The sequence below is a fragment of the Amycolatopsis sp. CA-126428 genome (assembly GCF_002904335.1).
In the GTDB taxonomy this organism is placed as follows: Bacteria; Actinomycetota; Actinomycetes; order Mycobacteriales; family Pseudonocardiaceae; genus Amycolatopsis.
In genome coordinates this window covers 1-55,068 of record NZ_PPHF01000053.1, presented here as the reverse complement: position 1 = coordinate 55,068, position 55,068 = coordinate 1, and the positions used below count along the sequence as shown (strand labels likewise).

The window sequence follows — 55,068 nt, the reverse complement described above, 5'->3', positions numbered from 1 at the left end:
CCGCCGTTCACGGCGCGGGCGGCTCGGATGGTTCGGGCTCGGCCGTGACCGGCAAGGCGGGTAGCTTGCCGCTGTACAGATCAAGCACCTCCGCCAAGGCTTTGAGCAGGCCGCTGACCTCTTGAACATCGGAGCCGTCAAGGGCTTCAGCTTCCAGTTGAGCAGCAGCCCGCAGTAGCTCCCGGCCGGTACTCGTCAGCCGGTCAGCGAGCGTCAACGGCTCCTTGGGCTCTTGGTCGTTCGCGTGACTCGTCAGTAGAGTGGCCAAGCCGTCGAAGAGTCGGGCGAGTTCACGCTGCTTGTCGGCGGGCAGAGTGCCCGCCAGGAGTTCCGTGGAGACACGTGGGATGTGTTTGGTGACGGCGGCAAGAGCGCGCACAAGGTCGCCCGTCTCACGCTTCATGCCAGTGCCTCGCCAGTCCGTCGCCCGACGGCGTGGACCTCAGCATTCGCTTCATTGGCGAGCTGTTCGCGCATGGCTGTCTGGAGCAATTCGTTACGTGCTAAGTGCATCAGGCTCGGGACGACGACATGGCGCGCATCTGCCCGGACCAGCTCCGTGATGAGTTCGTCAAAGCCCTCACGCGAGCCACAGTCAAGCTCGAAGAAAAAGCTGACGAAGTACAGCCCCTTGGCTTCAGCGAACCGAGCTACCGCACCCTCGACCCGGCGCACCCGATGATCCGGTACGTCAGCAGGTACCCGCATGTAGCCATAGGCCAGTGGCCCTAGCGCCGCTAGACGCGGCTCCTCATCCAAGAGTGCAGTCATAGCCCCAACTTTCGCGCTGATGGCCCGCCCGGTAGCGGCGTCGGGGACCGCAGCACCACCGGGCGGACGTTCAAGGGGTAGCCGGTTCATTGCTCCCGGTGGCGAGTAGAGCACCGCGAGACTCGAATATGCAAGACTTCACATCGAAGACTCGCTTGGAAGTACCCGAAGTCGTGGCTAGCATTTCAAGCTGCGCGACTAGAGGCTTTCAAATCGGGTGTAAGGTGGCCCCGGAATGAGAGGTAGGGACGGTGGCTGACAAGGAGTCAGGCTCGACGGTGCCGCGTCGGCAGCTCGGCCGGTATCTCAAGGACGCTCGTGGTCAGGCACGGCTGACGGTCAAGGCGGCAGCCGAAGCCCTGGAGTGGTCCGAGGCCAAGATTTGGCGGATCGAGACCGGACAGACCAGCCTGCGCAGTCTCGACGTTGAGGCCATGTGCCGGGTTTACGGCGTGGACGCCGACATGACCGAAGCCCTCAAGGGCCTGGCCAAGGAGACGAAGACCAAGGGCTGGTGGCATGCCTACGGTGATGTCATCCCCGGTGGCTTTGATGTCTACATCGGCCTGGAGGGTGCCGCCTCCAGCTTCCAGTGGTACGAGTCCGACCTGGTGCCGGGCCTGTTCCAGACGGCCGACTACGCCCGGACGCTGATTGAGGCCGACAACCTGGACGTGGACCCCGAGGAGATCGAGCGGCGGGTGAACCTGCGCATGGAGCGGCAGACGCTGCTCACCCGCGTCACGGCCGCCCCGATCTTCCGAGTGGTGCTCGACGAGTCGATCTTGCGGCGGCCCATCGGCAGCGAGTCGGTGATGGCCGGCCAGCTCGCGCGCCTGGTCCAGGTCGCCGAACTGCCCAACGTGGCGCTCCGGGTGGCCGACTTCGCGGCCGGACTGCACCACGGCGTCATGTCGGGACCGTTCGTTACGTTGCGTTTCCCCACCAACGGTGACGGCAAGGAGAGCGAGCCGCCTACCGTCTACGTGGACGGCTTCACCGGCGCGCTCTACCTCGACAAGCCGCACGAGATCGACCGCTACGACGGGGCGTTTCACCGCATCTGGGACGCCTCGCTGAATGAGGCAGATAGCAAGAACATGCTGGCGACAGCAGCGAGGGAGTACGGGACATGATGAGTGCCGATCTGCCTGGGGCGCGGTGGCGCAAAAGCAGCCGCAGCAATGGGCAGGCCAATTGCGTGGAGGTCGCATTTCTGGATGACGGCCGGGTGGCAATGCGAGACAGCAAGCAGCAGGGCAACGGGCCAGCGCTCGTGTTCACGGCCGCCGAGTGGGATGCGTTCGCGGGTGGCATGGCCGACGGCGAGTTTCAGCGCTCGTGACGTAAGCGACCATACGAACAAGCGCCGTCCTCATCGGGGCAGCGCTTGTTCGCTATGCAGATTCTAGCCGTGACCATGTTGGCGCATAGCCTCCTTCCATTCGGCATTTACCGGCTCGATGCTTGTGAGATTTGCCATGCAACTGGCCAAGAAGTTAATTATCTCCTCAAGCTTCGCGTGGACCTTAGAGTAGTCATCCCACTCGTATCTACCAGCGTCAATGAGCAAGAAGCAGTAATGATCCAGAATCCAAGCTTGACACATACTAGATACGAGTAGTGCATTAAAAGCGTCCACTATTGGCCAGGTGTTATACGTGTCGTGACCCTCAAGATGGGCAAGAACATTTTCGGGATTTAGATGCAGCCGACGACTTCCTAGGACGTAGGAACGCATCAGCATTTCCGCCTTACTCTGCTCCATATTTCCCGAGTCCTTGAGGCCTTGGATTAGCTTCTCTACGCCTCCTCTCAGCCACTGATTGGCTGGAGTATGCGTCTTTTCCTTGAGGACAAATCCTGTCTTTTCGTCCGGGTATTTCTCAAGCATTGCACCGGACTTTGCTTTGATTTCTTCAACTACTTCGTTCTTGTCGAAGCTTAGGCCAATGGATGCGTAGTACTCGATGTCCTGAGCTAACTGAACCCACTTGAAATCAAAAAACCGCTCTGCAAGAGCCGCGCCTTCGACGTCTTCCACGCTCATCATGTACTCAAGATTGATGTAGTCCTCGATGATGCTCCTCATGACCTCAAGGGCGCTAACCGCATCGTCAGGGGTGCCATCCGTAATGTCGTGAACAACTTTCAAGCGACGTAGATTTATGCGGTGTGCAGCCTCAAATATCTTGAGAAAGTCGGAGCACTCAGGCTCGACACACGGCTTCTCTAGTTCAAACAGTGAAGATAAATTGATGACTCCATCAATAGCCACATGAAGAGCCTTCTCCGTGACTAAACGTTCCTTCGATTTTCGTCTAGCCGATTTCTTTTTGCTTGGCATACTTTAGGCTCGCTATTTCTTCCCCAGATTACGCCAAAGATAGGTAGTTGACCAGCGATGCGAGCAACTCGCGACCACGCCTCATAGTATAATCGTCACTATGAGCACAGTTCAGACAGTCATTGACCAGCTGGATACTTTGATTGCAGAGTACGACGCATTAGCGAAGCGCTCTCAGCATGATGATATGTCCGACCTGAAGGACGAAAGTCGGATCCTAGCCAATCGGCTCCAAGCTTCCATTGATCGCCTAACTGTGCCTTCAAGCACTTACGCGCGACAAGCTGACCCGCTACGAACAGCGGCCACGCATATTCGCCTCCTAGAACTCGGGGGTATCGTCAGGGCGTTGCGAGACGACCTGAATGCCGGTTGGCTAGAATCCCTGGTCGAACTGGTGCATGCGGACGTGCATAACGACTACCTTGAGATGGCCGAAGAGTTACTTGCCAAGAACTACAAGGATGCGGCAGCCGTTATTGCTGGCTCATCCCTTGAGGTGCACATTCGCGCACTATGCGTGAAGCATAACGTACCGGTTGATCTGAGTGGCAAGCCAAAGAAGGCGGACGTGATGAACGCCGACCTCAAGAAGGTTTTGGCCTACGGGGCTCTTGAGCAAAAACAGGTCACCGCCTGGCTTGGAATTCGCAACTCCGCCGCGCATGGCCAGTATGGCGACTATGTTAGTAACGATGTGCGACGGCTTATTGATGGGATACGGGATTTTGCAGCGAAGTATCCTGCGTAGTGTAAAGCCCCGATCCGTTGCCAGATCGGGGCGATAGTCCTAGCGAGGAGCGCTAAGACTGGTTTCGATGCTTGCGGAGCAGCCGCTTCACGCTGCTGAGGCTCACGCCGTAGCGCCGGGCCAGCTCAGGACGTGGCGTACCTTTGCGAGCCTCAGCCACCAGAGCGGCCACATCGGCATCCGTAAGCCGGTCAGAGACTCGCCAGGAGTCCAGAGGAGCGGCAGACTGGACCCCTGGAGCGTCGGTCTGGTCTCCTGCTTCGATCCGCTCTAGCACGCTGACCAGCTGGTTTAGGTTGTCAGAGTGGTTCGAGTAGTGAGACAATAGCTCCACACTCGAAGAACACGCAAGCCCAGGTCGGGCCGCTTCCGCCGACCTGGGCTTCGTCGTACCGGTCAGCGCACGCCGGTCCGGGCGAGCCAGGCCACCCAGACGTGGAGGGCCGCGGACACCAGAGCCAGCAGCGCGATCCGGTAGGTGCCGATCCCGCCGGTCAGGTTGTACGCCACCACGGACGCCAGGGGAGCCGACAGCGCGGTCAGGATGATCGGCCACTTCGGCCGTAGCCGCGTCATGCTCAGGGCGAGCAGCGTGAGCAGGAGTGTCCCGGCGACGGTCGCCAGAAATATCTCCATGCCCCGGATCAGCTGGCCGAGCGAGCAGAACGGGTTGCCGGTGGCGCACACATACGTGCCGGCCACCGCGGTCCAGAAGACGCCGGTGCCGGCGCCGGTCAACGCGCCGATCACCGCCGCCGCGACCAGCGTGCGCGGGTCCGCCCGCGGCGGAGTCGATGCCACCATCGGTCCTCCTGGACGCCATCGAAGGAAGCGCGTCAACGGACTTTAGAGCCATCGGGTCAGGTTCGTGTCAGGTCGGTGTCAGGCCGGCCCTCGACAGTCGCTCTCATGACAGACCTGGCGATCACGGCCTCCGGACTGCGGAAGGCCTACCAAGACAAAACCGTCCTCGACGGCGTGGACCTCGAAGTCGAGGCCGGGACGATCTTCTCCCTGCTCGGCCCGAACGGGGCCGGCAAGACCACCGCCGTCAACGTCCTCACCACCCTGACGAAAGCCGACGGCGGCACGGTTCGCGTCGCCGGGCATGACGTGGCCACCGAGGCCAAGGCCGTGCGGGCGGCGATCGGTGTCACCGGGCAGTTCGCCGCCGTCGATGAACTGCTCACCGGGCAGGAAAACCTGCAGCTGATGGTCGATCTGAACCGGCGCGGCGGGGGCAAGAAAACCGTCGCCGAGCTGCTGGAGCGCTTCGACCTCACCGAGGCGGCGCGCAAGCCCGCGTCGACCTACTCCGGGGGGATGCGGCGGAAGCTCGACCTCGCCATGACGCTCGTCGGCCGGCCGCGGATCATCTTCCTCGACGAGCCGACGACCGGCCTCGACCCGCGCAGCCGCCGGACCATGTGGGCCATCATCCGCGACCTCGTCGCCGACGGGGTGACCGTCTTCCTCACCACCCAGTACCTCGAAGAGGCCGATCAGCTCGCCGACCGCATCGCCGTGCTCGACCAGGGCCGGCTGGTCGCGCAGGGCACGGCCGACGAACTCAAGCGCCGGATTCCCGGCACCCACGTCCGGCTCCGGTTCACCACCGCCGGTGAGCTCGACGCGGCCGCGCGCATCCTCACCGACGCCAGCCGGGACGACGAGGCCATGGCCCTGCGCGTGCCCGGCGACGGCGGCACGAAATCACTCCGGTCCCTTTTGGACAGACTCGACGAATACGCGCTCAGCGCCGAAGAGCTCTCCGTCCACACTCCCGATCTCGACGACGTCTTCCTCGCCCTGACGGGCCACGCCACGGAGGTTCCCGCGAAATGAAGTCCCACTCGATGGTGATGCTTCGCCGCAACTTCAAGCACATCGCCCGGAATCCGATGTCGATCTTCAACGCCATCGTGATGCCGGTCGTGATCATGCTGATGTTCGTCTACATGTTCGGGGACGCCTTCAACGTCGGCGTGAACTACGTCGACTACGCCACGCCGGGGCTGATGCTGCTGGCCGTCTGCTACGGGCTGGGAGCCACCGCGATCGCCGTCAACTCCGACATGACCAAGGGCATCATCAACCGGTTCAAGGTCATGGACGTCTCCCGCGGCGCGGTGCTGACCGGGCACGTCGTCGCCAGCGTGCTGACCAACCTGGTCGCCATCGCGGCCCTCCTCGGCGTGGCCTTCCTGCTCGGGTTCGAGCCGGCGGCGGGTTTCCTCGACTGGCTCGGCGCGGCCGGTGTCGTCGTACTGCTCGGGTTCGCGACCGGCTGGCTCACGATCGCGCTGGGCCTGGCGGCGAAAACCCCGGAAACGGCCGGCCTGGCTTCGGTGCCGCTGATCATGCTCCCGTTCTTCAGCAGCGCGATCGTGCCGGCGGACAAGATGGGCCCCGGCCTCAAGCAGTTCGCCGAGTACCAGCCGTTCACGCCGATCATCGAAACCCTGCGCGGGCTGCTCAACGGGACACCGGCCACCGGCACCCTGATCGCCGCCCTCGCGTGGTGCGCCGGGATCGCCGTCGTCGGCTACCTGTGGGCGTCCGCCACCTTCAAGAAGCGAGCGTGACCTTGGCCAGCTCCGGCCAGCTCGCTCCCGATCCCGCCCGCGTCGCCTCGGTGAACCCCACGTCACCGAGGCGACGCCGGGCGGCTTCCCCGATCCGGGCGACATCCGGGTGCGACCGGTCCGGCAGGCCCCGGACGCCCGCGCTCGCCCCGAGCAGCCGCGCGGCCTGCTCGTCCTGTCCGGTGCGCAGCGCGAGGTCCGCGAGGCCGACGAGGACCTGCGAGATCGTCAGCGGGTGGCCCGTCTCGGTGGCCGCGTCGAACGCCGCCGCGCGGTGGGCCCGGGCTTCGCCGAGGTCGTCGGTGAGGTACCCGAGCAGGTCCTGGACCACGGCCTGGACGTTCGCGTGCTGGACGTCGTCGCCCATCATCGACGTCGCGACGTCGAGCTGGCGACGCGCCTGGGCGGTGTCGCCGCTCCAGCGGGCGAGTTCCGCCTTGGCCAGCGCCAGCTCGGCCAGCGCGTTCGGCCAGGCCACGCGCTCCGCGGCCCGCTGGGCCCCGGCCAAGGCGGCCGCGCTCGCCTGCTCGTCGTCGAGCAGCCAGTACAGCTGGGCCTGCCGCGCCCGCATCCGGACGACGTCCTCGATGGCGCCGACCTCGGTCACGACGTCGACGGCCTGCTCGTAGTACTGGCACGCTTCGGCGAACTCGCCGCGCACGGCGATGCGGTCCGCCAGCTCGGTCAGGGCGAACGAGGTGCCCCACCGCTCGCCGAGGGCGCGGAACTCCGCGACGGCTGTCTCGAGGAGTGCGTCCGCGGCCTGGTCGCCGTGGCCGAACTGGATGCGCATCTTGCCCAGCTGCAACCGGGCCACCGCCCGCACCCACGGGTCCTCGTCGGCGAGCAGCGGTTCGAACGCCGACAGCGCCGCGTCCGGCCCGTGCAGCAGGCGCTCCAGGGAGCCGGCGAAGCGCAACGCCAGCCGCGGGTTTTCGACGCCGAGGCTGATCTCGTACGCCTTGCGGATCCACTCCTCCGCCCGGTACTCGTCACTCTGCTGCCCGGCGGTCACGAACTGGACGACGAACGTGTACACCACGCCGCGGATCTCGTCGGGCACCTCACCGGGCACGGCCGTGGCCGCCATGACCAGCTCGTTGCCCTCCGCCCGGTGCCCGGCGAGCCACCAGTACCAGCCGGCGGTCGCCGCGAGCCGCATCGCCTCCGCCGCTTCGCCCGCCGCGATCGCCCCGCGCATCGCCGCGGTGAGGTTGTCGTGCTCCGCCTCGAGCGTGGCGAGCCACGTCAGCTGCTCGGCGCGGCGCAGGTGCGGCTCCGCCGTCTCGGCGAGTTCGGTGAAGTACGCGAGGTGGGCGCGCCGGGCGACGTCCGCCTCGCCCGCTTCCGCGAGCCGCTGCTGGGCGTATTCCTTGATCGTGCCGAGCATGCGGTAGCGCGGTGCCTCGTCGCCCACGACGACGACCAGCGACTTGTCGGTCAATGCGGTCAGCAGGTCGAGCACCTCGGCCGAGTCGTCGCCGCACACCCGCTCGGCCGCCTCCAGGCTCGCCCCGCCGGAGAACACCGAAAGCCGGCGCAGCACGAGGCGTTCGGCGTCGGAGAGCAGTTCCCAGCTCCAGTCGATCACCGCGCGCAACGTGCGGTGCCGCGGGAGGGCGGTCCGGCTGCCGCCGGTCAGCAGGCGGAACCGGTCGTCGAGCCGGTGGGCGAGCTGGTCGAGCGACATCGTGCGCAGGCGCGCCGCGGCGAGCTCGATGGCCAGCGGCATCCCGTCCAGCGCGCGGCAGACGCGCGCCAGCGTGCGGACGTCCACCGCGAGGTCCTTGCGCACCGCGCCGGCCCGGTCCCGCAGCAGCCGGACGGCCGGGGCGGCCTCGATTTCGGCCGGATCCGCGTTCTCCGCGGGCAGGGCCAGGGGCGCGACCTGCCACAGCGCCTCACCGGTGATGCCGAGCGGTTCCCGGCTCGTCGCGAGGATCCGCAGCCGGCGGCACTCGCCGAGCACCCGGTGCGCGAAGGCCGCCGCGGACTCGATGACGTGCTCGCAGTTGTCCAGGACCAGCAGCATCGAACGTTCCCGCAGGGCGGCGATGACCCGGTCCGTCGGCTCGGCGTCCGGTGCCTCGCCGACGAGCGAGTCCCGCAGCTTGAGCGCGCCGAGCGTCGCCTGGGCCACGTCGTCGCCGGCGCCGATCCCGGCCAGCTCGACCAGCCACGCACCGTCCGGCAGGTCGCCGAGCAGCGTGCGCGCGGTTTCCGTGGCCTGCCTGGTCTTCCCCGAGCCGCCCGGCCCGATCAGCGTGGTGAGCCGGTGTTCGGTGACGAGCTCGCGGACCGCGGCGACATCGGCGTCCTTGCCGACGTAGCTGGTCAGTTCGGCCCGCAGGTTGGTCTTCCGGACCTCTTCCCGCCGGCCCAGCTCGCCGCGCAGCAGCGCGACGTGCACCTCGGACAGCTCCGGCGACGGGTCGACGCCGAGGGAGTCGGCCAGGGTTTCCCGGGTGCGCTCGTACACGAGCAGCGCTTCGGTGTCGCGGCCGGTCGCGACGAGCGCGCGCATCAACGCGGCGACGAGCCGTTCCCGCATCGGGTGCGCGGCGACCAGGTCGGTCAGCTCGGTGACCAGCTCCGCGCCGTGGCCGAGCCGGGCCTCCGCGTCGAACCGGTCCTCCAAGGCGGCCAGGCGCAGCCCTTCGAGCCGGGTGACCGCGGCTTCGAACGCCGCGCTTTCCGGCAGTTCGACGTCCTGCATGGCCGGACCGCGCCAGAGAGCGAGTGCCTCGCGCAGCCGTCGCGGATCGTCTTCCTGGCGCGCCTGGCCGACGAGGCGTTCGAAGCGCACGGCGTCGACGTCCTCGGGTGCCACCACCAGCCGGTAGCCGGTCGGCCGGCCGTCGACCGACCCTTCGGGCAGCGCCTTGCGCAGCCGGGAAACCAGGCGCTGCAGAGCGTTCGGCGCTTCGGCGGGCGGGTGCTCACCCCAGATCCAGTCGACGAGCGTCCCCTTCGGGACCACTTGGCCCGGCTCGAGCGCGAGCGCGACCAGCAGCCCGCGCAGCCGGGCGCCGGGCACGTCGGCGAGCACGCCGTCGGCCGTGCGCACTTCGAAGGGCCCCAGGATCCCGATCTGCACGCGGCCGATCTTGCCACGGGCGGCGGTGTCCGAGGCGTGTCAGGCCCGTGTCAGCCCGCTCGGCGATCGTCGTCGGCACACCATCACGAAAGGAACGCCGATGAGCCAGACGGCCGACGTCCCGCACGGACTCCCCATGGACCGCGACGCGGGGCCCTTCGATCCGCCGAGCGCGCTCACCCGGCTCCGCGACACCCGCCCGGTCAGCCCGCTGGTGTTCCCCGACGGCCACGAGGGCTGGCTCGTCAGCGGCTACGAAGAGGTCCGGCAGATGATGGCCGACACGCGGTTCAGCTCCCGCCTGGACCTCGACGTCATCCACGTGCCGTACGAGACGGGGATGCCCGCCGCCACCGAGCCGTCCCCGCCGATGCCGGGCATGTTCATCGCCATGGACCCGCCGGACCACAGCCGGCTGCGCCGCAGGCTTACCGGCGCCTTCACCGTCAAGCGGATGAAGCAGCTGGAGGAGCACATCGCCGACGTCGTCGAGCGGCAGCTGGACCACCTGGCGCGGCTGACCCCGCCGGTCGACCTGGTCAAGGAGTTCGCGCTCCCGGTGCCCTCGCTGGTGATCTGCGAGCTGCTCGGCGTGCCCTACGCGGATCGGGGCACCTTCCAGGCGAACTCGGCCCAGTTCATGCTCCGGGAGCAGACGCTCGAGGAGAAGATGGGCGCGTACGTCGCGCTGAACACGTACCTGTCCGAACTGGTCACGAGCAAGCGCGCCGAACCCGGCGAGGACATCCTGTCCGACCTGGCCCGCCACGACGACCTCACCATCGAAGAGCTGACCGGCGCGGCGTTCCTGCTGCTGCTCGCCGGCCACGAGACGACGGCCAACATGCTTTCGCTGGGCATGTTCGCGCTGCTGCAGCACCCCGAGCAGTGCGCCGAACTGCGGGCCGACGCGGAGCTGCTGTCCGGCGCGGTGGAGGAACTGCTGCGCTACCTGTCCGTGGCCGACATCTTCTTCCGCTACGCCACGGAGGACCTCGAGCTCGGGGGCGAAACCATCACCAAGGGCTCGACGGTCGTCGTCTCGCTGCTGACGGCCAACCACGACCCCCGGCGCTTCGAAAACCCGGACACGCTCGACATCCACCGCAACGCCCGCGGCCTCCTGTCCTTCGGCCACGGCGTCCACCAGTGCCTCGGCCAGCAACCGGCCCGCATCGAGCTGCGCGCCGGCTTCGAAGGCCTGCTGCGCCGCTTCCCGGCCCTGGCGCTGGCCGTCCCGGCCGAGGAGGTGAAGCTGCGCACGGACATGAACATCTACGGCGTCCACGAGCTGCCGGTCACGTGGCCCGCAGGAAGCTGAGCACCGCGTCCCGCCCCGCGTGGCCGCGCTCGCGGTTCTGGATCGAATGCGACTCGCCCGGCACGATCACCAACTGCCCGTGCGGGGCGCGGGCCGCTTCTTCACGCGCCCACTCCAACGGCGTCGACAGGTCGCGGTCGCCGTTGAGCAACAGCACCGGGACGTCCGGCAGTCGCGAAGACGGGTTCGACGCCGGGCGTTCCGCCGGCCAGGGGAGGCAGCTTTGGATGAACCCCTGCTGCGTCGCCACGCCGGTTGTGTAAGGCCAGGTCGCCGACTCCGGGAGCACATGCGCGGTCAGTGACAGCAACGGCTGCCGGACCGGAAGGGGCGTGGCCGCCGAACCCCACGGGAAACGCTGGTCCGCGCACAGCGTGGCCGCGTGGAGGCCGGCGCTGAACGACGCCGGGTCGTCGCCGCCGGACTTGTACGCCTCCAGCAGCGCGTCGAGCCGGGCCGGGGCGCCCCCGCGGGCTTCGTGCAGGGCGCCGATGATGTCGCCCGCGTCCGGGTTGCGGTAAGTCGGGTCCGAGAATTCGTACGACACCACGGTGTCGAAGATCCGCACGCCGTCGGCCGTGCCGCGGTGGCGGACCACCCACGCCAGGTCCTCAGCCGGGTCGTAGCCGCAGGCGGGGGCCACCCCGCAGGCCGCGCGCAGCACGCGGGCCTCCGCCGTCATGCCCGTCAGGTACAGGGAGGCCGAGGCCGTCGCGTGGTGCGGGAGCACCGAATCGAGGATGACCTTGCTGACGTTGTGCGGGTGCGCGATCGCGTACCGGGCCGCCGTGAAAGAGCCGTACGAGACGCCGTCGACGACCAGCTTGGGCACGCCCAGCGCCTGGCGGAGCCGGTCGAAGTCCGCCACCGTCTGGTCGGTCGAGTACAGCGGTGCCGTGTCGCCGAGGATGCGCGCGCACTCCTGAACGGCGGCGGCCGACGGCGTCGCGATGTCCGAACTGCCCATCTCCGCCTGCAGGCCAGGACACTGCAACGCCCCCGACGGCGCGGTGCCGCGCTGGTCGAGCATGACGATCCGGTAGTCCTTCGCGACCTCCGGCAGCCGCTGCGTCGCGATCCGCGTGATCGTCCTGACGCCGCCCTGGCCCGGCCCGCCGGTCAGGAACAACAGCACGCCCTTGGGCGCGGTCACGTTGTCCGCGGTCGCCACCGGCAGCTTGAGCGTGCCCGGTACGCGGCCGGTGTGGTCGAGCGGCACGGTCAGGGTCGAGCACGTGAAGCCCGGTTGTCCCGGGCACGGGTGCGGATCCGCCAGCACCGGCCGGTCACCGGGACGCGCGTCGGCCGCGCCGGCGAATGCGGTGGTCAGCGCCAGGACCAGCCCGGCGGTCAGGATCTTCGAGCGCATACCTGCATCATGCGCACACCGGCGCGGAACCCGCATACCCCCGAAAGGGCGGCCGTCACGGCCAGAGGCGCTCGCGGACCCAGCCCTCGCTCGACTTCCGGTACCGCAGCCGCACGTGCCGCCGGTCGTGACTGGCCTGCCAGAACTCGACTTCGTCCGGGTCGACGAGGTACCGCGTCCACGTTTCGGGGGCCACGTCCGGGTTCTCCTCGACCCAGCGCTCCGCTTCCGCGGCCGCCGCCTCGAGGTCCGCCGGGTCGTGCAGCACCTGCGACTGGTGCCCGATGAACGCCTCGACGCGGGACGCCGGCGGCCGGGCGAGGAAGTCCGCCGCCGACACCTCGGGGGCGGCGGGGGAGACCGGGCCGCGCACCCGGACCTGCCGGCCGCGGCCGGGCCAGAAGAACGTCAACGCGGCGCGCGGGTCCTTGCGCAGTTGCAGGCCCTTGGGGCTTTCCGCACTGGTCGCGACCGCCCAGCCGTCCGCGCCGACGTCCTTGAGGATGACCACGCGCGCGTCGGGCGCGCCGTCGGCATCCACTGTGGACAACGTGACGGCGTGCGGCGCCAGGACGTGCTCGCCGGCTTCGGTCAGCCACTCGAGGAACAACGCCTGCGGGTCCGGGGGTGCCGTTTCCGGCGTGAACCCGGGGAGTTCCCCGGGGAACGACGGCCAGCCGCGCAACTGCACCATGTCAGTAACCGTACGGACCCTGCTGGGGTGCGTGCCCCGGCGGTGGGTAGACCGGTGGCTGCGGACCGGCCGGACCGGCGTACGGCGGGGGCGGCACCTGCGGCGCCGGCGCGGGCATCGGGTGCTGCGGTTGCCGCTGCGCCTGCTGCCACTGGACCTGCTGGTAGACCTCGGCGGGCTGCGGGAAGCAGTACGTCAGCTTGGCGTTGACCGAACCCTGCATCGCCGCGCCCCAGAGCTTGCCGCCGACGAACGCGTACAGCTGCCCGGCGGAGAGGTCCACCGCGACCATCCGCGTCTCGCCGCCGAACTGGTTGCCCGACTTCGCCGACGCGGCCTGTGCGGCGTCCGGGTACACCCGGCCGCCGACGAGCCCGGCGATCACGACCGACCCCGCCGTCCAGCCCATGGTGCCGGTCAGGTTCGCGCGGGCGTGCTGCGTCGCGCGGCCGGTGAAGTCGTACAGCGCCGCGGCGCTGACCTCCGGGACGGCGGCGGCGATCACGCAGTAGTTCATCGTCGTGAGCAGCACCTGCTCGGTGAACAGCCCGACGACGGCCGTGGCGGGCCCGATCTGCACGGAGTTCAGCCGGCCACCGGCCCGCTGGATGCGGTCGGCCATCGCGCCGAGGTACTGCTCGGGGGTGAGCACGCGGACATCGTCGCACGCCCGGTGGTCAAGGCGACGTCAGCCAGCGGTTTTCACACATGCTTCGTGGTTGACTGTCCGCGCTATGCGACGACTCGTACTTCTCGCGCCCGCCGTGGCCCTGCTGGCCGGCTGCAGCGCCACCATCGTGACCGGTACCGCGACGCCCAGCCCGCCCTCGGCGTCCACCGCGGCGGGCACCGGCAGCCTGCCCCCGGACCCCCAGCCGGGCGCGACCGAGGACTGCCCGTACCTCGGCAGCGAAGTCGTGGCCGAGGCGAACGGCCAGCACGTGTCGAAGGTGCGCGTGTCCGCCGACCAGCCGCACCCGGCGTGCTTCTTCTACCGCCCGGACGGGAAGGTCCAGCTCACCATCCGGGTGTACGTCGGGGACGCGAAGACGGCGACGGCGCTGGTCAACAAGGCGGCGCCGGTCGACTCGTCCAACCCGGCGAGCGACCCTTCCGGCTGGAAGGGGGGCTATTTGTCGACCGACGACGGCGCCGTCTACGCGGTGGCGAAGGGGCCGGCGGCGGTCATCGCGTCGACCAACCAGAAGCAAAGCGTCAAGGCACGCACAGTGGTCAAGAAGGCTATCGCTGCCCTGAAGCTCTAGGTAGCGACCTCCACACGGGTGAGTGATGTTGATCTTGTATTACCCTGTGCGTCACGCGCAGGCTTCGTGGACTCGCGCACCGCAGCCACCGGGGATCCCCACCCCGGGGCGGGGCACCAACTCTGCAACGACAAAGGACAAGATTCGTGGCTGACACCCTCAAGGAAATCCTGCTCGACTCCGGCCGTCGCCCGGCTGTCGTCTCCGACTTCGAGACCCTCGTCGACGCCGAGGTCTCCGACAAGGGCGGCGTCTCGGGTGCCGTCGTGAAGACCGGCTTCGCCGCGGTCAAGAAGATCAAGCCGGGCATCATCCCCTCGGCCGTCGACACGCTGCTGCCGGACTTCGCCTCCGCGCTCGAGCCGTTCTACGGCGACTACCGCGCCAAGGGTGGCAACGACTTCGGCGCCTACCTGTCCAGCCGCTCGGACGAGGCTTCCGACGCGCTGCTCAGCGTCACCGACTCCCGCGCGGAGAAGAGCAGCCGCGACAGCATCAAGAAGGTCTACGGCAAGCTGCGCCCGAACGGCAAGAAGAACGTCGAAGAGGCGCTGCCGCGTCTCGGCCAGCTGATCGACAAGCACGCCGCTGCCGTCTGATCAGCCTGAACCACCGCAAGACTGAAGAGGCCCCCGGCTGCACCCCCGGGGGCCTCTTCGCGTCTTGTTCAGTTCTTCTTCTCGGCGGGCGCCGCGGACGGCGCCTTGCCGTTCGCCTGCGCGGTCGGCTTCGCCGGTTCGGCGGGCTTCGGCGCGGGCGGGGTGGCCTTCGGCGGCGCCGGGGCGACCGGCGGCTCCTGCTTCGACCGCAGTGCGTAGGCGGCGCCCGCGCCGACCACGACCAGGCCCAGCAGCCACGGCCACTTGCGCCGGCTGCGGGTGCCCTTGGCGGCCGACTTGGCCTCGGACAGAGCGGCGTAGAAGTCCTTCTTCGCCGCCTTGAAGTCCTTCTTGCCGCGGCGCTTCGACTCGCCGGCCGCCTTCGCGGCCTTGATGGCGGCCTTCTTCGCCTTGCGACCCGGCTTGCGCAGCTCGGACAGGCGCGCGAGCGCCTCCTGGCGAGCGGCCTTCGAGCTCTTCTTGAGCTCCTTGCGGGTCAGTTCCGTCTTCTTCGCGAGCTTCTTCTGCGCGCGCCGCCCCTGCTTGACACCCTCGGTGACGAGTTTGTCGGCGGTCTCGACGGCCTGGGCTGTCGCCCGGGACATGGGCTTCACCTCATCATTCGTTTTGACACTGCACTGTTACCCGTAACCTATCGTGCCCCTTTTCTGCGCCGCCCGCCGCAGATGGCACGATGAGGTACGTGAAAGCTACGCTGCACACCAACCAAGGTGACATCCACCTGAACCTGCTCCCGGACCACGCGCCGAAGACGGTCGCGAACTTCGTCGGGCTCGCGGAGGGCACCAAGGAGTACACCCAGCCCAACGCGGCGGGGACGAACTCCGGCCCGTTCTACGACGGTTCGATCTTCCACCGGGTCATCGACGGCTTCATGCTGCAGGGCGGCGACCCGACCGGCACCGGCCGCGGCGGCCCCGGCTACAAGTTCGGCGACGAATTCCACCCGGAGCTGCAGTTCAGCAAGCCGTACCTGCTGGCCATGGCCAACGCCGGGCCCGGCACGAACGGCTCGCAGTTCTTCATCACCGTCGCGCCGACCACGCACCTGAACTTCCGGCACACGATCTTCGGCGAGGTGGCCGACCAGGAGTCGCGCAACGTCGTCGACGCGATCGCGCGGACGTCGACCGGCCCGGCGGACCGCCCGCTGACCGACATCGTCATCGAGAAGGTCACGATCGACCACGAAGGCTGAGCGGACCGGGTTTCGGTAGGTTGGTTGCATCGTGAACCAACCGCCGAACCCCGCCGCCGAACAAGCCGCGCTCCCCGGGTGCTGGTGGCACCCGAACCGCCCGACCGGACTGAGCTGTTCCCGGTGCGGGCGTCCGGCGTGCCCGGACTGCCTCCGCGAGGCCCCCGTCGGCTTCCAGTGCACCGACTGCGTACACGCCGGCGGCCAGGAGCAGCGCCGTCAGCAGCGCGGCTACCAGGAAGCCGGCTTCGGCCAGCGCACCGTCTTCGGCGCGCGGCTGTCCCAGTCGGTGCTCGTCACCCAGGTCATCCTCGCGGTGAACGTCCTGGTCTTCCTGCTCACGGTCGTCCAGGCGGGCAGCCTGACCGACAACGAGCTGGCGCCGGCCTTCCAGTACGGCGCCCTCTACGGCGATGCGACCCTCGGCCACGGCGAGTGGTGGCGCATCCTGACCAACGGGTTCCTGCACTACGGACCCATCCACATCGCGGTCAACATGTTCTCGCTGTGGATGATGGGCCGGTCGCTGGAGCAGGTCACCGGCCGCGGCCGCTACCTCGCGCTCTACTTCGTCTCCATGCTCGGCGCCTCGGCGTCGGTGCTGCTGTTCGGCGACCCCGCCGGGTACCCCGGCACGGCGGGCGCCTCAGGCGCGCTGTTCGGCCTCATGGGCGCCTACGCGGTCACCGTGGTCAAGCTGCGGCTCAACCCCACCGGCCTGATCATCACGCTCGCGCTGAACGCCTTCATCACCTTCGGCATCCCGGGCATCTCGATCTTCGGGCACATCGGCGGCCTGGTGACCGGGGCGCTGGTCACCGTCGCGCTGCTCTACGCCCCGGAAGTCGGCCAGGTGCGCTGGCAGGCGATCGGCATCGCGATCATCACCGTCGCGATCATCGGCCTGATCGTCTACCGGGGCTCGCAGTTCCCGCCCGAGACCTGCCGGTTCGTCCAGTTCCCGTTCGGCCGGTACTACGTCTGCGCTTAGCTCCGCAGCGTGCTGAGGACGTCCAGGACGTCCCGGGGATCCTCGCCGAGGTCGAGCCACCCGAAGACGTACAGCTCGTCTTCGTGCTCGATCTCGAGCGTGACGCCGTCGCGGCCGAGTCGTCTGGTGGTGCGCAGTCGGGTGCGCGTCTGCGCCCACGGCAGCCGGTGCGTGCCGCCCAGCGTGCGGGCCACCAGGCCCTCGCTGTCGGCGGCCAGCCGGGGCCGGACGATCGTGGCGTGGGCGGCGAACGCGCCGGCGGCGACGGCCGCGAGGGCGAACAGCACCAGCCCGCCGCGGTCGCCGGTCAGCGCGTCGGTGACCACGCCGGCCAGCAGCAACGCGGTGACCGCCCAAGCCGATACCACAACGGCCTGACGAGGCGCCCAGGAGGTGGGGTAGTTATCCACAGGGGTTATCCACACTGGGGATGAGTCACACCACTGTAATTCGACGTCAAGCCGCTGATCGGAGTAATAATCAGCGCCAGCGCATCGTCATGAGAAGACCCGCGATCATCAGCGCGAACCCACCGGCGAAGTTCCAGTTGCCCAGGTCGGCCATCCAGGAGATCTTGTCCCCGGCGATGTAGTTGACCAGCAGCCACACCAGGCCGAGCAGCATCAGCCCGAACATGGGGATCTTCCAGGCCAGGCCGGTCGGGCCGGCGGCCCGCACCTTCACCGGCGTGCGCCGGTCGGCAGGCGGGGTGTAAGCGGTCTTCTTGCGGACCTTGGACTTGGGCATCGTGTGTTCCTCGCGGTGCTCTTCGGGCTCGTCTGGTGGCGATGTCCCGCTGAGGGTGCGCAACCGGCGCCACGTGCACACGTTAACGTAAACGACCGCAGGAAAGCAGCGGCCAGGAGTGGTCGGATTTCCCGGACCGTGACAAGGGCGTCACCCAGGGTTCGACGCGGGTTGAGAGGAGCTTGCGTGGCTACGCGCGAAGGACCGGACGACGACCGGCGCAGATACCCCGGACAGCCCACGCCCCCGCGCGAGCCCATGCCGCCGCGCCGGCCACCGTCGCCGGGGCGTTCCGCCACGCCCCCGCGTGGCCAGGTGCCACCCCGGCCGCCCCAGCGCGGCGCTCAGGGCCGGCCGCCCCGGCCTCCGCAGGGGCAGCCGCCCCGCCGCTACACCGGCCCGACCCCGCCGCCCGGCGCGAACGAGGAGACGGTCATCTTCGCCCCGGTCGGGAAGGGCGGTACGGCAACCGAGGAGAAGCCCGCCCCGGCCGCGCTCGGCAAGGGCGGCGTCGCGATCCGGACGGCCGGCGAGATCCTCATCACGCTGGGCCTGGTCGTGCTGCTGTTCATGGTCTACGAGCTGTACGTGACCGACCTCTTCTCGGCGGGCAAGCAGTCCGAGGCGAGTGACCAGCTCGACGGCGAGTGGGCGCACGACCGCACGCTGCACCCCGAGCTGGTCGACGGCAAGGCGTTCGCCCGCATCCACATCCCCAGCTTCGGCGTCGACTACAACTTCACCATCCAGGAGGGCACCGACGACGCGGCCCTCGAAGTCGGCCCCGGCCACTACAAGGGCACGTCGCTGCCCGGCGAGCCCGGCAACTTCGCGGTGGCCGGCCACCGCGTCGGTAAGGGTGCCCCGTTCAACGACCTGGACAACCTCTCCTCTTGTGACCAGATCGTGATCGAAACCTCCAGCGACTTCTACATCTACAAAGTCCTGCCCTACGACGACGAGATGAAGGACTGGGCCGGCGGCAAGGGCGCCGATCCGAAGTGCAAGGGCGTCTCCACCCTGCGTGACCAGAACGCCGAAGACGGCGGCGCCTACAGCGAGACCTTCGGCCGCAAGGTCGTGCTGCCCAGCCAGGGCACCGCGGTGAACCCGGTCCCGTACAAGGGCGCCGAGGTGCTGCCGAAGGCCCAGCAGGCCGCGCTGCTCACGCTCACCACCTGCCACCCGCAGTTCTCCGCCAAGGAGCGGCTCATCATCACCTCGGTGCTGACCCAGCAGGTGCCGAAGAACCAGGTCAAGGACTACGGCGACCTGCTCTCGAAGATCGGGGAGGCCTGATGTACGCCTGGATCTGGCGGAAGCTCCCCGGTCCGTTCGCGGCGAAGCTGACGATCGCGGTCGTGCTGGCGCTCGGCGTGATCGCGCTGCTGATGTTCGTGGTGTTCCCGTGGCTGGAGCCGCGGCTGTGGTTCAACGAGGTCGCCGTCAACTGAGCCGGAACCCGCCGGGCGGGCGGGCCGTTGCCCTTCCGGGAGAGGGGCCGCCGTGAAAACACGTCAGAAGGACCGGTCCAACCGGCCGCCGGAAGACCCGCGGAACGAGGTCGGGCCGTGGCAGGACCTCGAGGTCTTCGGCACCGGGCTGGACCGCTACGAAACCGGCTTCGAGGAGACCCTCGACGTCTTACTGCGGGCCACGACCGGCCGGCTACGCGCTCAGGGGCGGCACTTCGCCTTCCGGGAGGTGCCGGTGGTGCCCGCGCTCGAACGGCGGCCGGACGTCGTCGCGTGTGGTGGGCCGGGGTCGGCCGCGGTGCGGCAGGCCGCCGAGCGGAACCTGCCGCTGCTGCTCGGCCTGCACGCCGGCGACGAGGAGAAAGCCGCCACCGTCGCGGCCTACGGGAAGCCGGCGAACCACGTCTCGACCGTGCTCTCCCAGGTCGGCGCCGGTGCCGTCGTGCGCAGCGCCGCGTCCGGACGCTGGAAACGAGCCGCCGGCGCACCGGCGTCACCCACGTGCTGATGCTCGTGGAAGCGTCGGGTGCGCCGGAGGGCACGTACGCGAACATCGCGCGGATCGGCACCGAGGTGCTGCCCGCGCTGCGGGCTAGCAGTCCCGCAGTTCCGGGCTCTGGTTGAGCAGCTGGCCGCGCGGCGAGACGAACGCGCGGTAGCGGTCACCGTCCAATTCGGACTTCTTGAAGACCGCGACCCGGTGGCAGTTCTGGAAGGCCAGCTTGACGCCGAAGTGGCGTTCGAGGCCGCCGCGGATCGCGTCCGAGGCCAGAGCTCGCAGCAGCTGCCCGCGGGCGGCCTCGCTCGGCGGCGGCGTCTCGTTGTCGGCGAAGCCGTCGGCCGCGCCCTCGGCGTCGGCGATGACGCCGGTGATGACTTCCCAGGCGTACGGCAGGGATTCCTTGACGCAGGTGACGAACTCGGCGTCGGTGACCTCCCCGCGCTCGGCCTTCTCCAGCAACGCGGGTGACACGTCCAGGGACATCGAACCTCCAGTTTGAGCAGGGCCACCCTCTTGGCTACCGGCCGGGTGGCCCGGCCACAAGAGAAAACGATGATCATCACCACTTTGGCGGAAGGCCCGGTCATTCCCAGCGGAAGAGCTTCGCCGCCAACGCCGTTCCCAGCACCGCGAAGGCGGCGAGCGCGGCCAGCTGCAGCGGCTGGACGCCGGTCCCGACCCACGCGTCCTGCAGCGGCTGCGAGCCCGGCGGCACGTAGTCGCCGATCCGGCGCAGGACCTCCGGGAGCAGCGGCCGCGGCAGGTAGACGCCGCCGAAGAACATGATCGGGACGAACGTGATCATCGCGAGGCCGCCGGCGCTCTTGGCCGTGCCGGCGATCGACGCCGTGATCAGGCCCAGGGAGAACGTCGAGACCACGCCGAGCAGCAGTGTCGCCATGAACAGCAACGGGTGTTTCGGCAACGGGACGTCGTAGACGGCGTTGGCCAGGCCGAGCACGAGCGCGATGCCGGTCAGCGCGACCACGACGTGAATCACCAGCTGGGCCACCAGCAGGTTCGCCGGGTGCACCGGGGTCGTGGCCAGCCGCCGCAGCACGCCCTGCTCGCGGTAGGTGGCGACGGCGGCCGGGATCGACTGCAGCGCCAGCATCGCGAGGCTGACGACAATCAGCGACGGCACCCAGGCGTCGATGAACCGGTACCCGCCCGCCGCCGCGCTGGGTTCGCTCATGCCGGGGATCGCGCCGATCGCGAGCAGCAGGACCGACGGCAGCAGGACGCCGGCGATCGGCATGAACGGCGACCGGAGGAAGATCTTCGCTTCGGTGGCGGTGAGCTTGGTGAAGGTGGTCATCGGGCGCTCCTGGTCAGCGAGACGAACGCGTCGTCCAAAGTGGAGGCTCCGGCCGCGGCGCGGAGCTCGGTCGGGGTGCCGGTGGCGACCACGCGCCCGGCGTCGAAGATCGCGACGCGGTCGCAGAGCCGTTCGGCCTCGTCCATGAAGTGGGTGACCAGCAGGACGGTCACGCCGGTGGCGCGGACGCCTTCGACGAGCTCCCACGTTTCGCGGCGGGCGTGCGGGTCGAGCCCGGTGGTCAGCTCGTCGAGGATCGCCAGCTCCGGCCGGCCCACCAGGGCCAGCGCGATCGACACGCGTTGTTTCTGGCCGCCGGACAGCTTTCCGAAGTAGCTGCGGGCGTGGTCGCGGAGGCCGAGCTGGTCGAGCAGGACGTCGACGTCGGCGGGGTCCGGGTAGAAGGACGCGAACAGCTCGAGGGCTTCGCGCACCCGCAGCTTCGCGGGCAGCTGGCTCTCCTGCAGCTGGACGCCGACGCGGCGGGTCAGCGCCGCGTGGTCGGCCGCCGGGTCCAGGCCGAGGACGGAAATCGTGCCGCCGTCGGCCCGGCGCAGGCCCTGGAGGCATTCGACGGTGGTGGTCTTCCCGGCGCCGTTCGTGCCGAGGATGCCGAAGATTTCGCCGCGCTCGACGGTGAACGAAACGCCGTCGACCGCGACCCGGGTGCCGTAGCGCTTGCGGAGGTCGGTGACTTCGATGAGTGGCATGGCTCTGAACCTACGAACCGGCGGCCGCGGCCGTAATGACGCTGAAACCCCAGCTCAGGTAGCGTTTTGCTGAAGCGGGGGTGGGGCTGGGCCCACCCCCTTCGTGGGGCTTGGGGCAGTGCGCGTCCGGCGCCGGTCGGCGAGGATCCGGGGGAGAAGGAGGTGTGGGATGACGTACCTGCGTGCCATCGGCCGGGCGTTCGCGCTGGCCGCGTTCGCGTTGCTCAGCTGGGTGGACGTCCTGATCCAGCTGCTCACCTTCGCGCTGCTGTGCGTCGGGCTGGTCTTCTTCTTCGGCCCCACGCTCCTGTGGGCCCGTGGCCGTTCGGCGCGCATGCGTGTGCTGGCCGGGCGCTGGTGCGGCGTCGAGATCGAGGCGCCGTACCGGCCCGAGCCACCGGAGCCCGTGCGGGAGCGCGACGGCTGGTACCGCGACGGCAACCAGCTCTACAAGCGGGCGTTCTGGATCAGCTGGCAGCACCGGCTCACCTGGGCGATGGAAGACCCCGCTACGAGCCGGGAATTCGGGTGGCAGCTGGTGAACCCGCTGTGCACGCTGCTGCTGCCGGTCGCCGTGCTGCTCGGCGGCCCGGTGGTGTTGCGCGGCTACGGCCGGTGGACGCGCTGGTGGGTCGGGCCGCGTCCGCCCGCCGAGCCGGCGCGCAAGAACTGGCTGCACCGGCACCTCGAAGCGCTGGGTCACCAGCTCGGGTTGTTCGCGGTTTCGGTGGTGCAGCTGGTCTTCGCGAGCTTCCAGCTGGTCGTGATGATCTTCTTCATGCCGCTGGCCACCCCGGTCGTGCTGGCGAACCGGACGATCACGGACACGTTGCGCCGCGAGATCGGGAACTGGACCGGGGTGCAGATCGCGCGGCCGTACCTGCCGCCACCCGGCTTGCCGGTGCCCCGCGCCGACGGGCTCTACCAGGTCGGCAGGCAGTTGTACGAGGAGCCGTTCTGGCCGGTCCAGCACGCCCGCACGCGGTGGGTCTACCGCGACCGCGCCACCTGGCGCGACCTCCTCGGCAGCCTGCTCGTCCCGCTGGTTTCGTTCGTCATGATCCTGCCGACGATGGCGTTGGTCAGCCGCGGACTCCTCGGCCTCGGGGCGCTCTGGATCTGGCGGCCGTTCGTGTCGCCGCGCATCGACTGGTCCCCGTTCCCCGCGGTGTCGACGCACCTGGGCGCCCTCGCGCAGACCCCGGTCATGCTGGCGATGGTGTTCGCCGGCTTGGCCGCGGCGCCGTGGCTCGCGCGCCAGCAGGCCCGCTTCGCCCGCGTGTGGTTCGGGCCGACCGAGGCGACGCGGCTGGCCCAGCGCGTCGAACGGCTGAAGCAGACCCGGTCCGACGTCACGGTGACGCAGGCCGCCGAGCTGCGCCGGATCGAGCGCGACCTGCACGACGGCATCCAGTCGCGGCTGGTCGCGATGGGCATGAAGCTCGGCGCGGTCGAGGCGCTGGTGGACACCGATCCGGCGGCCGCGAAACGGCTCGCGGCCGAATTGCGGACGGCGTCGTCGGAGGCGCTCACCGAACTGCGGGTGCTGATTCGCGGCATCCACCCGCCGGTGCTGTCCGAACGCGGGCTGCTGGACGCGGTGCGCGCGCTGGCCATGGACAGCCCGCTGAAGTCCGAGGTCACGGGCTCGCTGCCGGGGCGGGTCGAGGAGCCGGTCGAGGCGTGCGTGTACTTCGCGGTGTCGGAACTGCTGGGCAACGCGGCGAAGCACGGCGCGAAACGGGTGTCGATCGAGGTGGAGTTCGCTGACGGTCTCCTGACGGTGGTCGTCACCGACGAGGGGCCGGGCGGGGCGAATCCGGCCCGGGGTTCGGGACTGCGGGGAATCGAGCGCCGGCTGGGCGCCTTCGACGGTAGGTTGACGCTGACCAGCCCGATCGGCGGCCCGACGAAGGCGACCCTGGAGATCCCGTGTCAGCTCGACCTCGAACCCTCGTCGCCGAGGACCAGTACCTCCTCCGAGACGGCCTGACACACCTCCTGACCGCACACGGCTTCGACGTCGTCGCAGCCGTCGGCAGCGGCCCGGAACTCGTGGCGGCCCTGCGCGCCGAACGCCCCGATGTGTCCATTGTGGACGTCCGGATGCCGCCGACGAACACCGACGAGGGCCTGCAGGCCGCGCTGGCCGCTCGCCGGGAGGTCCCCGGGCTGCCGATCCTCGTGCTCTCGCAGCACGTCGAGCAGCTGTACGCGCGCGAGCTGCTGGCCGACGGCACCGGCGCGATCGGTTACCTGCTGAAGGACCGGGTCTTCAACGCCGAGCAGTTCATCGACGCCGTCCGCCGGGTCGCCGCCGGTGGCACGGTGATGGACCCCGAGGTCATCGCGAAACTGGTGGCGGGCCACGCCTCCGACCCCTTGGCCGCCCTGACGCAGCGGGAGCGTGAGGTCCTTTCGCTGATGGCGGAAGGCTGTTCGAACGCCGCAATCGCCGCGAAGCTGCACTTCAGCGAGGGCGCGGTCGGCAAGCACACCGCGAACATCTTCGCCAAGCTCGACATCACGGCGTCGGACGACACCAACCGCCGGGTGATGGCGGTCCTCGCCTACCTCGGCCGGTCGTGAGTGGTAACGCGGGTTAGAACCCGCGTTACCACTCACGAGCCTTAGCCGCGCGAGACTCGGGTCATCTCCTCGCGCTCGACGACCTTGATGCGGTCCCGGCCCGCCGCCGAGCCCAGCGACTTCTCGTGGGCGTCCAGGCGGCCCCAGCCGTCCCAGTTCGTGAACGGGATTCCGCGTGCTTCGAGGAAGTCGAGGATCGCGTCGGGGGACGCGAACCTCGGTGCCGCCAGCGTGTCCGCGTCCGCCAGGAGGCTCGCGATCGTCTCCGCCGCGTCGCCCTTCGTGTGGCCGATCAGGCCGATCGGGCCGCGCTTGATCCAGCCCGTGACGTACACGCCCGGCAGCTGGTTCTCGTCCAGGTCCAGCACACGCCCGGCCTGGTTCGGCACCACGCCCGCGACGTGGTCGAACGGGAGCTCCGGCAGGTGCGACGACAGGTAGCCGACCGCGCGGTACACCGCCTGGACGTCCCACTCGTGGAATTCGCCGGTGCCGCGGACGTTCCCGTCGCCGGTCAGCTCGGTCCGCTCGGTGCGCAGGCCGGTGACGCGGCCGTCCTCGCCGACGATTTCGGCCGGCGAGTGGAAGAAGTGCAGGTGCAGCCGCCGCGGGCGGGTGCCCGGCTCGCGGATCGCCCACTCCTGCAGCGTCTTCACGACCATGTCGATCTGCTTCGACGCCCGCAGCGCGGCGATGCTGCCTTCGTCGAACTCGATGTCCTCGGGGTACACGATGACCTCGACGTTCGGCGAGTGGTCCAGCTCCCGCAGCTCCAGCGGCGTGAACTTCGCCTGCGCCGGGCCGCGGCGGCCGAACACGTGCACGTCCGTCACCGGGCTGGCCTTGAGCCCCTGGTAGACGTTGTCCGGGATGTCGGTGGCCAGCAGTTCGTCGGCCGTCTTCGCCAGCACCCGCGCCACGTCCAGGGCGACGTTCCCGACGCCGAGGACGGCGACCGAGGAAGCGGTCAGCGGCCAGGTGCGCGGGACGTCCGGGTGGCCGTCGTACCAGGAGACGAAGTCGGCGGCGCCGTAGCTGCCGTCCAGGTCGATGCCCGGGATGTCCAGCGCGCGGTCGGCGGACGCGCCGGTGGAGAAGATCACCGCGTCGTAGAACTCGCGCAGTTCGTCGAGCTTGATGTCGGTGCCGTAGTCGATGTTGCCCAGCAGCCGGACGTTCGGCTTCGAGAGCACCTTCTCCAGCGCCGTCACGATGCCCCTTGATGCGCGGGTGATCGGGTGCGACGCCGTACCGGATCAGCCCGAAGGGCGCGGGCATCCGCTCGAACAGGTCGATGGAGACGTCGGCGTCGGACTTGTCCAGGATGTCGGCGGCGTAGATCCCGGCGGGACCGGCACCCACCACGGCTACACGAAGAGATCGGCTCACCCCCTCCACGGTAAGTTAGGATCACCTAACCTAAAATGTGATTTGGCGTACGGTCCACCAGGTGGGAGCCGGTAAGCTCGGCGCCATGCGCGTTCTCGTCGTCGACAACTACGACAGCTTCGTCTACAACCTGGTCCAGTACCTGGCCCAGCTCGGCGCCGACTGCACGGTCTGGCGCAACGACGTCGTGGACCTCGACCGCGTGCCCGAGTTCGACGCCGTGCTCGTCTCGCCGGGTCCCGGCACCCCCGAACGCGCCGGTCAGAGCATGGACGTCATCCGCAAGTGCGCCGAGACGCGCACCCCGATGCTCGGCGTCTGCCTCGGTCACCAGGCGCTCGGCGTGGTCTACGGCGCGACCGTCGACCGCGCGCCCGAGCTGCTCCACGGCAAGACGAGCCGGGTGCGCCACACCGGCGAAGGCATCCTCAAGGACCTGCCCGAGGAGTTCACGGCCACCCGGTACCACTCCCTGACTGTGGTGCCGGACACGATTCCGGACGCCGTCTTCGAGGTCACCGGGCGGACCGAGTCCGGCATCGTGATGGGCATGCGCCACCGCGAGCTGCCCCTCGAAGGTGTCCAGTTCCACCCGGAGTCCGTGCTCACCGAGGGCGGCCACCGGATGCTCGCGAACTGGCTGGCCGCCGCGGGGCACCCCGTCGAGCCGGCCCGGGTGAACGAGCTCGAGCGCGCGACCAAGGCGCTTCAGAAGGCCGCTGTTGCGTGATCCGGCTCGAGGGGGTCGGCAAGCGGTACGGGCGCGGTGACTTCGTCCTGCGCGACGTCGACCTGACCGTCGAGCCCGGGCGCGTCGTCGGCATCCTCGGCAGCAACGGCTCCGGGAAGTCGACGCTGCTGCGGATCATGGCCGGCGTCTCGCACGCGACCACCGGGTCGCTCACCGGCACCCCGCGGATCGGCTACCTGCCGGACCGCTTCCCGGCCGGCCAGCGCATGGGCGCCCGCGCCTACCTGCGGCACATGGCGCGCATCCACGGGCTCGCCGACCTCTCGGTGATCGATCCGCTGCTCGAACGGCTCGCCCTCGTCGGCGGCCCGACGGCGCCGCTGCGCACCCTGTCCAAGGGCAACGCGCAGAAAGTCGGGCTCGCGCAAGCGGTGATGGTCCGGCCCGACCTGCTGATCCTCGACGAGCCGTGGTCCGGGCTGGACGTCGGGACGCACGCCGTCCTCGGCGAGCTCGTCGCCGAGACGCGGGCACGGGGCGCGAGCGTCGTGTTCACCGACCACCGGCCGCAGGTGGTGCACGACCACGCCGACGTCGTCCACCTCATGGATTCCGGACGGCTCACGGCGGAAACCGCCGAGCCGACCACACGGATCGTCCTGCGCGGCGACGGCACCGGCTGGGCGGACGAGCCCGGCGTGCGGCACGCCGTCACCGAAGGCCCGCAGGTGGTGTTGACGGTCGAGGTCGCCCGCGTCGACGCGGTGCTGTTGCGGGCGCTCGAAGACGGCTGGTCGGTGCGGGAGGTGGCGCCGTGCTCGCCCTGACGCGGTACTACCTGGCCCTGCTCGGCCATTCGCAGCGGTACCTGCCGGCGCTGCTGACCTACCTCGCGCTGTGCGTGATCCTCTACGCCGACCCGCATTCGCCGCCGTTGCCGCTGTTCGGCGTCAGCGCCGGCGGGTTGCTGGTCGTCTCGTGCTGGCTGACGATCGCGCTGCTCGACATCGAAGACCCGGTGCAGCGCCTGGTGACCTTGAGCCACGCGCGCCGGTGGCGCCGCATGATCACCGGCGCGATCTTCACCGTGCTGGCCTGTTCGCTGGTCCTCACCGCGATCACCGAGGCGTGGTCGGCGCTCAAGTCGTTCAAGGTCCAGCCGTCCGCGCTCGGCATCGGGCTGCTCGCGCACCTCGCGTGCGCGGTGCTGGGCATCGCCATCGCGCTCCCGTGCTCGCGCCTGCTGGTCCACCGCATCGGCTGGACGGTGCTCGCCGCGGTGATCACGCTCGTCGTCGTCCTGCTGGCGAAGATCCCCCTGGTCCACCCGCTGCTGCACGCCCTGACCGACGACGAGCCGGTCGGCGGCCCGCTGGTCTTGGCGCTGGTGACGGCGGTGGCGATGCTGGCCGTCAGCTACTTCGCCGTTTCAGCGCTCGTGAGCCGCCGGTCCTGACGGCAAATTGCAGAATTCGATTTCCTTCCCGGGCTTCCAGTGGGACCGCGCGGCCGACTAAGGTTCGGGGCCTCTCCGGTTCTGGGCGAAGGGAGATCGGGTGACGGCTGGGATCGTCGCGATCACCGTGCCGAACTCCGGCGGCGAGCTTCCGGAACTCGCCGACTGGCTGCGCGGCGAAGATGAACTCCGTGGCCGCGTCCAGGTCTTCGACGCCGTCGTGGTCGGCGTTTCGAGCACCTCCGCCGACGTCTTCTGCCGCTCGCTCTTCGCGTGGCTGGGCCGGTTCCGGGAAACCCGCGTCTCGCTGAAGGTCAAACGCTCGGGCGCCGCCGAGGAACTCGAACTCGATTTCGGTGCCGCGAGCGACGCCGCTCAGGTTCTCGGTGCCGTGCAAGGGTTCCTCGACCAGTCCTGACCCTCCTGACCGACGGAAAAGGCCCGCACGGCGAACCGTGCGGGCCTTTCTCGTTGCTCGCTAGTTGGAGGTTTTCGTCGGTGTGGGGAAGGAGATGGACGGGAAGCCGTTGCCTTCCGACACGTTGATCGTGACGTTCTGATCCCGGTTGATCATCGTGCCGGACGACGGGTTCTGACCCGTGATCGTGCCCTCGGGCGCGTTGCTGTTCTTGTCGGACTTCTGGTTGAACTTGCCGGTCCAGCCCATGCTCGACAGCTTGTCCTGCGCCTGGTCGACAGTCATCCCGGCCAGCAGCGGCATCTGGATCTGGCTCGAGCTGTCCGGACCGGTCGACACGGTCAGCACGATCTGGCTGCCCACCGCGAGCTGCCCGCCGTTCGGGTTCTGGGTGATGACCGTGTCCTTCGGTACCGTCTCCGAGGCCTGGTCGACCCGCTTCGTCGTGAAGCCCTGGCTCTCCAGCGACGACTTGGCCTTCGCGTACGACTGGTTGGTGAAGTCGGTGACCGTCTTGAGCTGCTTCGACTTGCCGATCGTGATCTTCACGCTGGAGCCCTGGTCGACCGCGGTGCCGGCGGCCGGGGTCTGCGTCTGCACCAGACCGGCCTGGTTCGGGTCGCTGACCTCGGTCTCCTGGACGTTCGCGTCGAGGGTCAGCTTCGCGTCGCTGAGCGCCTGCTCGGCCAGGTCACGCGACTTGCCCTTGAGGTCGGGGACGTTCGACTTGCCCGGCGCGACGCCGACGTACAGGGTGATCGTCGTGTTGGGCGCGACCGAAACCCCCACCGCCGGATCGACCTTGATCACCCGGTTGACGTCGTCCTGGGTGCACGACGGGCTGCCGTCGGTCGGCTGCACCCCGCAGGTCACCTGCTTCTGGTCGACCTTGCCGTTGAACCCGCTGCTGCTCAGCATCTCCCGCGCCTGCGGGACGGTCTGGTGCACCACGTTGGGGATCGCCACGGTGCTCGCGTCGTTGCTCTTGAACGCGTTCGACAGCCACATGATCAGCAGCACCGCGCCCAGGACGAACACCGCGGCCACCGCGGCCAGGATCGCGCGACGGCGTCGCTTGGCCTTCGGGTCCTCGTCGTCCGGCTCGCTGTACTCGTCGTAGCGCTGCGGCTGCCGCCGGTCGGCGTTCATCACCTGGGTGCGCTCGTCTTCGGACATCACCATCGGCGCCACCGGGCGCTGGCCCGAGAGCGTGCGCACCAGGTCCGAGCGCATCTCCGCCGCCGACTGGTAGCGGTTCGCCGGACCCTTGGCCAGCGCCTTCAGCACGACGGCGTCCAGCTCCGGCGCCACCGCCGGGTTCACCGCCGACGGCGCATTGGGGTCTTCCCGGACGTGCTGGTAGGCGACCGCGACCGGGGAGTCCCCGGTGAACGGCGGCTCGCCGGTGATCAGCTCGTACAGCACGCACCCGGCGGCGTAGACGTCGGAGCGCGCGTCGACGGACTCGCCGCGGGCCTGCTCCGGCGAAAGGTACTGCGCCGTGCCGATCACGGCGGCCGTCTGGGTCATGGCGGACTGGCCGTCGTGCATCGCGCGCGCGATGCCGAAGTCCATCACCTTGACCGCGCCGTTCTTCGTGATCATCACGTTGGCCGGCTTGACGTCGCGGTGCACGATGCCGTGGCGGTGCGAGAAGTCCAGTGCCGCGCAGACGTCGGCCATGACCTCCATCGCCCGCTTCTGCGACATCGGGCCTTCGGTCTTGACGATGTCGCGCAGCGTCCGGCCTTCGACGTACTCCATGACGATGTACGGCAGCGGCCCGAACTCGGCGTTCGCCTCACCGGTGTCGTAGACCGCGACGATCGCCGGGTGGTTCAGCGCGGCGGCGTTCTGCGCTTCACGGCGGAAGCGCTCCAGGAACTGCGGGTCCCTGGCGAGGTCGGCACGGAGGATCTTGATCGCGACTTCCCGGCCGAGACGCACGTCGTGGCCGTGGTGGACCTCGGACATGCCTCCGTAGCCGAGCGTTTCGCCCAGCTCGTACCGGTTGGAGAGCAGTCTGGGTGTGCTCATCTCTGGATGCCGTTCCATTCCGTCCAAGGTGTGGTCATGATGCCTTGCCGGCCATCGTCGGTCGTCGTGCCGGGACTGTCCGCCGGGTAGCCGCTCGAGGACTGCTCCGCGGGCACCTGTCTGCCCGGGACCACCTGGCTCTGCGGCTGGCCGTTCTGCGGCGGCGAGCCGTTGCCGCCGCCCAGCATCTTCGCCACCAGCACGATGCCCGCGACCAGGACAACGAGCAGGATCGCGGCGAGAAGCGCCCACCAGCCCCACTGCGTCTTCCGCCGGGGGGCCGGCAGCATGACCTGCCGCGGGGCCGGCCGGGACGGCGGGCCGATGGCGATCATCGGGTTCATCGCGGGTGACGGCGGGCCACCCGGCATCTGCTGCTGCGGCGGAAGCTGCTGCGGGGGTATCGGCACCGGCATCGACGGCGGTGGCGGCATCTGCTGCGGTGGCGGTTGCTGGGGCTGCTGCCCGGTCGCGTACGTGGCGTTCACCAGTCCGGACGGCGTGGGCAGCGGCAGCCCGGCGCGGACCGCGGAGACCGCGGCCGCGAACTCGCCGCCGTCGTTGTAGCGCTGCCGCGGGTCCTTGATCAGGGTCGCCTCGATCACCGCGCGCGCCGCGGGCGGCACGTCCGGCGGCAGCGGCGGCGGCATGTCGCGGATGTGCATCATCGCGACCGTCACGGCGTTCTCCGACAGGAACGGCCGGTGCCCCGCGAGGCATTCGTAGCCGCACACCGCCAGCGAGTAGACGTCGGACGCCGGCTCGGCCGGCTGCCCGAGCGCCTGCTCCGGGGCGATGTAGTGCGCGGTGCCCATGACCATGCCGGACCGCGTGACCGGGGCCGCGTCGGCCGCCTTCGCCACGCCGAAGTCGGTTATCTTCACCTGCCCGGCCGACGTCACCAGGATGTTGCCCGGCTTGACGTCGCGGTGGACCAGGCCGTGGGAGTGCGCGGCCTGCAGCGCGTTGCCCGCCTGCTCGAGCATGTCGAGGGTGAACTCCGCCGACAGCCGCCCGTGCTTGGCCAGCAACCCGGCCAGCGGGTCACCGTCGACGAGCTCCATCACCAGGTACGCGATCGGCAGGTCGCCGTCGAAGATGGTCTCGCCGTAGTCGTGCACCGCGGCGATCCCGGGGTGGTTCAGGGACGCCGTCATCCGCGCTTCGGTGCGGAAGCGGTGGAGGAACTCGGCGTCGCCGGAGAGTTCGGCCTTGAGGATCTTGACGGCCACGGTCCGGTCGAGCCGGGTGTCGCTGGCCTGCCAGACCTCGCCCATCCCGCCGACGGCGATCCGGCTCGTCAGCTTGTAGCGGTCGGCCAGCAGCTGACCGGAGGACAGCATGCGCTATCCACCCCCGAGCTTCGCGTTGATCGCCGCACGGCCGATTTCCGCCGCGACCGTGCCGCCGGTGGCCGCGAGGCCGCGGTTGCCGCCGTCCTCGACGATCACCGCGACCGCGATCTGCGGGCTGTCGGCCGGGGCGAAGGCGGTGTACCAGGCGTGTGGGGCGGTGTTCTTGGAGTCCGTGCCGTGCTCGGCGGTGCCGGTCTTCGACGCGATCTTGATGTCCGCGCGCTTTCCGCCACCCTTGGTGAAGCCCTCGGAAGCGATCATCATGTCCTTGAGGATCGCGGCGTTCGACGATGACAGCGCCGCGGTGCCGGTGAGCTCGGTGGGACTGTAGTCCTCGATCGTCGACAGGTCGGGAGCCAGCACCGACTGCACCAGCTGCGGCTTCATCGCCATCCCGCCGTTGGCCACGGTGGCCGCGAGAAGGCAGTCCTGCAGCGGGGTCAGCCGGACGTCGCGCTGGCCGATCCCGCTCTGGTAGAGCGCGCCCTGCGAGTCGAGCGGGCCGACCGTCGACGGCGCGACCTTCATCGGCACGGTCAGGTCGGTCTGCCCGATGCCGAAGTTCGCGGCCGTCTTCTTCATCTTGTCCGGGCCGAGCTGGCCGGCGAACTCCGCGAACGGCACGTTGCAGGAGTGCGCGAGCGCGTCCTTGAACGTGTTGCCCGGGCAGGTTTCGCCGCCGTAGTTCTCCAGCGTGGTGTTCGTGCCGGGGAGCTTGGTGTTCGGCTCCTGGCTGACCGGGGTGTCCGGGCCCTTGCCGTCTTCGAGCACGGCCGCCGCGGTGACGAGCTTCATCGTCGAACCCGGCGGGTAGGTCTCGGAGATCGCCCGGTTCAGCATGGGCTTCTTCGGGTCCTTGTTGTTCGCGTTCCAGGCGTCGGACTGCGCCTTCGACGTGTGCGAAGCGAGCTGGTTCGGGTCGTACGACGGCGTCGAGACCATCGCCAGGATCCGCCCGGTGCTCGGCTCCATCGCGACGACGGCACCGGTGTAGTTCTTCTGCGACATCAGGTCGTACGCGGCCTTCTGCACGGCCGGGTCGATGGTCAGCCGGACGTTGCCGCCGCTCGGGTCGCGGCCGGTGACCATGTCCGACAGCCGGCGCACGAACAGCCGCGGGTCGGAGCCGTTGAGGACGTCGTCCTCGGCGCGCTCCAGGCCGCCGGCGCCGTAGTTGATCGAGTAGTAGCCGGTGACCGGCGCGTACATCGGGCCGTCGGCGTAGGTCCGCTTGTACTTGTACTTGTCGTTCGACGGGTCGATGCCGGCCAGCACCTCGCCGTTGGCCTGCGACACGATCTTGCCGCGCTGGCGGGCGAACTCGTCGTAGAGCACCCGGGCGTTGCGCGAGTCGGTGCGGTAGTCGTCGGCCTTCACCACCTGGATGTACGTGGCGTTGGCGAGCAGCAGGACGACCATGACGAGCATCGCCATGCCGACCTTGCGGAGCGGGGTGTTCACGCCTGCGCACCCCCGTCCGCCGGCGGGCGCTGCACGAGCACGGTGTGCGCCTCCGCGATCGGGGCCTGCGGCTGCTGCTGCGGCTTCGGGCGCGAGGCCGGCTTGCGGGCCGCGTCGGAGATGCGGAGCAGCAGCGCGACCAGGATGTAGTTCGCGAGCAGCGACGAACCACCCTTGGACAGGAACGGGGCGGTGATACCGGTCTCCGGGATGAGTTTCGTGACTCCGCCGACGACGACGAAGATCTGCATGACCATGGTGAACGCGAGCCCGCCGCCGAGCAGCTTGCCGAACGTGTCGCGCACGGCGAGCGCGCTGCGCATGCCGCGCATGGCGACCATCAAGTACAGCATCAGCACCGCGGCCAGCCCGATGAAGCCGAGCTCCTCGCCGATCGACGCGGTGATGAAGTCGGTGTTGGCCTCGGGCACCATGTCCGGCCGCCCGGCGCCGAGCCCGGTGCCGCCGACGCCGCCGGTGCCGAGCCCGAACAGGCCCTGCGCGAGCTGGTAGCCGCCGCCGGCCTGGTCGTAGGTGGCCAGCGGGTCCAGCCAGTTCGCCACGCGCTGCTGGACGTGCGTGAAGAGGTTGTACGCGATCACGCAGCCGACGGCGAAGAAGCTGAGGCCCAGGACGACCCAGATGGCCCGCTCGGTCGCGACGTACAGCATCACCAGGATGACGCTGAAGAACAGCAGCGACGTGCCGAGGTCCTTTTCGAACACCAGGACGCCGATGCAGACGAACGCGGCGATCAAGATCGGGCCGAGGTCGCGGGCGCGCGGCAGCTCGACCCCGACGAGCTTCTTGCCCGCCACCATGAACAGGTCCCGCTTCGACACCAGGAACGAGGCGAAGAAGATCATCAGCAGGATCTTGGCGAACTCGCCCGGCTGGATCGAGAAGAACGGCAGCTTCAGCCACACCTTGGCGCCGTTGACCTCGGACAGGCTCGACGGCAGCAGCGCGGGCAGCGCCAGTGCGACGATGCCGATCAGGCCCGCGGTGTAGCCGTAGCGGGTCAGCGTGCGGTGGTCGTTCACCACGATCAGCACCACGACGAAGAACACCAGCGAGATCACCGTGAACAGCACCTGCGCGGTGACGGCCGGCGTGTAGTCCTTGCCCTGCTGCGTGGCGCGTTCGGCCAGGGCCAGGTCGATCCGGTGGATCATCACCAGCCCGATGCCGTTCAGCAGCGCGACGCAGGGGAGCAGCACGGGATCGGCGTACGGCGCCCACTTGCGGACGGCCAGGTGCGCGCCGGTCAGCACGCCGAGGTAGGCCAGGCCGAGCCAGATGATCGACGTGGTGAGTTCCTGCTCCTGGTTCGCTTCCACCAGGACGAGCGCGACGGTGACGATGAACGTCGCGAACCCCAGCAGCACCAGTTCGGTGTTGCGGCGGGTCGGGACCTCGCGCGGCGGGTTCGTCTGGAACTGCGCGGCGAGGGGTTCGGCGGCGCGCGCGGCGGGCTGGCTCATCAGTTACCGCCTCCCGTCGTCGGTGCCGTCGAACTCGGCGTCGAGCAGTCCCTCCCCGCTGGCTGGTTCGCCGACGACGGAGCAGTAGAGCCGGCCGGAGCCGACGGAGTCGTCGTCGGCGTGACCGAAGGGGTTGGCGTCGTGGACGGCTGGCCGCCCGCCGGCGCGCAGTTGTTCAGGCGCTTGCGCAGCTGCAGGAAGTCGTCGATGTACTTCCGCGCTTCGTCGAGGTTGTCTTTCTTGACGCCGTTCTGCACCGCCAGCCGCGCGTCTTCCTGGAGCTGGGTGACGCGCAGCTTGTCCGTGCACACCTGGCTCGGCGGGCAGGACCCTTGCTCGTAGGCGTGCAGGTCGATGCCGAGAATGCTGCCGGGGACGCCGCGGTAGATCACGACCTCCCCGTCCGCTCCCTCGCCGACATAGTACTGACTCAGCACGAAGTAGCGGGTGGCGATGGCGGCCGCGGCGAGGACCACGAGGACCACGAGCGCTCCGGCCAGCCAGCGGAACCGCTTCCGGCGCTTGGCCTTCGGGTCCACCTGGGGCTGCGGCAGGTCCGGGCGCTGCTGTGGCGGCGGCTGGGTCAGCGCCCTGGCCCGGGCCGCGGGCGAGTCGCCCTGGTGCAGCTCGTCGCTGCCGTCCCCGGCGGCGCCGCCCACGATGGGCGCGTCCTCGCCGAAGTCGACGTCGACGACGTCGGCGATGATCACCGTGACGTTGTCGGTGCCGCCGCCCTTGAGCGCCAGCTCGATCATCCGGTCCGCGCACTGCTGCGGGTCCGGGATCTGCACGGCCTCGGCCAGCGTCTCGTCGCTGACCATGCCGGACAGGCCGTCGGAGCAGATCAGGTAACGGTCGCCGGAGCGGGCCTCGCGCACGGTCAGGCTCGGCTCGACCTCGTGGCCGGTGAGCGCCTTGAGCAGCAGTGACCGCTGCGGGTGCACCGCCGCCTCTTCGGGCGTGATCCGGCCCTGTTCCAAGAGTTCGTTGACGAAGCTGTCGTCCCGCGTGATCTGCGCGAACTGACCGCCGCGCAGGAGGTAGGCGCGCGAGTCGCCGACGTGGACCAGCCCCAGCCGGGTGCCGGCGAACAGGACGGCGGTGAGCGTGGTGCCCATGCCGTCGAGGTCGGGGTCCTGCGAGACGAGCTCGGCGATCGCGGCGTTGCCGTTCGCCACCGCTTCGCGCAGCTGGGCGAGCAGGTCGTCACGGGGTTCGTCGTCGTCGAGGGGGGCGAGGGAGGCGATGACGACCTTGCTGGCGACTTCACCCGCCGCGTGCCCACCCATGCCGTCGGCGAGCGCGAGCAGGCGAGGGCCGGCGTACACGGAGTCCTGGTTGCTCGAACGCACCAGGCCCCGGTCGCTGCGGGCTGCGTAGCGGAGGACGAGAGTCATGGGCGAAGCTCGATCACCGTCTTGCCGATCCGGATGGGGACTCCGAGCGGGACCCGGAGGGGTGCAGTGACCTTAGCCCGGTCGAGATACGTCCCGTTCGTCGAGCCCAGATCTTCCACGTACCAGTCCTCACCGCGCTGGGCGATCCGCGCGTGCCGGGTCGACGCGTAGTCGTCGTCGAGCACCAACGTGGAGTCGTCGGCCCGGCCGATCAGGATCGGCCGGCCGTCCAGCGCGATGCGCGTCCCCGCCAGTGCGCCGTGGGTGACCAGCAGCTGCTGCGGGGACTTGCTGTTGCGCGGCTTCTTCTCCTTCTTGCGCCCGAAGGTCGGGACCTGGACGCGCATGCCCGATGCCGCGTAGAGGTCCGACCGGACGACTCTGAGCGCGGCGAACACGAAGAGCCAGAGCAGCACGAGGAAGCCCACCCTGGTGAGTTGTACGACCAGCTCTGGCACTTGGTGTGTCCGCTCCCGACTCGTCCGTGCAGCCGCGACGCGGGTACGCCGCGGTCCCCCCGCACGTCAATTCTGCGGGAACAGTATTCCGGGTCCTGAGTCAGCCCTGTGTACGGAACACGAGGGACGAATGACCCACCCGGATGACGTCGCCGTCGGCGAGCTGCCAGGTCTGGACCGGGGTGCCGTTCACGGTCGTGCCGTTGGTCGAGCCGATGTCGGCGAGCGTCGCGCTCTGGCCGTCCCAGGTGATCTCCAGGTGACGGCGCGAGACCCCGGTGTCCGGCAGGCGGAAGTCCGCGTCCTGGCCCCGGCCCACGACGTTCCCGCCCTGCTTCAGCGAGTACGTGCGGTTCGAGCCGTCGTCCAGCTGCAGGCTCGCCGCGAGCTGACGACCCGGCGCGGGCTGGCCGTAGCCGCCCTGCTGCTGGGCGTACGGGTCCGCGGCCGGCTGGCCGTACGCCTGCTGCTGGCCGTACTGGTCGTACCCGCCTTGCGGCTGCTGCTGGCCGTACTGGTCGTAGCCACCCTGCTGCTGGTAGCCGCCCTGGTCGTACCCGCCGCCCTGGGGCTGGCCGTAGCCCTGGTCGTAGCCGCCGGCTTGCGGCTGCTGGTAGCCGCCCTGGTCGTAGCCACCACCCTGGGGCTGGGCGTAGCCCTGGTCGTAGCCGGCCTGGGGCTGCTGGCCGTACTGGTCGTACCCGCCGCCCTGCTGCGGCTGACCGTACTGGTCGTAGCCACCGCCTTGGGGCTGCTGGCCGCCGTACTGGTCGTATCCACCCTGCTGGCCGTAACCCTGGTCGTACCCGGGCTGCTGGCCACCCTGCTGTCCGTAGCCGTACTGGCCCTGCTGGCCGTACGGGTCACCCTGGTCGTATTGGCCGTAGCCGGGGGGCTGGCTCATTGCTGGGTCTCCTGCGTTGCTGGGTCGTGCCGACCGCGGTGAACCGGCGCCTGAGGGGCGGGCGTCGGGATCGACGGACGAACGGGTCTTGAACTGTCCAGTATGCAGCGCCTCGTTGCGCTCGAGTGATACGACGACGTCACCATAGGTGTCCAGGCCTTCGGCGGCGAGGTGTTCCGCCACCGCCTTGGCCAGCACCTGGGTGACACGTTGCTCGTCACCGGCCATGCGCTCGTGGTCAGCCGCCCCCAGGGACACGATGTAGTGATTGGGGGCGAGCTGCCGACCGCCTGCCAGCTCACGAACGTTCTCCTCACTCTCCCGCTCCAGGGCGATCGCCACTTCCTGCGTGACGACGTTGCCACCGAACATGCGCGCGAAAGTGTTCCCCACCAGGTTCTCGAGTCGCCTGTCGAATCGTTCGGCGCGGCCCACCGGGGAAAACCTCCTCACACGTGTGCTTCCGCATCGATCCTATCCGGGTGAGCCAGCCTCTACACGGCCCCCGGTGAAAGCTGTTCAAAGCACCTGCTAGTCTTCTCCTCGCTGCTTGAGAGACGCACTCGGGCGAGTGGCGGAATGGCAGACGCGCACGGTTCAGGTCCGTGTGTCCGAAAGGACGTGAGGGTTCAACTCCCTCCTCGCCCACGCTGTTCAGGGCCCCGATCGCTAGCGCGATCGGGGCCCTTCCCATTGGCCTTGTGTTTCCCGGGGGCCGAGCCCCCGGACCCCCACGGTGCCTCACGTCGCCTCCCAGCGTGGTCTGGGAGGCGGTTCGTGGGCTAAGTCACTTGTGTTCGCCCTGGGCGAAGTTACGCCGTGTGGGTGGCGATCCAGTCCGCTATGACGTCCGCCCGGCTCGTCGTCTCGATGCCCGCGTGGGGGCAATCCGGGCCCGTTGCCTCCAAGGAGACCAGCTCGTTGCCCGAAAAATAGGGCGCTCCGGAGTCGTACGTGCAGGCGCTCGTGGTGATCTCCGGGGCCGCGCCGCGGACGCCCAGCGTCGTCGGATCCACCTTCGCCACCGCCACCGTGCCCTGCTGGAGGCGGGTGGCGGGCTTGGGGTCCGCGTTCGTCAGGCTGCCCCAGCCCGCCAGGGTCAGCTGCTGGCCGACCTTCGGGGCCGCGCGGCTCACCGTGAGCGGTGGCACCGTCGTCACCGGGGAGTCGAGGCGGATCAGGGCGACGTCGTTCTCCTTGGCCTGGAGGACCTCGGTCGCCCGGCGGGCGATGCCCGATTCCGTGGCTTCGTCGGTCAGGCCCAGCGTCACCGTCGTCGGGTACGGGGTCTTGCCCGAGACGCGGTCGCGGTGGGCGTCGTGGAAGCAGTGGCCGGTCGTCAGGACCCACGCGGGCGCGATGAGCGCGCCCGTGCAGTAGCTGCTGTACGTCGAGCCGTCCGGGCGCGGGATCTTCGTCATCGCGAGCTTCGCGACGAACCCGTACTGCCCCGGCGGGACGTCGGAACCGTGGGCGACGGCCCAGGCGGCGGGAGCGGTGGAGACGGTCAAAACGGCAGCGGCGAGCAGGGCGCGCAGGCGCATTCTTCCCCTTCGTCGAATCGGTGGTCGGCATTTCGACGTTAGGGCCGCCGCCGCGGGCGGGGAATTCCCTGGCCGGGCGTCACCCGGTGGACCATCGGGTGACGCCCGGCGCCGGGTCAGCCGGTGTGCGCGGCGATCCAGTCCGCGACGACGTCCACGCGGGACGTGGTCTCGAGCTGGTGGTGCGGGCAGTCCGGGCCGGTCGACTCGACCGACACCAGCTGCCCGCCGGAGCCGCCCGCGACGAAGTACGGCGCGCCCGAGTCGTACACGCAGGCGCTCGTCGTCGACGTCGGGGCGACGCCCTGGACACCGAGCGTCGCGGCGGCGACCTGGCCGACCTGCACCGTCCCCTGCTGCAGCTTCGTCGAGGGGGCCGGGTTGACCGAGGTGAGGCTGCCCCAGCCGGCGAGGGTCAGCAGCTGGCCGGCCGAGGGCGTGACCCGGTTGATCGTCAGCGGTGTGATGCCGGTTACGTCCGCGTCGAGGGTGGCGATCGCGATGTCGTTGGCGCTCGCCTGGTAGACGGTGACGACGTTGCGCGTCACCCCGGGCGTGTTCTGGTCGACCGTGCCGAGCAGGACGGACGTCGGGTACGGCACCGGCCCGGAGACGCGGTTGCGGTTGGCGTCGTGGAAGCAGTGACCTGCGGTGATGATCCACTGCGCGGCGATCAGCGCGCCGGAGCACGCGCTGTTGTACTTCGTGCCGTTGGGCTTCGGGATGTCCGTCATGGTGAGCTTCGCGGCGAAGCCGAACTGGCCCGCCGGAACGTCGGCGCCGTTGGCCACGGCCGAAGCCGGTGGCGCGGTGGCGAGCCCGGCGGCCAACGTCAGAAGGGCAGCGGAAAGCACAGCGCGAACGCGCATCGGTGGATCCCCCTTGTCGCGCACCGGCGGTGGCGGCCGGTGATCACTTCCGAGCGTAGTGACGGCTCGAGGGCCCGAAAGGCGCTGCTTGGAGCAAAAACCGGCCCCGGCGCGGTCGCGCCGGGGCCGGTTTGCCGGAAATGTGCGGAAGTCAGTTCACGCCGACCAGGTCGACGACGAAGATGAGGGTCTCGCCGGGCTTGATCACGCCGCCCGCGCCGCGGTCGCCGTAGCCCAGGTGCGGCGGGATCACCAGCTTGCGGCGGCCGCCGATCTTCATCCCCGCGACACCCTGGTCCCAGCCGGAGATGACCTGGCCGGCACCGAGGCCGAAGCGCAGCGGCTCGCCGCGGTTCCAGGACGCGTCGAACTCTTCGCCGGTCGAGTGGGCGACACCGACGTAGTGCACGGTGACGGACTTGCCCGCCGTGGCCTCCGCGCCGTCACCGACGGTGAGGTCGGTGATCTCGAGGTCGGCCGGCGGGGGTCCATCCGGGGGGTCGATGAGGGGCTTTTCCAAGGTCATAGGGCTCACCGTACCGACGCTCCGGAGGCTGCGCCGATCGGACTACGCCCAAGGAGGGGAAAAACGCGAAAAGTCTTCACACTTAGCCTACTGCTGGGTAGCGTGCGCTTCGTCACTTTTCTGGACTGAGGGGAGCCCGGCATGCGACGTCGCATCCGCGCCCTGACCGTAACGGCACTGGGGGCCCTCGTGGCCGGACTGACCCAGGTCGCCGTCACCGCGCCGGCCGCGCAAGCGGCCGTGTCGCCCGACGACTACTGCGGGGGGCAGTGCAGCGACATCCTCCCGCCCGGCGAACAGGGCAGCGCCACCCTCGCGGAAATCCTGGCGCACAAGCTGCTCGGCACCCGCCCGGCGCACTCGGCCGACCAGCTCGGGAAGTACTCCTCGCTGGCCGGCGGCTACAAGACGCTGACCACCGGCGCGATCAACCAGTACTTCAACGACTCCTCGTTCGGCGTCCCGGCCGACCAGGTGGCGAGCACGACGAAGCCGCGGGCGGACGTCACGATCGTGCGGGACAAGGCGCTCGGCGTCCCGCACATCACCGGGACCACCCGCGCCGGCACCGAGTTCGGCGCCGGCTACGCGGCCGGGCAGGACCGGCTGTGGCTGATGGACGTGCTGCGGCACGCCGCCCGCGGCCAGGTCACCTCGTTCGCCGGTGGCGCCGAAGCCAACCGCGAGCTCGAGCAGCAGTTCTTCGCGAACGCGCCGTACACCGAAGCCGAGCTGCAGGCGCAGATCGACCGCACGGCCGCCAGCGGCCCGCGCGGTGCGCAGGGCCTCGCCGACGCGCAGGCCTACGTGGACGGCATCAACAAGTACATCAGCGACTCCTACAACGGCCGGTACTTCCCCGGCGAGTACGTGCTGACCGGGCACGTCGACTCGATCACCAACGCCGGGTCGATCGACCCGTTCAAGCTGACCGACCTGGTCGCGCTCGCCTCGCTGATCGGCGCCGAGTTCGGCGCGGGCGGCGGCGGCGAGGTCCAGAACGCCATCGCGAAGCTCTCGCTGCAGGAGAAGTACGGCGTCGTGCAGGGCGAGAAGGTGTGGCAGAGCCTCCGCGCGGAGGATGACCCCGAGGCGGTCAAGACGCTGCACGACGGGCAGACCTTCCCGTACGGCAAGACGCCGGCCAACGCGGCCGGCCGCGCCCTGCCGGACAAGAACTCGGTGACCCCGCAGCCGCTGGTGTTCGACAAGACCGGCTCGGCGTCCACCGCGACGCCGTCCACTGTGGACGTCGCCGCGCCCGCCGAGCTGGAGCCCGCCCGCGGGATGTTCGAGAACGGCGTGCTGCCGGCGAACATGCTGAGCGAGAAGCACGGCATGTCCAACGCGCTGCTCGTCTCCGGCGCGAAGACCGCCAGCGGCCACCCGGTCGCGGTGTTCGGCCCGCAGACCGGGTACTTCGCCCCGCAGCTGCTGCTGTTGCAGGAGCTGCAGGGCCCGGGCATCAGCTCGCGCGGCGCGGCCTTCGCCGGGCTGAGCATGTACACGCTCCTCGGCCGCGGCCAGGACTACTCGTGGAGCGCGACGACGTCGGCGCAGGACATCATCGACACCTACGCGCTGCAGCTGTGCGACCCGAGCGGCAACGCGCCGACGAAGGACTCGAACTACTACACCTACCAGGGCAAGTGCGTCCCGATGGACACCGTCGAGGTCAAGAACGCCTGGAAGCCGACCCTGGCCGACGGCACCGCGGCGGGCTCGTACACGTTGCGCAGCTACCGGACCAAGTACGGGCCGGTGCAGAGCCGGGCGACGGTCGGCGGCAAGCCGGTGGCGTACGCGGCGCTGCGGTCGTCCTACTTCCACGAAGTCGATTCGCTCATCGGCTTCCAGGAGCTCAACGACCCGACCTTCGTCAAGTCCGCGGCGGACTTCCAGCGGGCCGCGCAGGACATCAACTTCACGTTCAACTGGTTCTACGCCGATTCCAAGGACATCGCCTACTTCAACTCCGGGGCCAACCCGGTGCGGCAGTCCGATGTGGACCCGAACATGCCGGTGTGGGGCGACCAGGGCCACGACTGGGTGGGCTGGAACCCGGCGGGCAACGTCGCGAACTACACGCCGGCGTCGCAGCACCCGCAGTCGATCAACCAGGACTACTACGTCAGCTGGAACAACGCCCAGGCCAACGGCTACGCGGCGGCCGGCGCGGACAAGTCGGCCGTGCACCGCGTCGACCTGCTCGACTCCCGGGTGAAGAAGCTCATCACCAGCGGCACCAAGGTCACCCGGGTCAACCTGACCCAGGCGATGTCGGAGGCCGCGCTGGCCGACCTGCGTGCCGAGCGCGTGCTGCCGCTGCTGCTGCAGGTGCTCGACAAGACACCGGCCACCGGTGCGGCGGCGGACGCCGAGGCGAAGCTCAAGACGTGGCTCTCCCACGGCCAGCTGCGCACGGAGACCTCGCCGGGCAGCAAGGCGTACGCGGACGCCGACGCGATCCGCATCTTCGACGCCTGGTGGCCGCTGCTGGTCCAGGCCGAGTTCAAGCCGGGCATGGGCGACCCCGCCTACAACGCGATGACCAGCGTGCTCGGCATCAACGAAAGCCCGTCCGGCTGGCAGAACGGCAACGGCCAGCACACCGGGCAGCCCCACAAGGGCTCGTCGTTCCAGTTCGGCTGGTGGGGTTACGTCAGCAAGGACATCCGCCAGGTACTCGGCCAGCCGGTGGCGGGCCCGCTCGCCCAGACGTTCTGCGGCGGCGGCGACGTGACCGCGTGCCGCCAGGCGCTCGTCGACTCGCTGACCACGGCCGCCGGTCAGGCCGCGAACACCGTCTACCCCGGTGACGCGAACTGCTCGGCCGGTGACCAGTGGTGTGCCGACTCGATCATCCAGAACCCGCTCGGCGGCATCACGCAGGACAAGATCAGCTGGCAGAACCGCCCGACGTTCCAGCAGGTCGTCGAGTACGCCGCGCACCGCGGGGACAACGTCGCGAACCTCGCGGCGACGAAGACGGTCAGCGCCACCAGCGCCGAGTCCGGCTTCTACAACTCGCCGGCGTCCAACGCGATCGACGGGAACGCCTCGACCCGCTGGGCCAGCGACTGGAGCGACGACCAGGCGATCACCGTCGACCTCGGTTCGGTCCAGCAGGTCTCGCGGGTGATGCTCAACTGGGAGTCCGCCTACGGCAAGGGCTACAAGATCCAGCTCTCGCCGGACGCGGTCGCCTGGACGGACGCGGCCGTGGTGACCGACGGCGACGGCGGGCAGGACAACCTCGCGTTCGCCGCGACCCCGGCCCGGTTCGTCAAGCTGCAGGGCGTCCAGCGCGGCACCAAGTACGGCTACTCGCTGTACGAGTTCGAGGTGTACGCGCACTGAGGCCCCCTACCGCAGGTCGTGAGTGGTAATGAGGGTTAGAACCCTCATTACCACTCACGACCGGGCCACGAACGGCGGTTACCGTGGGCGGATGGACGACTGGACGCCCCGCACCAAGGCCATCGCCGCCGGCCGGCCGCACGGTCCCGGTGAGCCGCTGAACACCCCGCTCGTCGCCACCAGCACCTACCAGGCCGGTGGCGATTTCGCGTACGCGCGCGGCGACGGGACGCCGACCTGGCACGCGCTCGAGGAAGCCGTCGGGGCGCTGGAAGGCGGCGAGGCGACGGCGTTCGCGTCCGGGGTCGCCACCCTGTCCGCGGTGCTGGACCTGCTGCCGGTCGGGTCGCGGGTCGCCGTTCCGACGTTCAGCTACGCCGTCACGCGCGGGGTGCTGGCCCACGCGCAGAAGCTCGGCAAGCTCGCCGTCACCGAGCTGGAGCCGACGGACACCGAGGCCTGGGTCGCCGAGGCCGCGACGGCCGACCTGGTCTGGCTGGAGTCGCCCACCAACCCGACCCTCGACGTGATGGCCATCGAGCCGATCGCGGCGGCCGCGCGCGGCCGGGTCGTCGTCGACAACACCTTCGCGACGCCGTTGCGGCAGCGGCCGCTCGAGCTGGGCGCGGACGTCGTCGTGCACAGCGCGACCAAGCTCATCGGCGGGCACAGCGACCTGCTGCTGGGCATCACCGTCGCCAAGGACCCGGAAGTCGCGGCCGAGCTGCGGGGCGCGCGGACGCGGGTCGGGTCGACGCCGGGCGCCCTCGAAGCCTGGCTCGCGCTGCGCGGGCTGCGGACCATGCCCGTCCGGCTCGCGGAGCAGTCGCGCACCGCCGCGCTGCTGGCGGAGCGGCTCGCCGGGCACCCCGCGGTGCGGCGGGTGCGCTACCCGGGCTTCGGGATGATGGTCTCCTTCGACCTGGCCGACGCCGAGACGGCGGACCGCTTCTGCGCGTCGGTCCGGCTGATCCGGTCGGCGACGAGCCTCGGCGGCGTCGAGAGCCTGGTCGAGCGGCGGGCGTGGCTGGCGGGCGAGGAGCGCGTCCCGGCCGGGCTGATCCGGTTCAGCGTCGGCCTGGAGGACCCGGAAGACCTGTGGGACGACCTGGCGTTCGCCCTCCCGGAGTAACGCAGACGGGTGAACAGCCGATAGTCGCGACGTCGTAGGTCATCCGGCGTTGGGAGTCACCGTGGGTAGAACGTTGAGCCGGGTCGCGGGGATCGTGTCCGCCGGTGCGCTGATCACCTTCGCCGCCGCGCCCGCCGCGCTGGCGCAGGACGAGACCAGCACGTCGCCCACGGAAACCACCCCGTCCACTTCGGAAACCTCGACCTCGAGCAGCCCGGCGAGCACCACGGCGCCTTCGTCCACTTCGGCCACCTCGACGACGAAGGCGCCGCCGAGCACGAACGGTGACGTCAAGACCACCGAAAAGCGGATCGCGCCCAAGGTCGAGGCCGAAGCGGACAAGCCCGTCCAGGAAGTGCCCAAGGCCGACTACCAGGACAACACCGGGCACGGCTTCGTCGGTGTCGGCGGCGAGGGCATCCTGGTCATCGTCTGCGCGGCCGGCCAGCCGGGCGAAGTGGCGACCCAGTACTTGAGCCTCACCAGCGGCCCGGACCAGGACGAGGCCAACGGCCTCTGGAACTACTCCGTCCGGGTGGTGGCCGCCCCGGCCGGCACGACCAGCGCGAAGTTCAGCTGGACTTGCGGTGGCGTAGAGGGCAACGGCACGGTCGACTTCGAGCAGAAGCTGCAGCCGCCGACCTCGACCGTGACGGCCACGAGCACCACGACGAGCGCGAGCACGCCCTCGTCCAGTTCCCCGGCGTCGAGCACCGCGCCGCTCACCACCGCAACCAGCACCACTCCCGCCGGCAACGCCGCTCCGAAGGCCCAGGTCAAGGTCGCGCCCAAGGGCGGGGTCGAGACGGGCTTCGGCGGCACGGCCTGGTGACGGCCCGCCGGGCGGGCGCGGCGCTTGCCCTGGTGCTGGCCCTGGCCGGGTGCGGCACCGCCGAGCCGCCGAAAGCCGCGGCTCCCGCGCCCGCGCCCGCGTCGGTTCCGGTGACCGTGCCGTTCAAGGGGCTCCGGCCGACGTCCGTGAAGATCCCGAAGATCGGCGCGGAGTCCAGCCTGCTGGCCGTCGCCGTGAAGCCCGACGGTTCGATCTCCGTCCCGTCGGTGCGCACGCCGATGCAGGCGGCCTGGTACAAGCTTTCGCCGGTGCCGGGCGACGTCGGCCCGGCGATCGTGCTCGGCCACGTCGACGGCGACAAGAAACCGGGCATCTTCTTCAAGCTCAAGGACCTCGTCCCCGGCGACGAGGTCGACATCGACCGCAGCGACGGCCGGCAGCTGAAGTTCGTCGTCGACCGCGTCACCCAGGTCCCGAAGGACACGTTCCCCCGCGACGCCGTCTACGGCAACAGCGCCAAGCCGGAACTGCGGCTGATCACCTGCGGTGGCGTGTTCGACCACGCCGAGCACAGCTACCAGGACAACATCGTCGTCTACGCGAACCTAGCCGACGCCTGAGGCCGGGTACGGGAACTCCGGCTTGAGCCCGGTTCCGGGACAGACCCAGCGCCGCATGCCCGCGTCGCAGACCGCGTACCCCCAGTTGATCAGCTGGTCCTGCGTCGTCTCGGACATCCTGGTCAGCCGGGTCTTCGTCTCGGCGAGTTCCCGGGTCTGCGCGATCGGGGCCGGCAGGGCGTCCGGCAGCTCGAAGTGTTCGATGTCGCTGTAGGTCGCCCAGTACGTGCCGGCGTACGTCTTGTCCTCATAGGACTTGAGCAGCGAGCCGGTGCGCAGCTCGCGGACCTGGTTGTCCATCACGGTCAGCACGCGCAGCAGCTGCATCGGCCAGTTGTGCCGCGGCCGGTCCTCGTGCTTCATCTTCTTGCCCGCGTCGCTGACCAGGACGGTCGCCCGCTGGTTCTCGATCGGGTCGAGGCCGAGGTTGTCGTACACGCCGGCGTCGCTGAGCACGATCTTGCGGCCGGGCCGGTGCGGATCGGGGATCACCACCGGCGAAAGCATCGGCGGGAACGCCGACGACGCCGCGACCGCGGTGGCCAGCGAGATCTGCCCGTGCGGGCCCGGCTGCCGGAAGAACCACCACAGCGAGCCGTCCTGCAGGCTGGTCGCGGTGAACACGAAGTGCGGCCCGGCCGGGTCGAGGTCCGCGAGGCAGCAGTCGCCGAAGAGGTGCTTCGCGTAGCGGCGCGCGAGTTCCTCGCCGGCACTGCGCCACGGCATCAGCATCGCCTTCAGCGTGACCGGGACGTCGAGGTTCGTGCGGGCCAGCTTCCGGATCGGCTGCACGACCTCCTTGCCGAAGTTCTCCGCCACGCCGTCCGCGCCGAACCACAGCTTGCTCCACGCGTGCGCCAGCACGCCCGCCGCGATCGAACCGCCGGAGACGCTGGAGACGGTGGTCAGCTTCGGCAGCCAGCCGAGCTCGTTGAGCCGCCAGAGCGCACCGGCGTGGAAGAGCATTGCGCGGTAGCCGCCGCCCGAGAGCGCGAGGCCGACGCCGTCCCGTTTCGCCGAATCCACCTGGCCGAGTTTAGGGCCGCAGCAACGGCGTGAGCAGAGGCCGTTGCCCGGCGGGGACGTATTCGGCGTAGTTGTCGTACAACGCCTGTTTGGCCAGGTGCGCCGCGCCGGCGCCGTCGGCCGCGCGGATCGCGTCGAGCACCTCGGCGTGGTGGGCGAGCCAGGTGCGCATCAGCGACGTCCGGTTGCTGGCGTGCTCGAGCTTGTCCTCGATCAGTTCGAGCACGACCCCGCGCACGACTTCCTCGCTGACCACCAGCAACGGATTGCGGGAGATGCGCGCGATCACCTCGTGGAAGGCGACGTCGGCGCGGCTGAACTCGGCGTAGCCGCGCGAAACGCCTTCGCGCATCGACTCCAGGGCCGCGTCGAGGCCGGTCAGGTCCTCTTCGGTGCGGAGCCCGGCCGCGAGCAGGTGCGCCGAGCCGTCGAGGATCATCCGGAACTGCAGCAGTTCGGCGAGCCCGACGTGGTCGGCGCGCGCGAGCCGGTGCATCGAGCGGTGCAACGCGGCGGGCGAGGCGGCCAGCACCTCCGGGCCGCGCGGGTCCCCGGGCCGCGAGCGGATCATCTCGGCCGCCTGCAGCACGCGCAGGGCTTCGCGGATCGTCGAGCGGCCGACGCCGAACTGCGTCATCAGCTCCCGCTCGCTCGGCAGGCGTTCCCCCGGCTTGAGCGTGCCGCTGACCACGGCCTGCTCGATCTGCTCGACGACCCGCTCGTACGCGCGGACCGGAGCCACCGGTTCGAACCGCATCCCTTGACCTCGACGTCCGTCGCGTGCAGGCTACTGGTCAGACCAGTGTACTTATCTGGAGGCCGAATGAAAGCCCGACTTCACGTGCTGGCAGCGGCGCTGCTGCTCGTGGTGTCCGGGTGCTCGGCCGGCTCGTCGGCCAGCGTTTCCGCTGGTCCGGACACGCTTTCCGTCGGCTTCACGGCGGAACCGGCGAACTTCGACTTCACCCGCACCGACGGCGCCGCCATCCCGCAGGCGCTGCTCTACAACGTCTACGAAGGCCTGGTGAAGCTCGACGCGCAGGGCAAGGTCGTGCCCCTGCTCGCGAAGTCGTGGACGATCAGCCCGGACCGGAAGACCTACGACTTCCAGCTGCAGCCGGGCGTCAGGTTCAGCAACGGCGCCCCCTTCACCGCCGAGGACGTCAAGTTCTCGCTCCTGCGGGTGAAGACCGACTGGACGATCTCGATCAAGGCGAACATGGACGTCATCGACCACGTCGACGTCGTGGCGCCGGACCACGCGCGGGTCGTGCTCTCGAAGCCGTCGAACGGCTGGCTGTTCAGCCTCACCAGCCGGCTCGGCGCGATGTTCAGCCCCACCGGCGTCACCGACCTGGCGAACAAGCCCGTCGGCACCGGGCCGTACGTCGTGGCGGCGCGCAAGCGCGGCGACTCCGTGGTGCTGAAGGCGAATCCCGCGTACTGGGGCCGGAAACCGGCGTACGGCACGGTCGTCCTCAAGTACATCAAGGACCCGACCGCGCTGAACAATGCGTTGTTCAGCAACGGCATCGACGTCATCTCCGCGATCACCGCGCCCGATTCGGTCCCGCAGTTCCAGGCCGACGACCGGTTCCAGGTCGTCCAAGGCACGACGAACTCCGAAGTCACGCTGGCCATGAACAACGCGCGGCCGCCGTTGAACGACGTCCGCGTCCGCCAGGCGCTGACCTACGCGATCGACCGGAAGGCACTGCTGGACACGGCGTGGGCGGGCCGCGGCACATTGATCGGCAGCATGGTCCCGCCGACCGACCCGTGGTACGAGGACCTGGCGAACGTCCACCCGTTCGATCCCGCGCGGGCCCAGGCGCTGCTCTCCGAAGCCGGCGCGACGAACCTGAACCTGCGGCTGCGGATCCCGAACCTGCCGTACGCGGTGTCGGCGGCGCAGGTCGTCCAGTCGCAGCTCGCCGACGTCGGCGTGCGGACCACGATCGAGCCGCTCGACTTCCCGGCGGTGTGGCTCAAGCAGGTGTTCACCGACCACGACTACGACCTGTCGATCATCCAGCACGTCGAGGCCCGGGACATCACGACGTTCGGGAAGCCGAAGTACTACTGGGGTTACGACGGCAAGCGCGTCCGGCAGCTGCTCGCCGAGGCCGACAGCGGGACGCCGGAGCAGCAGGTCGCGGACATGAAGCAGGTGGCGCGGCAGCTGAACACCGACGCGGCCGCGGACTGGCTGTTCCTGTTCCCCAACGTCATCGTCGCGAAGGCGAAGGTCGGCGGGTTCGTGCAGAACCAGGTCAGCGAGTCCTTCGACCTCACCGGGCTGGCGCCGCGATGACGGCCAGGGTGCTGCGCCGGGTGGCGATCTTCGTGGTCAGCGTGCTGGTCGCGTCCATCGTCGTGTTCCTGTTCATGGCCGTGCTGCCGGGCGACCCGGCGCAGGTCGCGCTCGGCGTCAACGCGACGCCGGAGCTGCTCGCCAAGACGCGCGCGGAGTTCGGCATCGACCGGCCGCTGGTCACGCAGTACTTCGACTGGATCGGTGGCGTGCTGCACGGCGACTTCGGCCGTTCGTACGTGACGCGGGACGTGATCGGCCCCCAGCTGTTCGACCGCCTCGGCGTGACGTTGTGGCTGGTCGGCGCGGGCATGCTGGTGGCTCTGGTGATCGCGATCCCCGCGGGCACGTTCGCCGCGGTGAAGCACCGGAAAGCGGCCGGCGCGAGCGTCTCGGGCCTGTCGCAGATCGGTGTCGCGATCCCCGCGTTCCTCGCCGGGATCATCCTCGTGCAGATCTTCGCCGTGCGGCTGCGCTGGCTGCCTTCGGGCGGGTGGACGCCGCCGGACCAGGACTTCGGCGAGTTCTTCCGCGGCCTGGTGCTCCCCGCGCTGTCCTTGGGATTGGTGCAGGGCGCGGTGCTCACGCGTTATGTCCGGTCGGCGGTGCTCGACACGCTCGGCCAGGACTACCTGCGCACCGCGCGCTCGAAGGGCCTCCGGCCGGGGCAGGCGCTGGTGCGCCACGGCTTGCGCAACGCGTCGGTGCCGGTGGTCACCGTGCTCGGCCTGCAGCTGGCGACCCTGCTGATCGGCGCCGTCGTCGTCGAGCGCGTGTTCGTGCTGCCGGGCCTGGGTTCGATGCTGCTGGACGCCGTCTCCGCGCGTGACCTGCTGACCGTGCAGGGGATCGTGCTCGTGCTGGTGGTCGGCGTGCTGCTGGTCAACTTCGTCGTCGACCTCCTCTACACCGTGCTCGACCCGAGATTGCGGGGTTCGTGATGCGCAATCTCCTGATCGGCGGGATCCTCGTCGGCCTGGTGGTGCTGGCCGCGCTGCTGTCGTTCGCGTGGACGCCGTTCGACCCGGTGAAGGTCGACGCGGCCCACCGGCTGCTCGGCTTCACCGGCTCCCACTGGTTCGGCACCGACAAATTCGGCCGGGACCTGCTGAGCCAGCTCATGGTCGGCGCGCGGACGACGTTGTACGTCGGGGTCGTCGCCGTCGGGATCGCCGCGGTCATCGGCACGCCGCTGGGGGTCCTGGCCGGGATGTCCCCGCGATGGCTCGGCGAGTTCGTCATGCGGGTCAACGACCTCGTGCTGGCGTTCCCCGCGCTGCTGCTGGCCATCATGTTCGGCGCCGTGTTCGGGGCCGACACGCTGACCGCGATGGTCGCCATCGGCATCGCCACCATTCCGTCGTTCGCCCGGATCGCCCGCTCCGGCACGCTGCAGGTGATGAGCACCGAGTTCGTGCTCGCGGCCCGCGCGGGCGGGCGGTCGCGGCTGAACATCGCGCTGCGGCACGTGCTGCCGAACATCTCCGGCCTGCTGATCGTGCAGGCCTCGGTGTCGTTCGCGATCGCCGTGCTCGCCGAAGCGGCGTTGTCGTTCCTCGGGTTCGGCACGCGGCCGCCGACGCCGTCGTGGGGCCGGATGCTGCAGGAATCGCAGGAACTGCTGACCGTGCAGCCGCGGCTGGCGCTGGTGCCGGGCATCGCGATCGCCGTCGCCGTCCTCGGCTTCAACCTCCTCGGCGACGGCCTCCGCGACCGCCTGGATCCCCGATTGGCGGCCCGCGTATGACGACGCTCTCGGTTTCGGGCCTCAGCGTTTCTTCGCTCGTCCGCGGCATTTCCTTCGAGATCGGCGTGGGTGAGCGCGTCGGCCTGATCGGGGAGTCCGGGTCCGGGAAGTCGTTGACGGCGCTGTCGATCATGGGCTTGCTGCCCGAGGAGCTGCGCGCGTCCGGCTCGATCCGGCTCGGCGGCCGCGAGCTGCTCGGAATGTCCGAAAAGGACCTGTCGCGGCTGCGCGGTGACGAGCTGGCCATGGTGTTCCAGGAGCCGATGACGGCGTTGAACCCGGCCATGCGCGTCGGCCGCCAGGTCACCGAGCCCGGGCGCCTGCGCGGACGCCGTCACCGCGCCGAAGAGCTCCTCGATGCGGTGGGCCTGCCGGGCACCGCCCGCGCGTACCCGCACCAGCTGTCGGGCGGGCAGCGGCAGCGGGTCGTGCTCGCGATGGCGCTGGCGAACGAGCCGGCGCTGCTGATCTGCGACGAGCCGACCACCGCCCTCGACGTCACCGTGCAGGCCCAGATCCTTTCGCTGATCAAGACGTCGCTGCCCGCCGAAAGCGCGTTGCTGTTCATCACGCACGACCTCGCCGTCGTGGCTTCGGTGTGCGAGCGCGTCCTGGTGATGCTGGACGGTGAGATCGTCGAAGCGGGCTCGACGCGCGAAGTGCTGACGGCGCCTTCGCATGCCTACACGCGGAAGCTGCTGGACGCCTCGGATCTGGAGGCCCGGCGATGACCATCATCGAAGTCCGCGACCTCGAACGCCGGTACGCCCGGCGGGACGTCCACGCGCTGCGCGGTGTCAGCTTCGCCGTCGAGGCGGGGCAGCGGTTCGGCATCGTGGGGGAGTCCGGTTCCGGCAAGTCCACGCTGGTCCGGTTGCTGGCGGCGCTCGACAAGCCGACCGCCGGCACGGTCTCGTTCCAGGGCCGGCGCATCGACAACCTGCCCGAACGCCGCCTCGGCTTCCTGCGGTCCGAACTGCAGATCGTCTTCCAGGACCCGATGGGCTCGCTGGACCCGCGGATGCGCGTGCGCGACATCGTTTCCGAGCCGATGGGCCGCCGGGAACCCGACCGCGTCGCCGAACTGCTCGCCGCCGTCGGCCTGCCCGCCGACGCCGCCCAGCGCTACCCGCACCAGTTCTCCGGTGGCCAGCGGCAGCGGATCTCGATCGCCCGCGCGTTGGCGCCCAACCCGAGCGTGCTGATCGCCGACGAGCCGGTCAGCGCCCTTGACGTCTCCGTGCGCGGCCAGATCCTCGACCTGCTCGGCTCGCTGGTGGAGCAGTTCGCGCTGACGCTGATCTTCGTGTCCCACGACCTCGGCGTCGTCCGGCACGTCTGCGACCGGGTCGCGGTGATGCGCCGCGGCGAAATCGTCGAACTCGGCGACGTTTCGCAGGTCTACGACACGCCCCAGCACGAATACACGCGGGAACTTCTCGAAGCCGCGCCGAACCTGCGCGCGGAACTGGCCCGGTTGCGCGGAGGTGACGATGCCTGAGTACCCGGACGGCCTGCCGATCGGCGGCGGCTGGGTGTCCACTGTGGATGCCGAAGAAATCGTTTTCCCTTACGACGGGAGCGTCGTCGGCCTCGCGCCGGTCGGTACGCCTGAGCTGGCGACTTGCGCGGTGGACGAAGCAGTCGCCGTCGCGCGCGAAGTGGCTTCGCTGCCTTCGCGGGTCCGGCGTTCGCTGCTCAACGACGTCGCCGCGGCGATCCGGTCTCGCCGCGAGGAGTTCGAGAACCTCCTCGTCCTGGAGACCGGGAAGCCCCTGGTCGACTGCCGCGTCGAGGTCGCCCGCACGATCGTCACCTGGGAAGCCGCCGCCGAAGAGGTGTCCCGGCTGCACGGCGAAACCGTGCCGCTGGACCTTCTGCCCTCGGGCGACGGGCTGGTCGGGTTCTGGAAGCGCAAGCCGATCGGCGTCGTCGTCGGTATCGCGGGCTTCAACTACCCGCTGCTGCTGGCGTCGCACAAGATCGCGCCCGCGATTGCCGCCGGCTGCCCGGTGATCGTCAAGCCCGCACCCCAGACGCCGCTGGCCACGCTGTGGCTGGTGCACCTGGTCCGGTCGGTCGCGCCGATCGCCGCGATGGTCCAGCTGGTCACCGGCGACGCGGCCGTGGGCGCGGCGCTGACCACCGACCGCCGCATCGGCGCGGTGTCGTTCACCGGCTCGGCCGCGGTCGGCCACCGCATCGCCCGCGACGCGGCCCCGACGAAGACGTTGCTGGAACTGGGGTCGAACGCGGCGCTCGTGGTGGCCGAAGACGCGGATCTGGAAGCCGCCGTGGACGCCGTGCTGCGCGGCGGGTTCTACGCGTCCGGTCAGGCGTGCATCTCGGTCCAGCGGGTGCTGGTCGTCGCTTCGGTCGCCGAAGAGTTCACCGACCGCCTGCTGGCCCGGCTCGACGAGGTCGTCATCGGCGATCCGCGGGACGAGAAGACGCGGGTGTCGGCGCTGATCGACCCCGCTTCCACCGACCGGGTCGCCGCGTGGATCGAGAAGTCCGGCGCACGCCGGGTCGGCGGCGGGGTGGACGGCACGGTACTGCGCCCGACCGTCCTCCTGGACGTCCCGGACGGCGTCGAAGCCTGGGACGAAGAGATCTTCGGCCCGGTCGTCTGCGTGCGCACGGTGTCCGATGTGGACGAGGCCTTCGCCGCGGTCAACGCCTCTCGCTACGGCCTCCACGCCAGCGTCTACAGCAAGTCCCTGAAGACGGCGTTTCGCGCACTGGACGAGCTGGAGGTCGGCGGGGTCGTGGTCAACGAGGTGCCCGGCTTCCGCTCGGACACCATGCCCTACGGCGGGGTGAAGGACTCCGGCATCGGCCGTGAGGGACCGCGGTTCGCCGTCGAAGAGCTGACCGTGACCAGGATGGCGGTGCTGCGCCCGTGAACTATTCGACGTTGTTCCGGCTGGACGGACGGCGTGCCGTCGTGCTCGGCGCGGGCGGCATCGGCCGCGAAGCCGCGCGGGCGCTGGCCGCGCACGGCGCCGACGTGGTGTGCGCCGACCGTGACCTCGAAGCCGCGCGCGAGGCGGGCGTGGGGGAGGCGTACGAGCTCGACCTGCTCGAACCGGGCGCTTTGGACAAGGCCGCGTCCGACCTCGGCCCGCAGGACATCGTCGTGCTGACCGCCGCGACCAACGTCCGCAAACGCTTGCTCGACTACACGCGCGAGGAGTTCGACCGCGTCATCGCGCTGAACCTCGGCGTGACGTTCGAGGTCGTCCGCGTCTTCGGCGCCGACATGGTCGCGCGCGGGCGCGGCAGCATCATCGGCTTCTCGTCGATCCGCGGCACGACCGTCGAGCCGGGCCAGGGCCCGTACGCGGCGACGAAAGCGGGCCTGGTCCAGCTGTTCCGCACCGCCGCCGCGGAGTTCGGCCCGGCCGGCGTCCGGGTCAACGCGATCGCGCCCGGCGTCGTCGAGACCCCGCTGACCGCGCAGATCAAGGCGAACCCCGAGTGGTACGACGCGTACGCGGCGAAGGGCGCGCTGGGCCGCTGGGCGCGTCCGGACGAGCTCGCCGGCGCCGTCGTGTACCTCGCTTCGGATGCTTCGTCGTTCGTGACGGGCTCCGTGCTGGCCGTGGACGGTGGCTGGACCGCCGTCGACGGCCGCTTCGACCCGCCTGCCTCGTGAGGAGCGCTCATGACACCCCTTGTGTCAACCTCGAGAGCAGAATCAGGCCGCGACCTGCTGATTGAGTCGCTGTTGAGCG

At 69.7% G+C, this 55,068-nt stretch carries 56 protein-coding genes, 1 tRNA gene and 1 pseudogene; 31 read left to right on the top strand and 27 right to left on the bottom strand.

Translation table 11 applies throughout. The features are described from left to right. Positions 1-7: 7 nt before the first annotated feature. Together C2L58_RS14985 and C2L58_RS14980 are read right to left on the bottom strand one after the other, a co-directional pair. Positions 8-403 (bottom strand): hypothetical protein, encoded by a 396-nt coding sequence (locus tag C2L58_RS14985; RefSeq protein ID WP_103338188.1) that lies wholly within the window; start codon positions 401-403, stop codon positions 8-10. Beyond that, positions 400-771 carry a recombinase family protein gene (locus tag C2L58_RS14980; RefSeq protein ID WP_103338187.1) on the bottom strand — a complete coding sequence of 124 codons (372 nt, stop codon included), beginning with the start codon at positions 769-771 and terminating at the stop codon, positions 400-402. The genes C2L58_RS14985 and C2L58_RS14980 overlap by 4 nt, the downstream gene beginning before the upstream one ends. A 251-nt stretch (positions 772-1,022) precedes the next feature. Between C2L58_RS14980 and C2L58_RS14975 the strand changes: the two genes are divergently transcribed. Continuing rightward, positions 1,023-1,907: a helix-turn-helix domain-containing protein gene (locus C2L58_RS14975; protein WP_103338186.1), complete on the top strand. Its 885-nt coding sequence runs from the start codon at positions 1,023-1,025 to the stop codon at positions 1,905-1,907. Then, positions 1,904-2,116, top strand: a complete 213-nt coding sequence (locus tag C2L58_RS14970; RefSeq protein ID WP_233225729.1) for a DUF397 domain-containing protein — start codon at positions 1,904-1,906, stop codon at positions 2,114-2,116. Before C2L58_RS14975 ends, C2L58_RS14970 begins: the two co-directional genes overlap by 4 nt. A 63-nt stretch (positions 2,117-2,179) precedes the next feature. Here the strand turns inward: C2L58_RS14970 and C2L58_RS48605 are convergent, their stop codons facing one another. Beyond that, on the bottom strand, positions 2,180-3,118 hold the full coding sequence (locus C2L58_RS48605; RefSeq protein WP_146073592.1) for a hypothetical protein: 939 nt from the start codon (positions 3,116-3,118) through the stop codon (positions 2,180-2,182). 100 nt (positions 3,119-3,218) lie between these two features. Here C2L58_RS48605 and C2L58_RS48600 point away from each other — a divergent pair, with 100 nt between their 5' ends. Further along, entirely contained in the window at positions 3,219-3,869 is a 651-nt protein-coding gene (locus C2L58_RS48600; protein WP_146073591.1) for a hypothetical protein, read from the top strand. Between the two features lie 396 nt (positions 3,870-4,265). Here the strand turns inward: C2L58_RS48600 and C2L58_RS14960 are convergent, their stop codons facing one another. After that, a complete protein-coding gene (locus C2L58_RS14960; RefSeq protein WP_103338184.1) occupies positions 4,266-4,673 on the bottom strand; it encodes a hypothetical protein in 408 nt (135 codons plus the stop codon). Positions 4,674-4,778: 105 nt separating this feature from the next. Between C2L58_RS14960 and C2L58_RS14955 the strand changes: the two genes are divergently transcribed. Beyond that, positions 4,779-5,714: an ATP-binding cassette domain-containing protein gene (locus tag C2L58_RS14955; RefSeq protein ID WP_103338183.1), complete on the top strand. Its 936-nt coding sequence runs from the start codon at positions 4,779-4,781 to the stop codon at positions 5,712-5,714. Next, positions 5,711-6,454, top strand: coding sequence for an ABC transporter permease (locus C2L58_RS14950; protein WP_103338182.1), 744 nt, complete (start codon positions 5,711-5,713; stop codon positions 6,452-6,454). The genes C2L58_RS14955 and C2L58_RS14950 overlap by 4 nt, the downstream gene beginning before the upstream one ends. Here C2L58_RS14950 and C2L58_RS14945 read toward each other — a convergent pair. Further along, on the bottom strand, positions 6,438-9,551 hold the full coding sequence (locus tag C2L58_RS14945; protein WP_103338181.1) for a BTAD domain-containing putative transcriptional regulator: 3,114 nt from the start codon (positions 9,549-9,551) through the stop codon (positions 6,438-6,440). The two genes, C2L58_RS14950 and C2L58_RS14945, sit on opposite strands and share 17 nt — an antisense overlap. Positions 9,552-9,651: 100 nt before the next feature. On the opposite strand from C2L58_RS14945, the gene C2L58_RS14940 reads away from it, so the two are divergent. Beyond that, entirely contained in the window at positions 9,652-10,872 is a 1,221-nt protein-coding gene (locus C2L58_RS14940) for a cytochrome P450 (protein WP_103338180.1), read from the top strand. Here C2L58_RS14940 and C2L58_RS14935 read toward each other — a convergent pair. Genes C2L58_RS14935 through C2L58_RS14925 form a run of 3 tightly spaced genes read right to left on the bottom strand, consistent with a single transcriptional unit; the run spans position 10,850 to position 13,587 of the window. Next, positions 10,850-12,241 (bottom strand): alpha/beta fold hydrolase, encoded by a 1,392-nt coding sequence (locus C2L58_RS14935; RefSeq protein ID WP_103338179.1) that lies wholly within the window; start codon positions 12,239-12,241, stop codon positions 10,850-10,852. The two genes, C2L58_RS14940 and C2L58_RS14935, sit on opposite strands and share 23 nt — an antisense overlap. 55 nt (positions 12,242-12,296) lie before the next feature. Next, positions 12,297-12,935, bottom strand: coding sequence for a pyridoxine/pyridoxamine 5'-phosphate oxidase (locus tag C2L58_RS14930; protein WP_103338178.1), 639 nt, complete (start codon positions 12,933-12,935; stop codon positions 12,297-12,299). Position 12,936: 1 nt separating this feature from the next. Further along, the gene (locus tag C2L58_RS14925) at positions 12,937-13,587 is read right to left on the bottom strand and encodes a hypothetical protein (protein WP_103338177.1); all 651 of its coding nucleotides are present in this window, start codon (positions 13,585-13,587) and stop codon (positions 12,937-12,939) included. Positions 13,588-13,669: 82 nt separating this feature from the next. Between C2L58_RS14925 and C2L58_RS14920 the strand changes: the two genes are divergently transcribed. Together C2L58_RS14920 and C2L58_RS14915 are read left to right on the top strand one after the other, a co-directional pair. Continuing rightward, a complete protein-coding gene (locus tag C2L58_RS14920; protein ID WP_233225728.1) occupies positions 13,670-14,200 on the top strand; it encodes a DUF2020 domain-containing protein in 531 nt (176 codons plus the stop codon). A gap of 146 nt (positions 14,201-14,346) precedes the next feature. Continuing rightward, positions 14,347-14,799, top strand: a complete 453-nt coding sequence (locus C2L58_RS14915; RefSeq protein WP_103338176.1) for a DUF6918 family protein — start codon at positions 14,347-14,349, stop codon at positions 14,797-14,799. A gap of 68 nt (positions 14,800-14,867) precedes the next feature. Here C2L58_RS14915 and C2L58_RS14910 read toward each other — a convergent pair whose 3' ends face one another. Continuing rightward, the gene (locus tag C2L58_RS14910; protein WP_013221986.1) at positions 14,868-15,404 is read right to left on the bottom strand and encodes a hypothetical protein; all 537 of its coding nucleotides are present in this window, start codon (positions 15,402-15,404) and stop codon (positions 14,868-14,870) included. A gap of 89 nt (positions 15,405-15,493) precedes the next feature. On the opposite strand from C2L58_RS14910, the gene C2L58_RS14905 reads away from it, so the two are divergent. Next, positions 15,494-16,018, top strand: a complete 525-nt coding sequence (locus C2L58_RS14905) for a peptidylprolyl isomerase (RefSeq protein WP_199191279.1) — start codon at positions 15,494-15,496, stop codon at positions 16,016-16,018. Positions 16,019-16,049: 31 nt separating this feature from the next. Beyond that, the gene (locus tag C2L58_RS14900) at positions 16,050-17,009 is read left to right on the top strand and encodes a rhomboid family intramembrane serine protease (protein WP_103338174.1); all 960 of its coding nucleotides are present in this window, start codon (positions 16,050-16,052) and stop codon (positions 17,007-17,009) included. On the opposite strand, the gene C2L58_RS14895 is transcribed toward C2L58_RS14900, so the two are convergent. After that, positions 17,006-17,377, bottom strand: a complete 372-nt coding sequence (locus C2L58_RS14895; RefSeq protein ID WP_103338173.1) for a PH domain-containing protein — start codon at positions 17,375-17,377, stop codon at positions 17,006-17,008. The two genes, C2L58_RS14900 and C2L58_RS14895, sit on opposite strands and share 4 nt — an antisense overlap. 112 nt (positions 17,378-17,489) lie before the next feature. Beyond that, complete coding sequence (gene crgA / locus C2L58_RS14890; RefSeq protein ID WP_043787021.1) at positions 17,490-17,756, bottom strand: cell division protein CrgA; 267 nt, start codon at positions 17,754-17,756, stop codon at positions 17,490-17,492. Positions 17,757-18,014: 258 nt separating this feature from the next. On the opposite strand from crgA, the gene C2L58_RS14885 reads away from it, so the two are divergent. Genes C2L58_RS14885 through C2L58_RS14875 form a run of 3 tightly spaced genes read left to right on the top strand, consistent with a single transcriptional unit; the run spans position 18,015 to position 19,739 of the window. After that, the gene (locus C2L58_RS14885) at positions 18,015-19,055 is read left to right on the top strand and encodes a class E sortase (protein WP_103338172.1); all 1,041 of its coding nucleotides are present in this window, start codon (positions 18,015-18,017) and stop codon (positions 19,053-19,055) included. Next, positions 19,055-19,210 (top strand): hypothetical protein, encoded by a 156-nt coding sequence (locus C2L58_RS14880; RefSeq protein WP_103338171.1) that lies wholly within the window; start codon positions 19,055-19,057, stop codon positions 19,208-19,210. Before C2L58_RS14885 ends, C2L58_RS14880 begins: the two co-directional genes overlap by 1 nt. Before the next feature lie 52 nt (positions 19,211-19,262). After that, on the top strand, positions 19,263-19,739 hold the full coding sequence (locus C2L58_RS14875) for an LLM class flavin-dependent oxidoreductase (RefSeq protein ID WP_146073590.1): 477 nt from the start codon (positions 19,263-19,265) through the stop codon (positions 19,737-19,739). An 84-nt stretch (positions 19,740-19,823) separates the two neighbouring features. On the opposite strand, the gene C2L58_RS14870 is transcribed toward C2L58_RS14875, so the two are convergent. The 3 genes from C2L58_RS14870 to C2L58_RS14860 form a co-directional block, all read right to left on the bottom strand. Then, positions 19,824-20,216, bottom strand: a complete 393-nt coding sequence (locus tag C2L58_RS14870; RefSeq protein ID WP_103338170.1) for an SCO5389 family protein — start codon at positions 20,214-20,216, stop codon at positions 19,824-19,826. A 100-nt stretch (positions 20,217-20,316) separates the two neighbouring features. Next, entirely contained in the window at positions 20,317-21,051 is a 735-nt protein-coding gene (locus C2L58_RS14865) for an ABC transporter permease (protein WP_103338169.1), read from the bottom strand. Further along, entirely contained in the window at positions 21,048-21,761 is a 714-nt protein-coding gene (locus C2L58_RS14860; RefSeq protein WP_103338168.1) for an ABC transporter ATP-binding protein, read from the bottom strand. The genes C2L58_RS14865 and C2L58_RS14860 overlap by 4 nt, the downstream gene beginning before the upstream one ends. Positions 21,762-21,930: 169 nt before the next feature. Here C2L58_RS14860 and C2L58_RS14855 point away from each other — a divergent pair, with 169 nt between their 5' ends. Together C2L58_RS14855 and C2L58_RS14850 are read left to right on the top strand one after the other, a co-directional pair. Beyond that, positions 21,931-23,754, top strand: coding sequence for a sensor histidine kinase (locus tag C2L58_RS14855; protein WP_103338167.1), 1,824 nt, complete (start codon positions 21,931-21,933; stop codon positions 23,752-23,754). Next, on the top strand, positions 23,694-24,350 hold the full coding sequence (locus C2L58_RS14850; protein ID WP_103338166.1) for a response regulator transcription factor: 657 nt from the start codon (positions 23,694-23,696) through the stop codon (positions 24,348-24,350). Before C2L58_RS14855 ends, C2L58_RS14850 begins: the two co-directional genes overlap by 61 nt. Positions 24,351-24,391: 41 nt before the next feature. Here C2L58_RS14850 and C2L58_RS14845 read toward each other — a convergent pair. Continuing rightward, positions 24,392-25,712 (bottom strand): annotated as a pseudogene (locus C2L58_RS14845) (FAD-dependent oxidoreductase). A gap of 112 nt (positions 25,713-25,824) precedes the next feature. Here C2L58_RS14845 and C2L58_RS14840 point away from each other — a divergent pair. The 4 genes from C2L58_RS14840 (at position 25,825) to C2L58_RS14825 (ending at position 28,304) form a co-directional block, all read left to right on the top strand. Beyond that, positions 25,825-26,469 (top strand): aminodeoxychorismate/anthranilate synthase component II, encoded by a 645-nt coding sequence (locus C2L58_RS14840; RefSeq protein WP_103338165.1) that lies wholly within the window; start codon positions 25,825-25,827, stop codon positions 26,467-26,469. Next, positions 26,466-27,257: an ABC transporter ATP-binding protein gene (locus C2L58_RS14835; protein WP_103338164.1), complete on the top strand. Its 792-nt coding sequence runs from the start codon at positions 26,466-26,468 to the stop codon at positions 27,255-27,257. The genes C2L58_RS14840 and C2L58_RS14835 overlap by 4 nt, the downstream gene beginning before the upstream one ends. Beyond that, positions 27,245-27,886 (top strand): hypothetical protein, encoded by a 642-nt coding sequence (locus C2L58_RS14830; RefSeq protein ID WP_103338163.1) that lies wholly within the window; start codon positions 27,245-27,247, stop codon positions 27,884-27,886. The genes C2L58_RS14835 and C2L58_RS14830 overlap by 13 nt, the downstream gene beginning before the upstream one ends. A 100-nt stretch (positions 27,887-27,986) precedes the next feature. Further along, entirely contained in the window at positions 27,987-28,304 is a 318-nt protein-coding gene (locus C2L58_RS14825) for an effector-associated constant component EACC1 (protein WP_103338162.1), read from the top strand. A gap of 60 nt (positions 28,305-28,364) precedes the next feature. Here C2L58_RS14825 and pknB read toward each other — a convergent pair whose 3' ends face one another. The 7 genes from pknB to C2L58_RS14790 all read right to left on the bottom strand — a co-directional run bounded on the left by pknB (position 28,365) and on the right by C2L58_RS14790 (position 37,835). Then, a complete protein-coding gene (pknB, locus tag C2L58_RS14820; protein ID WP_103338161.1) occupies positions 28,365-30,341 on the bottom strand; it encodes a Stk1 family PASTA domain-containing Ser/Thr kinase in 1,977 nt (658 codons plus the stop codon). Beyond that, positions 30,338-31,684 carry a serine/threonine-protein kinase gene (locus tag C2L58_RS14815; protein ID WP_103338160.1) on the bottom strand — a complete coding sequence of 449 codons (1,347 nt, stop codon included), beginning with the start codon at positions 31,682-31,684 and terminating at the stop codon, positions 30,338-30,340. Before C2L58_RS14815 ends, pknB begins: the two co-directional genes overlap by 4 nt. A gap of 3 nt (positions 31,685-31,687) precedes the next feature. Beyond that, a complete protein-coding gene (locus C2L58_RS14810; protein WP_103338159.1) occupies positions 31,688-33,157 on the bottom strand; it encodes a peptidoglycan D,D-transpeptidase FtsI family protein in 1,470 nt (489 codons plus the stop codon). Beyond that, positions 33,154-34,641: an FtsW/RodA/SpoVE family cell cycle protein gene (locus C2L58_RS14805; protein WP_103338158.1), complete on the bottom strand. Its 1,488-nt coding sequence runs from the start codon at positions 34,639-34,641 to the stop codon at positions 33,154-33,156. The genes C2L58_RS14810 and C2L58_RS14805 overlap by 4 nt, the downstream gene beginning before the upstream one ends. Next, entirely contained in the window at positions 34,641-36,038 is a 1,398-nt protein-coding gene (locus tag C2L58_RS14800; RefSeq protein ID WP_103338157.1) for a PP2C family protein-serine/threonine phosphatase, read from the bottom strand. Before C2L58_RS14800 ends, C2L58_RS14805 begins: the two co-directional genes overlap by 1 nt. Continuing rightward, a complete protein-coding gene (locus C2L58_RS14795) occupies positions 36,035-36,496 on the bottom strand; it encodes an FHA domain-containing protein FhaB/FipA (protein ID WP_003079002.1) in 462 nt (153 codons plus the stop codon). The genes C2L58_RS14800 and C2L58_RS14795 overlap by 4 nt, the downstream gene beginning before the upstream one ends. Before the next feature lie 100 nt (positions 36,497-36,596). Then, positions 36,597-37,835, bottom strand: coding sequence for a DUF3662 and FHA domain-containing protein (locus tag C2L58_RS14790; RefSeq protein WP_103338156.1), 1,239 nt, complete (start codon positions 37,833-37,835; stop codon positions 36,597-36,599). A gap of 130 nt (positions 37,836-37,965) precedes the next feature. On the opposite strand from C2L58_RS14790, the gene C2L58_RS14785 reads away from it, so the two are divergent. Further along, positions 37,966-38,048 (top strand) — tRNA-Leu (locus tag C2L58_RS14785). Between the two features lie 164 nt (positions 38,049-38,212). On the opposite strand, the gene C2L58_RS14780 is transcribed toward C2L58_RS14785, so the two are convergent. The 3 genes from C2L58_RS14780 to C2L58_RS14770 all read right to left on the bottom strand — a co-directional run bounded on the left by C2L58_RS14780 (position 38,213) and on the right by C2L58_RS14770 (position 40,339). Further along, complete coding sequence (locus C2L58_RS14780) at positions 38,213-38,944, bottom strand: S1 family peptidase (RefSeq protein ID WP_103338155.1); 732 nt, start codon at positions 38,942-38,944, stop codon at positions 38,213-38,215. A 116-nt stretch (positions 38,945-39,060) separates the two neighbouring features. After that, positions 39,061-39,813: a S1 family peptidase gene (locus C2L58_RS14775; protein WP_103338154.1), complete on the bottom strand. Its 753-nt coding sequence runs from the start codon at positions 39,811-39,813 to the stop codon at positions 39,061-39,063. 151 nt (positions 39,814-39,964) lie between these two features. After that, a complete protein-coding gene (locus tag C2L58_RS14770) occupies positions 39,965-40,339 on the bottom strand; it encodes an FKBP-type peptidyl-prolyl cis-trans isomerase (protein ID WP_103338153.1) in 375 nt (124 codons plus the stop codon). A 141-nt stretch (positions 40,340-40,480) separates the two neighbouring features. On the opposite strand from C2L58_RS14770, the gene C2L58_RS14765 reads away from it, so the two are divergent. From C2L58_RS14765 to C2L58_RS14750, 4 genes are all read left to right on the top strand, one after another. Beyond that, positions 40,481-43,699 (top strand): penicillin acylase family protein, encoded by a 3,219-nt coding sequence (locus C2L58_RS14765; protein WP_199191278.1) that lies wholly within the window; start codon positions 40,481-40,483, stop codon positions 43,697-43,699. Positions 43,700-43,790: 91 nt separating this feature from the next. Then, complete coding sequence (locus C2L58_RS14760) at positions 43,791-44,831, top strand: trans-sulfuration enzyme family protein (protein ID WP_103338151.1); 1,041 nt, start codon at positions 43,791-43,793, stop codon at positions 44,829-44,831. 61 nt (positions 44,832-44,892) lie between these two features. Beyond that, on the top strand, positions 44,893-45,663 hold the full coding sequence (locus C2L58_RS14755) for a hypothetical protein (protein ID WP_233225727.1): 771 nt from the start codon (positions 44,893-44,895) through the stop codon (positions 45,661-45,663). Continuing rightward, on the top strand, positions 45,660-46,244 hold the full coding sequence (locus C2L58_RS14750) for a class F sortase (protein ID WP_103338149.1): 585 nt from the start codon (positions 45,660-45,662) through the stop codon (positions 46,242-46,244). Before C2L58_RS14755 ends, C2L58_RS14750 begins: the two co-directional genes overlap by 4 nt. Here C2L58_RS14750 and C2L58_RS14745 read toward each other — a convergent pair. Both C2L58_RS14745 and C2L58_RS14740 read right to left on the bottom strand, forming a co-directional pair. Beyond that, a complete protein-coding gene (locus tag C2L58_RS14745; protein ID WP_103338148.1) occupies positions 46,230-47,270 on the bottom strand; it encodes a patatin-like phospholipase family protein in 1,041 nt (346 codons plus the stop codon). The genes C2L58_RS14750 and C2L58_RS14745 overlap by 15 nt on opposite strands. A 10-nt stretch (positions 47,271-47,280) precedes the next feature. Further along, positions 47,281-48,027: a FadR/GntR family transcriptional regulator gene (locus C2L58_RS14740; protein WP_103338147.1), complete on the bottom strand. Its 747-nt coding sequence runs from the start codon at positions 48,025-48,027 to the stop codon at positions 47,281-47,283. Positions 48,028-48,093: 66 nt separating this feature from the next. On the opposite strand from C2L58_RS14740, the gene C2L58_RS14735 reads away from it, so the two are divergent. Genes C2L58_RS14735 through C2L58_RS14705 form a run of 7 tightly spaced genes read left to right on the top strand, consistent with a single transcriptional unit; the run spans position 48,094 to position 54,989 of the window. Further along, on the top strand, positions 48,094-49,584 hold the full coding sequence (locus C2L58_RS14735; RefSeq protein WP_199191277.1) for an ABC transporter substrate-binding protein: 1,491 nt from the start codon (positions 48,094-48,096) through the stop codon (positions 49,582-49,584). Continuing rightward, positions 49,581-50,525, top strand: coding sequence for an ABC transporter permease (locus C2L58_RS14730; protein ID WP_103338146.1), 945 nt, complete (start codon positions 49,581-49,583; stop codon positions 50,523-50,525). The genes C2L58_RS14735 and C2L58_RS14730 overlap by 4 nt, the downstream gene beginning before the upstream one ends. Then, entirely contained in the window at positions 50,525-51,331 is an 807-nt protein-coding gene (locus tag C2L58_RS14725; protein WP_199191276.1) for an ABC transporter permease, read from the top strand. The genes C2L58_RS14730 and C2L58_RS14725 overlap by 1 nt, the downstream gene beginning before the upstream one ends. After that, positions 51,328-52,062 (top strand): ATP-binding cassette domain-containing protein, encoded by a 735-nt coding sequence (locus tag C2L58_RS14720; protein WP_103338144.1) that lies wholly within the window; start codon positions 51,328-51,330, stop codon positions 52,060-52,062. Before C2L58_RS14725 ends, C2L58_RS14720 begins: the two co-directional genes overlap by 4 nt. Next, positions 52,059-52,832: an ABC transporter ATP-binding protein gene (locus C2L58_RS14715; RefSeq protein WP_103338143.1), complete on the top strand. Its 774-nt coding sequence runs from the start codon at positions 52,059-52,061 to the stop codon at positions 52,830-52,832. Before C2L58_RS14720 ends, C2L58_RS14715 begins: the two co-directional genes overlap by 4 nt. Beyond that, a complete protein-coding gene (locus C2L58_RS14710; protein ID WP_103338142.1) occupies positions 52,825-54,237 on the top strand; it encodes an aldehyde dehydrogenase family protein in 1,413 nt (470 codons plus the stop codon). Before C2L58_RS14715 ends, C2L58_RS14710 begins: the two co-directional genes overlap by 8 nt. Next, complete coding sequence (locus C2L58_RS14705; RefSeq protein ID WP_103338141.1) at positions 54,234-54,989, top strand: SDR family NAD(P)-dependent oxidoreductase; 756 nt, start codon at positions 54,234-54,236, stop codon at positions 54,987-54,989. The genes C2L58_RS14710 and C2L58_RS14705 overlap by 4 nt, the downstream gene beginning before the upstream one ends. Positions 54,990-55,068 lie beyond the last annotated feature (79 nt).

Coding starts and splice junctions, on each gene's coding strand:
- C2L58_RS14985 (WP_103338188.1), bottom strand. CDS start 403: ATGAAGCGTGAGACGGGCGACCTTGTGCGCGCTCTTGCCGCCGTCACC.
- C2L58_RS14980 (WP_103338187.1), bottom strand. CDS start 771: ATGACTGCACTCTTGGATGAGGAGCCGCGTCTAGCGGCGCTAGGGCCA.
- C2L58_RS14970 (WP_233225729.1), top strand. CDS start 1,904: ATGATGAGTGCCGATCTGCCTGGGGCGCGGTGGCGCAAAAGCAGCCGC.
- C2L58_RS48605 (WP_146073592.1), bottom strand. CDS start 3,118: ATGCCAAGCAAAAAGAAATCGGCTAGACGAAAATCGAAGGAACGTTTA.
- C2L58_RS48600 (WP_146073591.1), top strand. CDS start 3,219: ATGAGCACAGTTCAGACAGTCATTGACCAGCTGGATACTTTGATTGCA.
- C2L58_RS14960 (WP_103338184.1), bottom strand. CDS start 4,673: ATGGTGGCATCGACTCCGCCGCGGGCGGACCCGCGCACGCTGGTCGCG.
- C2L58_RS14955 (WP_103338183.1), top strand. CDS start 4,779: ATGACAGACCTGGCGATCACGGCCTCCGGACTGCGGAAGGCCTACCAA.
- C2L58_RS14950 (WP_103338182.1), top strand. CDS start 5,711: ATGAAGTCCCACTCGATGGTGATGCTTCGCCGCAACTTCAAGCACATC.
- C2L58_RS14940 (WP_103338180.1), top strand. CDS start 9,652: ATGAGCCAGACGGCCGACGTCCCGCACGGACTCCCCATGGACCGCGAC.
- C2L58_RS14935 (WP_103338179.1), bottom strand. CDS start 12,241: ATGCGCTCGAAGATCCTGACCGCCGGGCTGGTCCTGGCGCTGACCACC.
- C2L58_RS14930 (WP_103338178.1), bottom strand. CDS start 12,935: ATGGTGCAGTTGCGCGGCTGGCCGTCGTTCCCCGGGGAACTCCCCGGG.
- C2L58_RS14920 (WP_233225728.1), top strand. CDS start 13,670: ATGCGACGACTCGTACTTCTCGCGCCCGCCGTGGCCCTGCTGGCCGGC.
- C2L58_RS14910 (WP_013221986.1), bottom strand. CDS start 15,404: ATGTCCCGGGCGACAGCCCAGGCCGTCGAGACCGCCGACAAACTCGTC.
- C2L58_RS14905 (WP_199191279.1), top strand. CDS start 15,494: ATGAGGTACGTGAAAGCTACGCTGCACACCAACCAAGGTGACATCCAC.
- crgA (WP_043787021.1), bottom strand. CDS start 17,756: ATGCCCAAGTCCAAGGTCCGCAAGAAGACCGCTTACACCCCGCCTGCC.
- C2L58_RS14885 (WP_103338172.1), top strand. CDS start 18,015: ATGCCGCCGCGCCGGCCACCGTCGCCGGGGCGTTCCGCCACGCCCCCG.
- C2L58_RS14880 (WP_103338171.1), top strand. CDS start 19,055: ATGTACGCCTGGATCTGGCGGAAGCTCCCCGGTCCGTTCGCGGCGAAG.
- C2L58_RS14870 (WP_103338170.1), bottom strand. CDS start 20,216: ATGTCCCTGGACGTGTCACCCGCGTTGCTGGAGAAGGCCGAGCGCGGG.
- C2L58_RS14865 (WP_103338169.1), bottom strand. CDS start 21,051: ATGACCACCTTCACCAAGCTCACCGCCACCGAAGCGAAGATCTTCCTC.
- C2L58_RS14860 (WP_103338168.1), bottom strand. CDS start 21,761: ATGCCACTCATCGAAGTCACCGACCTCCGCAAGCGCTACGGCACCCGG.
- C2L58_RS14855 (WP_103338167.1), top strand. CDS start 21,931: ATGACGTACCTGCGTGCCATCGGCCGGGCGTTCGCGCTGGCCGCGTTC.
- C2L58_RS14840 (WP_103338165.1), top strand. CDS start 25,825: ATGCGCGTTCTCGTCGTCGACAACTACGACAGCTTCGTCTACAACCTG.
- pknB (WP_103338161.1), bottom strand. CDS start 30,341: ATGAGCACACCCAGACTGCTCTCCAACCGGTACGAGCTGGGCGAAACG.
- C2L58_RS14815 (WP_103338160.1), bottom strand. CDS start 31,684: ATGCTGTCCTCCGGTCAGCTGCTGGCCGACCGCTACAAGCTGACGAGC.
- C2L58_RS14805 (WP_103338158.1), bottom strand. CDS start 34,641: ATGAGCCAGCCCGCCGCGCGCGCCGCCGAACCCCTCGCCGCGCAGTTC.
- C2L58_RS14800 (WP_103338157.1), bottom strand. CDS start 36,038: ATGACTCTCGTCCTCCGCTACGCAGCCCGCAGCGACCGGGGCCTGGTG.
- C2L58_RS14780 (WP_103338155.1), bottom strand. CDS start 38,944: ATGCGCCTGCGCGCCCTGCTCGCCGCTGCCGTTTTGACCGTCTCCACC.
- C2L58_RS14775 (WP_103338154.1), bottom strand. CDS start 39,813: ATGCGCGTTCGCGCTGTGCTTTCCGCTGCCCTTCTGACGTTGGCCGCC.
- C2L58_RS14770 (WP_103338153.1), bottom strand. CDS start 40,339: ATGACCTTGGAAAAGCCCCTCATCGACCCCCCGGATGGACCCCCGCCG.
- C2L58_RS14765 (WP_199191278.1), top strand. CDS start 40,481: ATGCGACGTCGCATCCGCGCCCTGACCGTAACGGCACTGGGGGCCCTC.
- C2L58_RS14760 (WP_103338151.1), top strand. CDS start 43,791: ATGGACGACTGGACGCCCCGCACCAAGGCCATCGCCGCCGGCCGGCCG.
- C2L58_RS14740 (WP_103338147.1), bottom strand. CDS start 48,027: ATGCGGTTCGAACCGGTGGCTCCGGTCCGCGCGTACGAGCGGGTCGTC.
- C2L58_RS14735 (WP_199191277.1), top strand. CDS start 48,094: ATGAAAGCCCGACTTCACGTGCTGGCAGCGGCGCTGCTGCTCGTGGTG.
- C2L58_RS14730 (WP_103338146.1), top strand. CDS start 49,581: ATGACGGCCAGGGTGCTGCGCCGGGTGGCGATCTTCGTGGTCAGCGTG.
- C2L58_RS14725 (WP_199191276.1), top strand. CDS start 50,525: ATGCGCAATCTCCTGATCGGCGGGATCCTCGTCGGCCTGGTGGTGCTG.
- C2L58_RS14720 (WP_103338144.1), top strand. CDS start 51,328: ATGACGACGCTCTCGGTTTCGGGCCTCAGCGTTTCTTCGCTCGTCCGC.
- C2L58_RS14715 (WP_103338143.1), top strand. CDS start 52,059: ATGACCATCATCGAAGTCCGCGACCTCGAACGCCGGTACGCCCGGCGG.
- C2L58_RS14710 (WP_103338142.1), top strand. CDS start 52,825: ATGCCTGAGTACCCGGACGGCCTGCCGATCGGCGGCGGCTGGGTGTCC.